This is a genomic window from Acetobacterium sp. (genome assembly GCF_041752335.1).
GTDB lineage: Bacteria > Bacillota > Clostridia > Eubacteriales > Eubacteriaceae > Acetobacterium.
In genome coordinates, this window is record NZ_JBGSHG010000092.1 from 1 (window position 1) to 51,193 (window position 51,193).

Sequence of the window (51,193 nt, forward strand, 5' to 3'; positions counted from 1 at the left end):
CCTGATTAAGAGTCAGGTGCTCTAGCCAACTGAGCTAAGGGAGCAATAGTGGTGCCGAAGGCGGGACTCGAACCCGCACGTGATCACTCACAACGGATTTTGAGTCCGTCACGTCTGCCAATTCCATCACTTCGGCGTAAACTTCATGTCCACAGGACACTGTCATAAATAATAACACAGCTAAAAATAAAAATCAATGATTTTTTTAATTTTTAAATTAATTTTCTTAAAACAAAAATACGACAAAATTTTATCTTGTTTTTTCAATTTTATAGGTTACTATAAGTTAATAATGGAGTGGTTATTAACAAAGAATTTATTCGCCACTCCAATAATCCTATTTCCAGAAAGCAAGGTGACGTGATGAGTATGTTTGAAAACCACAAAACAATCGCATATAAGGAGTTCCGAGAGTTTGTAAATGAATCTGTTCTTGAACTGATCAAAAAAACAAAAGTTAAAAAATGCAACGGCTGTATTGATTTTGTATTCGATGAAGAAACCTCCACGGGGCATTGCGAGGCACTGGAAACCACCTGGCCGGTAAAAAACCCCGCAGCGGTCCAACGATTGACTGATTGCTATATTTGCGATCTGAAAGCCATGAAATAATAAATTGCAACACCGATCATCTGATCGGTGTATTATTTTGTCCAGATTTCCTATTTTTCTCACCTATTATTTTAAATAGAAGGCTTTTTTGATTTTCTGACAAATTTCTTCAGCGGTCCAGGTTTCTGTCGAAATTTTAAGATCGCAGACATCGTAATACTTCTGCCGTTCGGCCAGCATTTGCCTGATCCGCAACAGCGGATCTTCACACCTGAGCAAGGGCCTGGTATGATCGTCTTTGACTCGCCCATAGATTGTTTCCGGCTGGGCTGACAAGCTGACCACAAAAGCCTTTTCCATTAATAATTGACGATTTCTTTTAAACAGAATAATCCCGCCGCCGGTGGAAAGCACCGTATTTTCCATGCTTAACGCCTTTTTCAAGGCCTCATGTTCGGCATCCCGGAAGGTATCTTCCCCCATCTGGGCAAAAATGTCCGTTACCGACCTGCCCATGTCCGCTTCCACCATGGCATCAGTATCTAAATAATCATATTCCAGTTCCCGGGCCAGCAGGGGCCCGATGGTGGATTTTCCGGTTGCCATAAAACCAATCAAGGCAAGGCATTTTATTTTATTTTTATTTTTTTCACTTTTCATCTGCATTTATTCCCTCCTCAAGCAATTTTTTTCCCACCACCGGATCCGGAAAAATCCCGGTCCATAATTCAAAGGCCAAAAGTCCCTGGTACAAGAGCATTTCCAACCCGTTTTCGGTCTGCGCACCGATCGCCTGGGCATCCTTCAGCAATTGTGTTACGGCTGGGCTGTAGATCATATCATAAACCAACAACTCTTTTTTTAGCAGTTCTTTGGGAAGCGGTGATTGTAAGGCGGTATCGGCCATCCCCAGACTGGTTCCGTTAACCACAACCATCGCCTCATCCACGGCTTTTTTCAGCGCCTCAGGTGCCATTTCGATGGCCTGCGCTTTCCCCGGCCAGCTCTTATTAATCTGGCTGACCAGCTCTTCAGCTTTTGCAACCGTACGATTGGCAATGATAACTTTTTTGATTCCCCAGTCGGCCAAAGCCATGGCCACGGATTTAACGGCGCCTCCACACCCTAAAATCAGAATGGTTAATGCATCCTTGGGAATTTCACCAATTTTTGATTCAATCGATTTAATAAAACCAAATCCATCGGTATTGTAACCGACCATCTTCTCGTCACGGTAAACTACCGTATTAACGGCCCCGATTTTTTCGGCTAAGGGATCCAATTGATCTAAAACTTTCATGATCTCCAGTTTATGGGGTTTGGTGATATTGAATCCGCCAAAATTCATCAGTCTGAAGCCATCGATCAGTTTTTCCAGATCCTCAGACTTGACCGCAATCGGCAGGTAAAGGGCATCCACAGCGGTTTCTTGAAATAATCCGTTGTGTAGTTGGGGGGATAAGCTTTGGGCTATGGGGTCGCCGATAACGGCATATATTTTGGTAGTAGCTGAAATTTTCATGCGCGCCCTCCTAAAAATTTATCGATTTATCTGCATTGTAACACAGGTTGAAGGGCTGGTAAATAATCACAAATGACCTTCTTCTGATTTTTTTATTATTATGCATTTAATTGTATAAAGTCTTTGCGCCTCACCGTTCCTGTGTTATAATTTCAAAGGAAAAAGAAAAGAACGGAGGAAATGTTTTGGACAGTCGAAGAATTATACAAGTGGAGGAAAAGGTGCCTTTGAAGATGCTGGTGCCGCTAAGCTTACAACATATGTTTGCGATGTTTGGCGCATCTGTTTTAGTGCCCTTCCTCTTTGGAATCAACCCGGCCATCGTACTCTTTATGAATGGTGTGGGAACGCTATTATTTATGTTTATCACCAAGGGCAAGGCCCCGGCTTATTTGGGTTCCAGTTTTGCCTTCTTAGCGCCGGCCGGTATTGTGATTGCCACCTGGGGGTATTCCTATGCCCTCGGCGGTTTTGTGGTCGTTGGTTTATGTGGCTGTATCCTGGCCGGCATTATTTATAAGTTCGGGATTGAGTGGATCAACGTGGTACTCCCCCCGGCAGCGATGGGCCCGGTAGTCGCCCTGATTGGTCTGGAGTTGGCCGGTACAGCCGCCAGCACGGCTGGCATTATCAGCAGCACCAGTTATGTCCTCGATGAAGCTTCCGGCCTTTATGAACAGGTGGTCACCACCATTGTTCCGGAAAATGTTATTGTTTTTCTGGTTACCCTGGCCTTTGCCGTTTTTGGATCGGTGATGTTCCGGAAATTTCTGGCGGTTATTCCCATCCTGATCGCCATTGTGGCCGGTTATATCACCGCCCTGATTACCGGTGTGGTTGGCCCGGCGACCTTTTCCGCGGTGGCCGAAGCACCCTGGTTTTCGTTACCAAACTTCCAGTTTCCGCAATTTAATCTGGAAGCAATTATTATCATTTTGCCAGTGCTGCTGGTTATTGCTTCTGAGCACATTGGTCACCAGATTGTCACCAGCAAGGTTGTGGGACGGGATCTCTTAAAAGATCCGGGTTTACACCGCTCTTTGTTTGCGGATAATTTTTCCACGATGTTATCGGGTTTAATTGGATCTGTACCAACTACCACCTATGGTGAAAATATTGGCGTTATGGCTGTTACCAAGGTCTATAGTGTCCAGGTCATTGCCGGCGCTGCGATTATTTCAATCATCTGTTCTTTTGTGGGTAAATTATCGATGCTGATCTCCACCATTCCCGGCCCGGTCATCGGCGGAATTTCCTTCCTTTTATATGGGATGATCGGTGCCGCTGGTATCCGTATTCTGGTTGATGCCCAGGTTGATTACGGCAAATCCCGTAATCTGGCCCTGACTTCAGTGGTCTTTGTGGTAGGTTTGTCCGGCATCGCCGTGACCTTTGGCAGTATTCAACTCAAAGGCATGGTTCTGGCCGCAGTGGTTGGAATGATTTTAAGCCTGATCTTCTTTATCCTGGATAAACTGAATCTGACCAATGACCGCGAAGATGAACATCTTTACGACCAACCTTAAATCACGAGTAAAATTTGTAAAAAAGAATACTGCCGTACCGACAATTGTTACATTATGTTGTTTGCATCGGGGCAGACACGGCGATAGCCTGTCCGATCCTGCGCGCAGGCAATGAGCCAATCACAAGCTTGCTTGTAGTTGGCGACTGCCCGTGACCAATGCGAAAGGAGCGTAGCGGATTTCGCATTGCGCAGCAAACAACAGATTAACAATTGGTCGGTACAGCAGTTTACCGCCAACCTGAAATAACTGATCAATTATGATCAGTTATTTTTTTGTAGCGGCTGTCGGTTGTAAAAAAACGCGATTTCTATTATACTGAGAGTAGCAAATTGATCGAAAACAACTAATCGCTATAGAAATTGAAGGGTGACCGATGAAAAATGATATGAAAATTGCCGTCTTAATTGATGCCGATAATGTATCGGATAAATATATCAAGTATATTTTTGATGAAATTTCCAACCTTGGCATGCCAACGTTTAAGCGCATCTACGGTGACTGGACCAAACCTCAGCTGGGTTCCTGGAAAACAGTATTACTAAACTATTCCATTACACCACATCAGCAATACAGTTACACCAACGGAAAAAACGCCACCGATGCAGCACTAATAATTGACGCCATGGATATTCTTTACTCCAATAACGTCGACGGCTTCTGCATTGTCTCCAGTGACAGCGACTTCACCCGTCTGGCTACCCGACTCCGGGAAGCCGGGATGTATGTGGTCGGAATGGGCGAAAAGAAAACCCCCACCCCCTTTATCTCGGCCTGCGAAAAGTTCAAATATCTGGAAGTCCTGGCCAGTGATCCGGAAGCTGCTGCGGAACAATCTGAAAGCGTCCAAAATGGAAAACAGGGCACTCAAAAAGAGGGCATGGCCAGCAAGAAAGAACTGATTCAGTCACTCAAAACCATTATCACTGAAAGCTCCGATGAAGATGGTTGGGCAAACCTGGGCGAGGTTGGCTCCCGGCTCAACAACCGCTATCCGGATTTTGATACCCGAAACTACGGCCATTCAAAACTGCGGCCGCTGATTTTATCCCTCAATCAATTTGAAATTGAAGCTCGCCGAACCAGCAAAAATCAGAATTCGCACTATGTTGTCCGCAACAAAGCAAAGCAAAGATAATGATAAGCAGTTATCGTCTTGAAAATGAGGTCTTCATAACGGATTTCTTTGAACATATTGATCCAAACAATGATCAAATCCATCTCTGCATCCTTGACTTCACGGAGTTGGCGGGCATCAGCGGCAAGCTGGGAATCAGCGACCGACTGGTTGATGAATGTCTGAACAGCCGCTCATCAAAATTCGACAGCTATGATGGCTTTGATTTTATTACCATTATTCTTCCCGAAGCCATCTGCCAGAATCTCAAACCGCAGCGGATCTGTATCTATTTCCGGGCCGATTTACTTCTTTTTGTCTCGGATCACAGCGACTTTATCAATGGTATTGTCGTCAACACCCAGACTGAAGGTATTAAGGTTCACAGCCTGGGAAAATTTTTCCATTTGTTTTTTGACAAACTTACCATTGATGACCGGGAAGTGCTAACCGCTATTGAAGAGGAAATCTCCAGCCTGGAGGAAGAATTTATCATATCCGTCAAAAATGATCTGGTCGATTACCTGATCACCTTTCGCAAGCGTCTGCTAAGTCTTAAACAGTATTATGAACAGCTTTTCGAAATCTCTGAGGCCATCGAAGAAAATGAAAATAACCTGATTGATAAAAAAGAACTGCGCTATTTTAAAATTCTGACCAATCGGATCAACCGGCTGTTTACCAATGTTCTGAACCTCCGGGATTATGGCACCCAGGTTCGGGAAGCCTACCAGGCTCAACTGGACATTAACCTGAATAAGGTCATGAAAATTTTCACCGTGGTTACTTCCATTTTCCTGCCCCTGACCCTGATTGTCGGCTGGTACGGCATGAACATCATGATGCCGGAGTTTCATTGGGAATACGGTTATCCTTTTGTGATTGTTTTATGCATGGTAGTCGTGATGGGTACACTGCTGTATTTCAAAAAAAACAAGTGGTTTTAGGGCCGCTTGTTTTTCATTTTTTAAATGATCGCCTCAAAATAAAGGCTTGCATTTTTATTCGCTATGTTGTAACATATCCACATGGTGGCATCGTTATGAGCTGCACATGATTAACGCATTAAGACAGATAATAAAATTAAAAACCTGCTCTAATCCCTGGTGATAGAGACTGAATAAAACCATGCTGTTTTGCATTTTTTTAAGTGTAATGATAGGTCTTTTTGCAGTTGTTTATTTTCAGTGCAGAGGACCTTTTTTCTTTGCCTGGATTTTAACCGCTTGCTCACGGGTTTCTTAATTCAGCGTACCAACAACCTGAATTTAAATGATACCGACCTTAATGACCTCGATAAAAAATCAGATTTTCAGCAACTTCAGGTTTGCGTGACATGTGTTTCTCTGCTCTTTGACGGAATAACCAAATACTATAAACAGGTGAAACACATGAAAATCGGATTTATTGGCGCCGGCAAAGTCGGCACTGCCATGGGCATTTTTTTCAAACAAAATAGTCTTACCCTATCTGGTTACCTAAGCCGCAGCGAGACCTCATCTCATTGCGCCGCTAAAGCAACTGACTCCCCTGTTTTTTTCGACATTCCCAGCCTTATTAACGCCAGTGAAGTGATTTTTATCACCACCGGGGATGATCAAATTTCTACGGTTATCAACCAACTTGTCCAAACCTCCTGCTTAACCCGGGATCACACTCTTGTCCATACCAGCGGCGCCCTATCCACCGATCTTTTTGATCCGCTTTTATCTTCAGGGTGCGGTTTGTGCTCACTTCACCCGATCATGAGTTTTGCTGATAGTCTCACTGCTTCTCACAACTTAAAACAAACGGTTTTTACCCTGGAAGGCAATGAAAAGGGTTTGGCCGATATACAAAAAATCCTTATGATCACCGGCAATCCCTATTCGGTGATTAACAAGAGCGATAAGGTCCTTTATCATGCTGCCGCCTGCATTCTCTCCAACTATCTGGTGACCCTGATTGATTCCGGTTTTGAACTGCTTAAGACCACTGGAATTGCCGAAGACGAAATCATGAAGGCGTTTATGCCGCTGATCACCGCCACGCTGGGAAACGTCGAAAAATCCGGAACGGTAAACGCCCTCACCGGCCCGCTGGTCCGAGGGGACGAAAACACCATTGGCAAACACATCGAAGCCATAAAAACCCAGACCCCGAAATTCCTGAATCTCTACCAGACCATGGGCTTAGCCACCATCGATATGATCAAAGACAAACGCATTGATGGTAAAACCTATGATCATTTAAAAAATCGACTAAAATAAAAAATAAAGGAAGAAACCAATGAAAAGTAAATTTACTGTCAGCTCTTTTTTTCAGGCCAAAGCAAACAAGGAAAAAATCACCATGTTAACAGCCTATGATTATTCCATGGCCAAAATCGTCAACGATGCCGGCATCGATGCGATCCTGGTGGGCGATTCACTGGGGATGGTTGTCCAGGGCTATGAATCTACCCTGGAAGTGACCATGGATGATATGGTTTACCATTGTAAAGCCGTTGCCCGGGGGGCTGAAAACGCCATGATCGTCGGCGATATGCCCTTTTTGTCCTATCACATTTCAGTGGAAGATGCCGTTCGCAACGCCGGCCGGTTGATACAGGAGGGCAAGGCCCACGCCGTCAAACTTGAGGGTGGGGTGGATCAGGTTGACAACGTCAAAGCCATTGTCAAGGCGCAGATTCCCGTCATGGGACATATCGGTTTGACTCCTCAGTCGGTTAATATGTTTGGTGGATTTAAGGTTCAGGGCAAGGACATTGCCCAGGCCCAGAAAGTTATTGATGATGCCCTGGCGCTGGAAGCGGCGGGTGTCTTTGCCATTGTTCTGGAAGGGATTCCTGAAAAACTGGCAACTCTGATTACACAAAAATTATCCGTACCGACCATCGGCATTGGTGCCGGTCGCTACTGCGACGGTCAGGTACTGGTAATCCATGATCTACTGGGCATGTATTCAGGTCAATCACCCAAGTTTTCCAAGCGCTATGCGGCACTGAATGAAACCATCCAGGATTCCGTTAAGGCCTATGTCGCTGAGGTGAAGACTGCCCAGTTCCCGGAAGAAATACATACCTTCACCATTGATGATGCGGTTATCGCAGCATTGCAGCAATAAAACCATGAAGATTGCCAAAACAGTAGCGGAACTTAAGACCTGTCTTGAAGCAATTGGCAAGGATAAAACCATCGGCTTTGTCCCCACCATGGGCTATCTTCACGATGGTCATCTGGCGCTAATCAAAGCAGCACATGCAGAAAATGATGTAACCGTCTTGAGTATCTTCGTCAATCCCACCCAGTTTGCCCCGGGAGAGGATCTGGATGCCTATCCCCGGGATTTTGACCGGGATTCACAACTTGCCAAAGCAGCCGGAACCGATCTGCTGTTCTTTCCTGATCCGACTGAAATCTATCCGACGGGTGCCTCCACCTTTGTGGAAGTAGACGGCGAGATCACCAAGAAACTCTGCGGCCAGTCCCGGCCCACTCACTTTAAAGGAGTAACCACGGTAGTCAACATTTTGTTCAATTTGATTTATCCAACCAGGGCCTATTTTGGCCAGAAGGATGCCCAGCAGGTGGCAGTGATAAAAAAAATGGTCCGTGATTTACATCTGCCGGTCCAGATTATCGTTTGCCCGATTGTCCGGGAAGCAGATGGTTTGGCCATGAGTTCCCGAAATGTGTTGCTGAATCCCGAGGAACGAAACCAGGCTCTGGTTCTCAGCCAGTCCCTGGCTTCCGCTGGAGCCCTTTATCAAGCTGGCGAAGGCTCAGTTAAGTTCTTAAAAGACAAAATTGTCAGCCAGATCAGTTCCATGCCCCTCACCTGCATAGATTATGTTGACATTCTCGACTTTGAAACCCTGGAAAGCATCGAAAGCATCGCATCGCCGGCCCTGGCGGCCGTAGCCGTTCGCTTTGAGAAAACCCGGCTACTTGATAATATCATTTTAGATTAAGAGGTAAATCATGTATATCACCCTATTTAAGTCAAAGCTCCATCGGGCAACGGTCACCGAAGCAGATCTCAATTATGTGGGGAGCATCACCATCGATGTGGAGCTGCTGGAACAGGCAGATATTCTTCCCGGTGAAAAGGTTCAGGTGGTCAACGTCAATAACGGAGAACGTTTTGAAACCTATACGATTGTGGGAAAACGGGGCAGCGGCGTGATCTGTGTCAATGGCGCCGCCGCCCGACTGGTTCATAAAGGGGATAAGGTAATCATCATCGCCTATGCCATGATCGACCGGAAAGAAGCTCTGGATTTAAAGCCCCGGGTCCTGATTCTGGATGATAACAATCATGTGACCGCACTTAAGGACCTTGAGGTTCATGGTCAGACTCAATAATCCTTAGCCATTCATTCTCAATAATGTTTTAACAACAAAGCCAGGTATGATTTTTCATACCTGGCTTTGAGTTTGTCGCTTAAGAATTAACGCCGTGTGCGGGCGAGGATCTGACCCTTGGTCATCACGGATCGCCCCTTATATATAATGGTAGTGGCCTTATTCTAATTCCTTACACTCCCATCAACACTTCAACCTGATGATTTGCTTTATCATTGACCAGGTTGATAATATTTCTGGTTGAGATGATCCCATCGACGGAAATTGTTTTGACGCCTTTATGGACCCCATCCGGATTCTTAACTTTTATTTGATAGTCAGTTTCCAGGTAGTGATAGCTGATCTGATATTCTTTCATTCTTTCGGGAATGCATGGATCCATGACAATGATTTCGCCATTTTTTTGGAACCCCAGAATATATTCCAGGCCAGCCCGGTAGATCCAGCCAGCGGCACCGGTATACCAGGTCCAGCCACCTCTGCCCGTATGGGGATAGGTGGAATAAACATCGGCAGCAAACACATAGGGCTCGACCTTATAGCGGGTATAGTCTCGCATGTTGGTGGTATGGTTAATCGGGTTAATGAGTTCAAACAGTTCCCAGGCTTTATCGCCATCACCCAGTTTGGCAAAGGCAATGATGGCCCAGGCCGCTGCATGGGTGTATTGTCCCCCATTTTCCCGAACACCCGGAATATAGCCCTTGATGTATCCAGGCTCCAACGCGGACTTGTCAAAAGGTGGGGTCAGCAGCTTGATCAGACCGTCTTCACGGCTGACCAGATAGTCTTCCAGTGAATTCATGGCCGTAAGCGAACGCTCGCTTTCCCCGGCTCCGGAAATGACTGACCAGCTTTGAGCAATGGAGTCGATTTTACACTCGCTGTTCCCAGCCGACCCCAGGACATCACCGTTGTCGAAATAAGCCCGACGATACCAGCTGCCATCCCAGGCATTTTTTTCGATGGCCGCCATAATCTCTACTTTGACGCTCTGATACTTTTCGGCCCGTTCCAGGTCTCCTTTTTCTTTACAAATGGGAATAAACAAATCCAGATTGGCAATCAGGAACCATCCTAACCAGACACTTTCACCCCGGCCCTTATTACCGACGGTATTCATCCCGTCATTCCAGTCCCCGGAACCCATCAGTGGCAGTCCATGTTTCCCAAATTTCAGAGAAATTTCTAGTGCCCGCAGACAATGCTCATACAAGGATGCCGAAGTCTCAATTTTCCAGGGGATGCCGCATTTTTCATCTTCAAATTCGCCTAATTCTGGCTCCTCGATAAAATTAACCACTTCTTTAAGAATTTGCCAGTCACCGGTGATCCGGATATACTCGGCGGTGACATAGGGCAGCCATAGTCGGTCATCGGAAAAATGGGTCCGGGTTCCCAAACCCATTGGTTCATGCCACCAATGCTGAACATCGCCCTGAATGTACTGGTGACTGGCATGGAGCAGGATTTGTGCTCGGGTAATTTCTGGCCATAAATTGGCAATGGATAAGGAATCCTGGAGCTGATCTCTGAATCCGAATGCGCCACCGGCCTGGTAAAATCCTGATCTTCCCCATAGTCGACAGGAGATCACCTGATACTGCAGCCATCCATTGACCATCAGATTGATGGAATCCGTTGATGTTTCCACCTGGATCACTCCCAGCTTGCTTTTCCAGAAACCGATGACTTCGTTTAACGCATCCTGAACAGTTCGCAGCTCACGATACTTCTGGCTCAGCATTATCACCTCATCCTGATTATTGGCTGCCCCCAACAGGAAGGCGATATCTTTCCGCTCATTTGGTCCCAGGGTGACCTTTACCTGGATCGCCCCACAAGGATCAAAGCCAGCGCCTAAAGCCCCGTTAAGACTTATGTCAGCCAGACTTTCCGGAGATGACATATCGCCGGTACCAAAAAAGGCTTTGCGATCACTGGTAACCGACCGCTTAGTAATTGATGCATCAATAAATAGTATTTCTCCCGGAAATCCTTCATTATAGGGGTTTCTCATTAACAGCGCTCCGGTTTCATCCTGATCGGCATTGATGTGCAGGGCCGTGGCCTGATCACTGACCCCCATTACTGGCCGGATATAGTAAGTCAGGGTGAGATGCCGTTCCTGATTTGATTCATTTTTTAAATTAATCAGGCTTATTTTTACGGCATCTGTTGTCGGAACAAACTGGATCATGCGTTGTTTGATGCCGTGACTGGCATGTTCAAAGTTGGTATAGCCAAATCCATGCTTGATGGTATAATCTTCCACTTCCCGAATCGGCAGCGGGGTGATGGTCCAGATTTCTCCGGTATCCCCATCGCCCAGATAAATCACTTCTCCCGGTGGATCGGATACCACATCATTTGACCAGGGTGTGAGTTTGTTTTCCCGGCTGTTTTGATACCAACTATAGCCGGAACCTGATTCTGAAACCATAAAGCCGAAGCTGGGGTTGGCAATCACATTCACCCAAGGCGCCGGGGTATTCTCACCATTTTCCAGATGGATAATATACTCACTGCCGTCTTTTTTGAATCCGCCAATGCCATTATTGTATAAGCGTTCTGGTTCATCGGTTGGCAATAAGGGGTAATTGATGGGCTTGTTCATCACCACTATTTTTTCGGGAATCAATCTGGCTGTTGGTGTTTCTCGAACACATTCAAGTTGTTCCCGCAGGGTTCCCATACCACCTTTCAAAATCACCCGGGCAACTGCATAGAGTAGCGGTATGTCTGTCGCAGCTATTTTATTTTTTTCCAGAATAAAGAGGTCCTCACTAATTTTTAACATTTCCTGGGTTTGTTTGGATAAGACCATATCAGAAATCAGCGCATACAAGGGCAGTGAATAAGAATATTCCTCTTCACTTAAGATCACCAGATCCACGTTTAAGCCCATCAGACGCCAGTATTCATGGGCTTTTAAAACCTCAACCAATAACTTGACCTGGTCGATGTTACATAAGTCGACCACTACAATGGGGTTGTCTCCGGAAATTCCATATTTCCACAAGGCCGACTGACCCTGGGTATTTTTGCGAATTATTTCCTGACTCATCATCTTAATAGGACTAATAAAAACAAGATGGGAGATCATATCCTGATAAAGCTCGGACTCGTCCGCATCCAGATTGAGGTATCGGGTTTCCACCTGGCTCCTTGTTAAGGCCAATTTGAAAGCACCTTCCACCGCACTGGGGGTTTCATATTTATCGATCAAATGAAGAATCGATTCTTTGCTTTCGCAGAAGGCGGTGACAAAGGAAAACTGGGCGGTTTTACCGACTTCGATGGTCACCTTGATCCGGGTACTCATCACTGGATCAAGCACCGGTCCACTGGTGCCTGACAGGGGCTTATCCTGATTGATGACCAACGGATTTTTAGTGTTGTTGCCCCGGCCGATTAACTGCATCCGATCGGTTTCATACTGGATCTCGCCCAAGATATTGCCTTTGGTCACAAGGGCATTGGCCAGCCACATGCTTTTATCGCTGTCAGATCGGGGCCGCCGATTGGCAATAAGGCATTTTCTGCTATGTTCTATTTCAGTTTCGACAAAAAGATTGCCAAAGGCCGGATGAGCAATATCCCCGGCCTGGGATGCCATGACCAGTTCAAAATAGCTGGTCAATTCCAGGGTACAGGATTTTTTGCCGTTATTTTTCAGGGTAATTCGTCTGATTTCGACGTTGTCGCCAGATGCTACAACTATCTCCATTTTCGTCTCAATGTCACCATCAGTGCGCTTGAAGGTAGCTTTGTCAGCGGTAAAAACCACCTCATATTGATCCGGTTTTTGATTAAACGGCGCATAGGCAGCCGACCAGACGGCTTTGCTCTCGATGTTTTTTAAATAGAAAAACATCCCGTATTGATCCAGGGTGCTGTCTTCTCGCCAGCGGGTAACGGCTGCCATTTTGCTTTTGCTGTAGCCGGTTCCGCGCTCGGTAATCATCACCGAATAATTACCATTAGAAAGAATATGCGCTTTGGGCAAAATGGTATTGGGTTTTGTATAACGTCGCACGGCGCTTTTCTCTTTGGTGATCTTGCCCTTGTAGGGAACCAGCTTTTCTTTGGTACCCTTGGTAAAGATCAGGTCGGAGGAAACTTTTTCCTGAAGCAGCAGCCGGGCCGCATGGATTTCCGGATCTTCATGAAAACGGGTCTGCATGATATTAGCATTGACGCAGTTATTGAGTGCCAGTAAGCTCATGCCCTGATGATGGGCCATAAAACTTTTTACAACGGCCCGCTTTGTTTCAAAGCCCAGTCGTTCCGGGGTATAGTCGGCAGCTTCATAAAAGCCGTAGGGTCCTTCCAGACCGTCGGCCTTAAGCCGTTTAATATTCTTAATAGCCGCTTCCGGGTCAACCATCAGCGCCAGGAAGGTGGCATAGGGAGCAGTTACCGCATCTTCAATTAAACCCCGTTTAAGCCCCAACCAGGGCACGCCAATGGCCTTGTATTTGTAATCGTGGTGTTTATCCATGGCATTATAGCCGGACTCGGATGTGCCCCAGGGCATTTCCCGCTGGTTTCCATATTTCTTCTGACTCTTAATAACAAAAGAATAGGTTTCATCCAATAAGGTATTCTGATAGCTTTTCATAATCAAAAGCGGCATTAAATACTCAAACATGGTACCGGTCCAGGAAATCAGGCCTTTATAACGATCCACGGTAGTCAGTGCCCGACCCAGTTTAAACCAGTGGGAAGCCGGGATCTTACCTTTGGCGATACAAATATAACTGGTTTGACGCGCCTCTGAGGCGAGCAGATCATAGAACGAATTGGTGAGCTTGTTATCTTCCAGATTAAACCCGATACTGAACAGTTCCTTTTTCTTGTCATATAGGGGTAGAAATACCATGGCCGCAATGAGGGACTCAATCCGTTTAAGCAGCCGGGTATACTGGTCGACAAAATTCTGGCTCGCTGCCGCTGCAATGTTCAGAGCTCCGCTGGTTTCTGCCAGCCAGGCTAATTCATCGCGGTAATCGTCCTGATCCCATTTCTTGACAGACTCTGCCAATCGTTCGGTAATTGCTGCGGTTTCCTGATGACATTTTGGTAAATCAATTAAATCATTATTACTTATTAAGCGATTTTCGAGGTTTTTAATATCCTCGAAGACGTCATCCGAAGCGGCTTCTTTTTTTGCCGCAGCCATCATGCCCTCTGGTCTTTTATTAAGCATATCAATGCCCGGCAGAAAGGTTTTCATTTCGGCTCTGAACAGGGTGATCATCGCGACTACTTTTGTTTTCCAGACACCTTCATCCAGTTCCGCCATGGCGTCGGCTTTCATCAGGGTCTCCAGGGTCTGATGCCATTTTTTTAAATCCACCCTTGTCTCCAGGCTGTCACTCATCGGGATTTCCCCGTAGACAGCGTAATCGCTTTTTCCGACGCAATGAAGGGTATCCCGGATTCCACTTAAAAACCGGGGATCAATCAGGGGACTGTAAAGATAGTCTGTTAGTCCTTGTTTCAGGGTAACCAGGTAGCAGAGAAAATTTCCGCTGTCCACCGTTGAAATATAGGCCGGCCGCAGAGGTTTCAGGGTCAGAGTATCATACCAGTTAAGCAGATGACCCTGCCATTTTTCCAGCTCTTCAATGGTGACCATCGTTTTATCGATCAACTCCATCATCCGGCCGGTGCTGATATAGCCAAAGTCTCTGGCCGTGAGCGGCGCCAGCAGACCCAGCCCGATATTGGTGGGCGATGTCCGCTGGGCAAGACCTCGGGGCGGGTCTGCCTGATAATTGTCCGGAATCAGATAATGACTTTTGGCATTAGAAAAATCCTCAAAATAGCGCCATGTTTTGCGGGTAATCCGGCCCAGTTCTAGAGAATCATTTGCCGATAGCACATGAACTTTTTCCGGTTGATCTCTACTGATGAACCAGGCAATAACGGGACTGCTGACCCACATGGCGAAGAAAAGCAGACCGATCACCAATGCGTCCGGCTTAAAAAGAAGGGCCAGAATGACTGGTATCGGTGCCTGCAGCAGCGCTGCCTTCATGGTAAAAACATAACTAAAGAGTGAATTTTTCTGGAATTTCTCGGTATCATCAGCAGTTACCCATTCCAGCAGATTTTTCCTTGTAATAAAAACCCTGGTCAGGGTCACGATGATGGCATGACTCATCAGCCAGGCCTGGTAGGGCAAAAAGAGCAGCACCAGCAAAAACTGCATCAGTACCGCTTTAAGGCCGAACATCACCGGCATATAGCGCTTGATCCGGTCGTTGCCAATCCGGGCCGAAACGAGAAATCCGATGACCCCCATCAGCAGCGGAAATATCTGGGGCAGCAGGAAAAAACCCAGCCAGAAAAAAATACTTCCTGGCAAAATTGAAAAGCTTAAAAAGACTAATACCATTAATGATGGTGGCACCAGACTTCTTCTTAAATTATCAAACATTTTCCACTTGGACAATCGGGACAGGGGATTGAATATTTTATCGTGACGACGATCGAAAATTTTCCGAAATAGAATCGGTACCAATTGCCAGTCCCCGCGAACCCAACGATGAAGCCGGGCCGAAAATGAATTATATTTTGACGGGTAGGAATCCACCAGCTTAAGATCGGTAACCAGTCCGGTGCGCACATAAGAGCCTTCCAGCAGATCATGACTGAGAATGGTATTGTCAGGAATGGCATCCCTCATGATGGTCTGAAAAACAGCTAAATCATAAATGCCCTTGCCGACAAAAATCCCTTCCCCAAAAAGATCCTGATAAACGTCAGAAATAGCAGTGGCATAGGGATCAATCCCTTCCTGACCAGTAAATATCCGGGAAAAAAGCGACTTGTTGGAACTTTCGTTTTCCACTTCGATTCGTGGCTGCATCAGGCCATAGCCTTCCACCACTATCCCACGCTGCCTGTCGATAACCGGTCGATTCAGCGGGTGCGCCATGGTGGCAATCATTTTTTTTGCCATCCCCATTGGCAAAATGGTATCGCTGTCCAGGGTGATCACATATTTGATATGGGCAAAGGGCGGTTTTTTAGCTGAAGCGTAGACAAAACTGGTATCAGTGGCGCCGAGAATCAGGTCGTTGAATTCCATCAAGGCCCCTCTTTTTCGTTCCCATCCAAACCACTTGTCGTTTTTTTCATTATATTGACTGTCCCGATGGAAAAAATAGAACTTATCGCTGCCAGCCGCAGCATATTTTTGATTAAGCCTACTGATGCCGGCCAGAGCGGTTTTTATAATCTCGGGATCATCTTTCATGGCGGATTTGTCGGCATCGCTGAATGCACCGACCAGGGCAAAGTAAAGATTATCTTCGCGGTTGGAAAGATAATGGCTTTCCATCCCAGCCAGTAATTCCGTCACCCGTTTTTTGTCAGACAGCAGGGTTGGCACCGCAACAATGGTGCTCATGCTTTCAGGAATCCCCTCTCTTAATTGAAGTCGCGGGAAAAAAGCAGGCTTCAGGGCATTACAAACAATCCAGTTCACCGCTTCCACAGCAATTTCTGATGCCGGGATCAGCACCGCAATGATAGCCAGCACCGAAAACAGTACCAGATGTGAGGGTGCCGTAAAATTAGAGTAACGGACTGCCACCAATAAAAAAAGCAGGGTGATCAGACCCATGGAACCCAAATAAAGGAAGCCCGGATTTTTTATCCCCATACTGTCTGCTTTTGGTCTAAAGCTGTTGATTTTTTTTTCTTTGCTTTCCATACTTCTCAGGCCCTTGCCAATCAGGTAATATCCGACATGCCAGGTTTTCTGGACAGCGGGATCTTCCAACTGGGTTTGATCACGGTTCATATAGGCTGCTTCGGCAAACAAAACCACCTCTTTGGCCAGGTAAATTTCTGATACCCCAAACCCCAGAGCCAGTTTTTCCACTTTGGTTCGGTAGTGACTCCGGGTGGCAATGTCCATTAGTGGATAGGTTCCGTCGGGATCCTTTTTTAAGATCTGTTCAACCATACTCACCGATTCAAAGAGCTCAGACCAATCCAGGGAAGCGAAAAAATGAATACTGGTAATGGTATTTCCCATCGAAATGGTATTAACAGATTGAGTTCCATGTTCTTTCTGGGTGATTTCCTCGGTAGTGGCCCCCAATTTATTTAAGTTTTCATCCATGGTCCTTAGCACTTCCACATAACTGCGACCGGAACGTCGGAGCCGATAGAATAAATGATCAACAAAGGAGGGGTTGGCTTCGTCCAGGCTTTGGAGACTGTCTTCAAATAGTTTGATCGTTTTCTTAGTATCGTCATCTTCGTTTTCCAGCCATTTGGTAAATATCTTATCGGCCTTATGCCACTGGTTCTGGGTATTTTTTATTTCTTCACAAAGTACCCGGATGTTTTCAATCAGAGCCAGGGTGATCATCATTGGCAGCGCAACAATTTCCCGGTCAAAAAGAACCGCATGGGACTGGTAAGCCTTTAAATAGTCGGTCAGTATCTTTTCGTCGATCTGACCGTCGGTATGGGCGACAAGCTCCACGGCCACCGCAAAAATCCGGATTTGTCCCTTGAGTGGGCCGGACTTAAGAATTGGCAGGCGGTTATAATCGGATTTTTTTATGTCCCGACGCATTCCTTTGACCTGTTTTTCGATGATATAGAAGTTATCCAGCAGCCACTCAGAAGCCGGTGGTACGGCCACCTTTTTTTGAAGATCTTCATTCAGATCCTGATACACATTCAAAATGAATTTATAGTTTTCATTCATCCTGACAATTGGCGATTTGTTGGCTCTTTTTTTGATGGATACGGCATGCTCGATGGCAATTCTTTTGGCATGACCTTCTAATTCTTCACTTGAGAGCGAAGCATCGCGCATGTTGAGTCGGGGTGATTTCCCCGATTTCATCAAAAAAATCCACAACAAAAGCAAGGTACAGCCAATCAGCACCGTGCCCTCGATTAATAATCTTAAATAAGCGTCCATTGATTCACAAATCCTTTCGTGATTTAAGGCCTACTACAATAATAGGAAAAATCTTTACACTTAAGTATATACCTCTTATATCGGTTATTAACCTTAAAATTATAAAGAAACGATAAAAAATGTTGAAATAAAAGTAAAATAATGTGAAATCTTGCCATATTAGCCTTTGTTTGAAAAAAGAAGCGGATCATACTCATTTCAGAGCTTGATCCGCTTCTTTTTACCGTTTACAATTATCTCATCATATGGATGGCTTCACCCTTCACTGCATGGGCGGCTTCCATCAGGGCTTCGCCGACGGTGGGGTGGGCGTGGATGGTAGACATCAGTTCTGCCACCGTTGCTTCCAGGCGAATGGCCAGGGCTCCTTCGACAATCAGATCGGTGGCCCGCGGACCGGCCATGTGCAGTCCTAGTATTTCACCGGTTGCGGCATCAGTCACGTATTTGACTAAACCGGAGGTTTCGCCCATGATCATCGCTTTGCCATTGACGGCCATGGGGAAATTTCCGACCTTCACGTCATAGCCAAGATCCCTGGCCTGATCCTCAGTCAGCCCGACGCTGGCCAGTTCCGGTTTGGTATAAACACAATAGGGGATGGTTTTAAAATCAATTTGTGATTTTATTCCCATAATCGTCTCAACCGCAACGATGCCTTCAGCCGATGCCACATGCGCCAGCATCACACCGCCATTGCAATCTCCCACAGCATAGATATTACGCTTATTGGTTTGCATTTTCTGATTGACTTTAATGGCCCCTCTTACGGTTTCAACACCAACCGTATTCAGTTCCAGGCTATCAATCACTGGTTTTCGACCCACCGAAAGCAACACTTTTTTAGCCGTAACGACTTTTTCTCCAGCTTCGGAGCTTGTCATAACCGCTAAGCCGTCCGGTCCTGCCTGGATTGATTCGACCTTTGTTCTGGTGAAAATTTCAACCCCTTCTTTAAGTAGTTTCGCTTTCAGGGGTTTAACAATATCGTGGTCCATATTGGCCACTATTTCCGGTAACATTTCAATGATCGTAACCTTGCATCCAAAGGCATTGTAGACACTGGCAAATTCACAACCAATGACGCCGCCGCCGATAATGCACATGCTTTCCGGCACAGCTTCCAGGGACAGAGCTTCGTCACTGGTGATCACATCCGGATGATCAGACCCTGGTATCGGCGGAATCACCGGTTTTGAACCGCTGGCAATGATGGCAAAATCAAAATCAATAATCGTTACTGCTTTGCTCGCTGCGTCTTGATTGTCAGTGACGACTTTAATTTGATGATCGTTTAAAAAAACACCGGTCCCCATTATTTTAGTAACATTGTTATTCTTCAATAAGCCATTAACACCGCCAACCAATTTTTTGACAATTTTCGTTTTTCTGGCCTGGAGTTTTGTCCAGTCAGCTTCATAGCCGGAAATTGTGATGCCCAGTTCTTTGGCGTCATTTTCAAGAGCGTCAATCAGTTCGGTGGTATGTAGCAGCACCTTGGTGGGAATGCAGCCCACATTGAGACAGGTCCCGCCTAAGTATTTGTTTTCAACCAGGGTCACCTCAGCGCCTAACTGAGCCGCTCGGATGGCCGCTACATATCCCCCCGGACCTCCTCCTAATATTACAATCTTCATCATTTCGCCTCCATTACAATAACAACAATCCGGGTTTTTCGATCAGTTCTTTGAGTCTGGCCACAAACTGCGCTGCTACCGAACCATCCACCACCCGATGATCAGCCGTCAAGCTGAGGTTCATCATGGGTTTAATAACTACCTGTCCATCAACTACCATGGGGGTATCCATGATGGTATTAACTCCCAAAATGGCAACCTCGGGCTGATTGATAATCGGCGTAAAAGATTCCATCCCAAACATACCGATATTGGTTATGGTAAAGGTTCCCCCGGTGATTTCATCGGTTCCCAGTTCATTGTTTCTGGCTTTTTCTGCCAGGGCCTTAATTTCTGTCGAAATTGCGCCCAAATCTTTTTTGTTGACAAATTTCAGTACCGGCACAATCAGTCCATCCGGGAGCGCCACGGCCACCCCAATATTTACAAAATTCCGGGTCACGATGTCAGTGCCGACAATGGAACTGTTCAGCAACGGGAATTCCATCAAGGCTTTAGCTAGTACCTTCACCAGTATATCGGTATAGGTTATTTTAGCCGTGCTTTTTAATTCTTCTCTGAGCTGTTTCATGGCGGTAGTATCGACCCGCTGGTTATAGTTAACCGTTGCCGATGTTGCCTGACTGGCTGACATTCGGCTGGCAATAATTTTACGCATCGCTGACATCGGCCGGGTGGCTTCCTGAGGATCGGCAAATTTCATGAAGTCAGCGTTTTGTTTAAAGGCCAGCACATCAGCCTTCATAATCCGACCATCCTTGTCAATCTGACCTGGATCAACCCCCAAACCGGCAGCAATCACCCCAGCCGTTGGAGACATTTTCGGCGGGGCTGTTTTTGCTTTTTCTGCAAATTCAGTCACATCTTTTTCAGTAATGGCGCCCTGAGGGCCGGTGCCCGATACCTCGGAAATGTCAATGTTTAAATCGGCCGCTATTTTTTTGATTCGGGCCGAAGCTTTGACCCGCCCCCCAGCAGCCGGCTGGGGGGCAGCTTGCTCGGCCTTTGGCGGCTCGGCAACTGCCGGTTTTTCATCGGCGACTGCCGGGCTAGCCACCGCTTTTTGCGCCTCTGCCAGCAATCCCGAAATATCTTCGTCGGCCTTTCCGATAATGGCAATCGGTTTTAGGACCTCCACTGTGCCCTCTGCCACCAATATCTTTCTAATAATCCCTTCTCCTGGGGACTCAAATTCCTTGGTTATTTTATCTGTTTCCACATCAAAGATAATTTCGCCCATGGCGACGCTGTCACCTTCTGATTTCCGCCAGTTGGCAATGTTCCCTTCGGTCATCGTCAACCCGAGCTTGGGCATTACTAAAAACTTAGCCATAGTGCTTCCTCCTATTATTCTGAAACCTTGAAAAATCCGTTTTTCTGTCCCGCTTCGATGGCTTTTTTAATATCCACATGCCATGGCCCATTCCGGCTGATTTTAAAGGTAAAGGTCTGATTTTGATGAAATTCTATTTCACGTTCACCGTCCAGGGCAATGGTTCCTCTCCCAAAGGTGGTCATCTCATATTTTTCATTAAATTTCAAAATCACCGGTTCACTGGTGCCAATGGGTAGAACGATCCCGGCCGCCATGGGGATCCGAATTTTGGGCGCATTTTTATCAATACTGACATAGGCACCAAAATTGTCAGCTTCGGTGATGATTGTTTTCCCCCCTACTACGGACGAAAAACCAATCGAGGCCGGATGACTGCGGGCGACAAATATTTTTTCGATATCCTCAACTTTCCAGATGGCTCGGGATCCCACAAAGATATCCCGGGAAATCACCGCATCGATGAGGGCAATGTCTTTGAGCTGCCCCTCTGAGTATATCTCGATAATCTTATCTCTATTTGAATAGACTTCTTTGTCAAATTTATGGGAAGCCACCACTGCTGCGGCAATGCCAGCAATGGTTCCTTCAATCATGTCCGGATAGACATTATTAGTGCCGGTGGAGATGGAAATCATCGGGATTTCCTTGATATCTTTAGCCACCGCCCGGTTGGTGCCATCGCCCCCCAGGGTGACAATGCACCCCACTTTTTTTTCATTCATTAATTGCACCGCTCGATAAGTGTCTTCGACGGTGTCCTCCTTATAAAAATCGAACACTTCAATTTGACATCTCAGCTCGCCTGAGGTTTCAAGCTTATCCTCCACCCGATATCCCATATTATAGGGATCTGGCATCATATATACTTTTTCCACCCCATTTTGTTGGGCGCCCAAGATGATTCGCTCGACAATATTTATCTTTTCGTTATTATCAATAACTGTTGCATGGGAAACCAGTCGTCTGATGTCCTTTCCTGAAGCAGGATTGGCAATGATTCCAATTGAATTCATATGTTCACCACCTTTTTTCTGTCTTTTTGTCTAAAAAAAGGTTCTGGAAATAATATCATCGCTTGACACTCCATTATTTCCAAAACCATGACCCTTTTTACCGGGTTAATTAATAAAGGTTATTAAAATAAAGATTTAACCGCCTGAACCACATCGTCGGCATTTGGCAGCACATATGCTTCCAGATTGCCAGAAAACGGAATCGGGGTATTCAGGGCACAAACCCGTTTAATCGGAGCGTCACATTCGTAGAAACATTCATCGGCAATGATCGCTGCCAATTCTCCGGCATAACTGCCGCGTTTTGCTTCTTCAGAGACAATCACAACCTTATGGGTTTTTTTAACTGATTCAAAGATAGCTTCTGTATCCAGAGGATAGAGGGATCTTAAATCGATGACTTCCACATCAATCCCATCTTTTTCCAGCATTTCAGCTGCTTTGAGGGAATCATAAACCTGTTTACCATAAGTGATAATGGTGACATCACTCCCTTCCCGTTTGATATTGGCTTTTCCTAAAGGAATCGGTTTGACCTCATCTTCGACTTGGCTGGCTACTGCATACAAGGTTTTATTTTCAAGATAAATAACCGGATTATCATCATCGATGGCCGTAAGCATCAAACCGATGGCATCCTGGGCGTTTGATGGGTACACAACTTTAAGGCCAGGAACATGGGTAAACCATGCTTCCAGCGATTGGGAATGCTGGGCTGCTGCGGCTACGCCGCCACCGGATGGCAAACGCACCACCATCGGTAATTTTAGTTTCCCGCCGAACATGTATCGCATTTTAGCGGCCTGATTAACCAGCTGATCCATCCCAACCGTCGCAAAGTCAACAAACATCAGTTCCGGGATCGGTCGCAGACCAACAGCTGCAGCTCCTACCGCGGCACCGATGATGGCTCCTTCTGATATTGGTGTATCGCGAACTCTTTTTTCTCCGAATTCTTCAAATAATCCTGCTGTTACACCAAAGCATCCACCAAAGAGACCAACATCTTCTCCGAAAATGAATACGTCAGGATTTTCCAACATTTTTATGCGCATACCTTCTTTGATTCCTTGACCATAAGTGAGCTCTCTCATCTTGATCGTCCCTCCTCTACTATATCGGTGTAAACATCTTCAACAGCGGATGATACATCTGGGAATTTACTGGCCAGCGCAAAATCAACGGCTTCTTCAACGAGAGCGTCAATTTTCGCGTTTAGTTTATCCATCTCTTCTTGAGTCATGACCTGGTTTTCAAGAATATATTTTTCTAATCTGGGTATTGGATCTTTTTTCTTCCATTGTTCCAATTCGCCTTCTGGTCGGTAAACCGTTGGATCACCTTCGAAATGACCGCGCCAGCGATATGTTTTGCATTCAATAAGGGTTGGTCCCTGACCTTTACGGGCTCTGGCAACGGCTTCCTGAACGGCTTCAAACACAGCAAAGACATCATTTCCGTCGACCGTAATACCGGGGATATTATAAGAAACAGCTCGCTGAGAGATGTCAGTGATGTTCTGATGCCGGGCCTGGCTCACGGATATTCCGTAACCATTATTTTCGCAAATAAAGACGACCGGCAATTTCCAGGTACTGGCTAAGTTTAAACCTTCATGGAAGGTACTCTGGTTGGTGGAGGCATCACCAAAGAAGCAGGCACACACCTGATCGGTGCCCTTGTACTGAATGCCCAGTCCGGCACCGGTAGCAATATTATGACCAGCCCCGACAATCCCATTGGCACCGAGGATGCCCTTGGTTGCATCGGCAATATGCATGGAACCACCTTTACCTTTGCAATAACCGGTATCTTTGCCAAAGAGTTCAGCCATCATGAATTTCATGTCGCCGCCTTTTGCTAAAATATGTCCATGACCACGATGGGTACTGGTAATGAAGTCATCATCCCGTAAACTTTCGCACACTCCAGTTGCTACTGCTTCTTCACCAATATAAAGGTGAACGAATCCGCCAACCTGACCTTCAGCAAAAAGATTCATAGCCCTATTTTCGAACTTCCTGATTTTTACCATTTTTTCATACATTTCGATGATCGTTTCGTTTGAAATTTTCAAAATATTTCCTCCTTCGTATTTGCTTTGTTTACATGGAATCATACAAACACAGCGTGATTTATACACTAACGGTTACGCATACAATGGCTGCTTCAATGGTATTATCGGTATCACCAAAACCGGGAAAGAAAAGACCGGCGGTTGTCAATCCTCCTTTCTTGGCTATAATGGTCACCTTTCCCACCGGGAAGAGTTTTTTTAGCTCCTCAGTGTTTAGATCTTCAGGCCTGGATACGCCGATAATTGCCTCAATCATCATTTTTTCATCGAGATTTTCTTCGGTTAAACCATGAATTTCATTCAGTCCGATCAGACAGCTTTTGGAAATCGCGTCTTTGATCGCTTTTCCCGCCGCTTTATTGACATCCTGACCATGAAAATCCATCCCCATTCCAAATTCAATGATAAACTTTTTGATAAAAGTCACCTCCTACCTTTTTGATACCTTTTGATCATAAGTGCCCGTAGTTGGGTCAAAAAATTTCGTCTCCGCTTTTATTGTCAAGACCGGGGTGAATATCGAATCGAACCACGCCGACCGCTGCCTTTCCTTTGACGGCTTTACTAATCATTGCCGTCCCCTCATTTCCAAACCCGCCACAGAGTTCAAAGGCTGCTACACCTTCTTCCACCAGCTTCAGAGCTGCATCCACCGCCGTTTCATAGGACGAAACTCCAACTGAGATCAGGGTAACCTGTTCGGTTTCAACCACAGACCGGTGAATGGCCGGATCTGCGTTGGGCGCAATAAAAATAAATGCTGCCTTTAATGCCATATGCAAACCTCCTTGTTTTGATTGAGTTGTATGATACAGCAATATTTATAGCAATATTCGTGCCAAAATCTCTAGATCTTCTTTTTATTTAAACGTTTACTTAAATGGTGTTAATTTCGGTTTTTTTTTGATTCGTTAAAGATTTCCACGACAAAAGCAAGCGTATTTTTTTCTCATTATGAGAATTTTTGTCTCATTATAAGAAAAGCAGTCTCAAAAATGAGACTGCTGAGGTTACGCGGGCGGTTGATAACCGCTCCTTCAAGATAGAACATGCTTTTTTTATTGTTTGCTCTGACTAGTCCGGTTTGTCGGGCGAGCCGTATCGCCCGTTGGTTTCACAATCGTTTTAGAATGTCACTGCGCAGCTGGCGCAATTCCCCGGAAGTCATCATTTCCTTTGGGCTGGGGTGCTTGACAGGAACGATGATTTCCTCGACAATATGGGCCGGTGATCCATTAATAATATAGATGCGGTCAGACAGAAAAATGGCCTCATCGATATCATGGGTAATAAACAAAACCGAACCCTTGATTTTTTTTAATATCTCCAGCAGATACTCCTGCATTTTCAGCCGGGTAATGGCATCCAATCCCCCGAAAGGTTCATCCAGCAGCATGATCTCCTTTGAAAACATAGTCGTTCGCAGCAGCGAAACCCGCTGTTTCATCCCACCGGATAATTGAACAGGATACTTTTCCCCATCTTCTTCCAGCTGGAAAACCGGCAGCATCTCTTTTACCTTTTCGCGGGCCTCTTTTTTGGATATTCCCCGGATTTCCAGGGGTAAGATGCCATTGTCAATGACATTTCGCCAGGGCAGCAGCAGATCCTTCTGATACATATAGCTGACAATACCGGTTTCCCCGGTGACCGCTTTGTTATTGACAAAAACCTTGCCCGCTTCCGGTTTCAGTAGTCCGGCAATGACGTTGAACAGCGTACTTTTTCCGCATCCGCTGGGGCCAAGAATGGATACAAACTCGCCCTGATTCAAATGGATATCGATATCTTCAATAATATTTTTATGATTATACTCCTTGGTTACCCCGGAAACCTTAAGGACGCATTTATTGTGGCAGGTATTCATTGGTAAAAGCCTCGTCTGCATTGAGCTGGTTCTCCAGCAACCCATGATCATACATCCATTTTCCATAGTTTTCCCAGATGTTCAAACTCATGACACCCCATTTTTCAGCATCATTCTGGTATTCCTCAGCCAGATACTTTTGGGAAGCCACCGCCAGATCCCGATCAATTTCCGGGTTGTCCTTCAATAATAGATCGGCTGCCGCTTCGGGATTTTCGATGGCATATTGATACCCCCTGGTAACAGCCCGCAAGAACTTCTTAGCTGTTTCCGGATTTTCTTCCAGATAATCTTCATTGGCAATAATCACCGGGGTGTAGAAATCCAGGTTTTTATCAACCTCCTGAAGCCGGATAAAATTAATGGGAATGTTCTGCAATTCAGCTGAGACCCCATCCCAGCCATAATAGATCCAGGTGAAATCGACATGATCTTTGACCGCTGTAAAAAAGTCCATGGCTCCGACATCCACAATCTCTAATTTACTGAAATCGGCGTTATCCGCTTCCATCAACCCTTTCAGGGTAGCCACCTCCATGGGGGAACCCCAGCCGCCATATTTTTTACCTTCAAAATTTTTGGGGCTGACAATATTACGATCCACCGGTGAAGCAAAACCCGAGGTATTATGCTGGATAATCGCTGCAATCGCTATAACTGGCAATGGATTGGCCGCCGTTCTGGCATAGGTTACCTGTTCCTGATAACTGACGCCAAATTCACCCTGTCCAGCAGCGATCAGATCCGCACTGCCGCCCTCGCTGGGCTGGATGATCTCCACTTCCAGACCTTCTTCTTCAAAATAGCCCAGTTCCTGGGCAACATATAGCCCGGTATGATTGGTATTGGGAACCCAATCCAGTACCACGGTTAATTTTTCATTCTCTTTCGTTGTACACCCGGTTAATCCAATCATCAGTAAACCGACTAAAATGATCACAAGTTTCTTTTTCATTCCTCTTCCTCCTTTAATTTATCCCAGGGCATCAGTGCCCTTTGAATCCCGGCAATGCTGTAAAAAAGCGCAATTGACAAGATTACAATCACCAAAATGGATGCGAAAACCAGATCCAGAGCAAAAGCATGCCTGGCTCTTAACATATAAACCCCAAGTCCCGCTTTCCCGCCCAGCCATTCTCCAATTACCGCCCCCATGATACTGTAGGTTGCGGCAATTTTAAGGCCGGAAAAAAAATAAGGCAAGGCGCTGGGAAATTTAATTTTAGCAAAAATCTGACTCTTGGTGGCCCCCATCGACCGGACCAGATTAATCAGTTCCCCATCCACACTTTGAAGACCTTCAATCAGGTTTACAGTAATGGGAAAAAAGCAGACCAGCACGACCACAAATATTTTTGGTGCGATCCCAAATCCAAACCACATCGCCAGCAGCGGTGCAATAACGATAATCGGGACTGTTTGAGACATAACCAGAACCGGATAGATCGCTTTTTTAACTACCGGAAACTGATCCATCACAATCGCCATGATCAGTGATAAAAAAACGGCAACCAGAAGACCTGTCATACCTTCAAAAAAAGTTACCCAGGTATGCATCATAATATCCGACCAGTTTGCGATCAGGGCATAGCCGATATCTGTGGGTGATGGCAAAATGTATCGTTCCACCACACCCAGGTTAACCACCAGCTCCCACAGGATCAGAATCGTCAGAATAAAAAAAATGGGGATCAGCTTGTCACCGATATTTTGATACTTTCTCATTGATTGTGACGCCTTCTTCCTTGTAATCAATTTTTACAATTGAAACCACCCGCTCCGCACCATGCTGGATACAGATAGACTGGGCTCGTTTAACAATATCCAGGAGTTCGTCCAGTTCACCTTCAATGGATGTCTCAAAAGGACCTACCACATACTCCAGACCGGTTTGACTGATCATCTCAATCACCTGATCGACCACATAATAAATTTCGCTATCCGGCACCACCGGCAAAACCTGCAAGCTTAGATTTACTTTTGCCATAATAATGACCTCCATAAGTTATTTAAAATACAACGAATTAAATTTTTAATTCGTTGTATTTTAAATAAGCAATTGTTATGCTTATCACTTTTATTGCCTGCTATTTTTAACTTTTTTTTTGTTTTATTTTATCATCAGATGTTTCTTTTTTTCTCAAAAATTCTCAAAATGAGATTTTGATCTCATTTTGAGAAAAAGAGAAAATAAATGTGTGAACAATCATTCGTTTAAGATTAACCTTTACTGAGCAATGTTGTCAATATATTGGTTTAATGCAACAACTTATTTTGGATAAATTGCAACCGGTTCCGGCCATTCAAAACTTTCTTCTGGACCATATAACTCGACAATACATTTTAAATCATCCCGGGTTTCCCTGTAGTCATAATGAAAGTTACTTCCCCAGTAGCCATATTGAAGCGGTTTTAAATCGTTTTTATCACAAAATCCCAGTGCACTTTCATAGGATTCTGTATCCATCGCCACATGGTGAATTCCTTCCCCATGTTCTCTCAAAAATCGTGCATAATCACTGATTTCATCGAGTGGCTCAATCAATTCCCATTGTACCGTTCCTACATCTGCAAGTGCCAGACGCATCGCATAATCAATTCGTTTACCGCCAACGCTCATATCCGCAACCGTATCTTTGTTAAACTCATATATTTTCCAAGGTCCAATTCCATATTTGTCGGCATATGTCCTAACTGTCGCATCAAGATCTTTCACAACAACACCAACTTGCAACAAATTTGTAAATACTGGTTTCATTGGTTTTTTCTCCTTTATACTATAATTGGTTAGAGTGTCAATCCGTAAAGTTTACTATTCGGCATCCAACATATTGATTTAAAAAAATTACCACCAACATCTTGTCCGCAAATACAGCCAAAATTACATTCGACACCCCAACCATAAGCACTATTGATTAATATGGTTTTACAATGATTTTAACATTTTCATCTTTTCTGTTGACCAGTTCTTCAAATCCTTTTTCAATAATATCATCAATATCGATTCTTCCAGTAACCAGCGGCGAAATATCAATCCGGCCGTCGGATACTAAATCAATTGCCGTTTTAAAATCCCCGGCATAAGCTAATGAACCAATAACGGTCTTATCTGTAAATACGATCGAATTAATCTGAATACTCGTTTCTTTTTCATAAATCCCGGAGAGAATAATTTTTCCACCTGTTCTCGCAACTTCAATAGCGATCGGGGTGACCTTGTCACTACCAATACACTCAAAGACAACATCTGGCCCAATCCCATCTGTCAGTTCCAAAATCCGCGCTTTTATATCGATTTCGGTCGGATCCAGAACTTCGTGAGCTCCCATTTTAGCGGCAAATTCTTTTCTCGCTTTGGCAACTTCAACCACATAAATTTTTCCGGCGCCAGCCGCTCTGGCGGCCAAAAGTGTGCATAATCCAATGGTTCCAGCCCCAAAGATGACCACACTTTCTCCTTCGATAAGCGGACCTGAGCGGACGGCATGAATCCCTACTGAAAGTGGTTCAATTAACGCACCAGCTTCAAATGACATATTATCCGGCATCTTATATAAGGTATAGTCGGGAACAACAACGTATTCGGCAAAAGCGCCGTCCGTCATGAGACCAGTAAATGCCAGTTTTTCGCAGACATTGTACATTCCCAATTTGCAGGGATTACACTCATGACAGACCCAGCAAGCATCTGGAGCAACTCGATCCCCGACATTGAATCCTTTTACTTCAGAGCCTACTTCAACAATCGTACCTGAAAATTCATGACCAAGCGTAATTGGCGCCGTCCCGCCAGTTAATGGATGAGGTGTCGTAGTTGGTATAAAGATTGGTCCGGCCAGATATTCATGTAAATCAGAACCACAAATTCCACACCACTCAACTTTAATTTTAACAAAATTTTCTCCCGGTAACTTGGGTTCAGGAACATCCATAACTCTGACATCTTTTTTTCCATACCATACTGCTGCTTTCATTATTTTCTCCTTTCAATCTGATCTTTCACATAAATCCAATACCTAAATCTAAATAATCTTAACCTCCAATCTCATTCATTTAAAATTTAGCTTATGTTTAAGTGCAGCAATTATCATGCCAGATTTTATGGTCGTGAATTTTATACACTACGGACATGAATGTCGTAGGCTTTTATTTTTCGATAGATGGTCGCCTTGCTGATGCTGAGCTCTTCGGCCGCCTTTACGGCATTCCCTTTATTAAGCAATAACGCATGCTCAATACTGTTTTTTTCGAGATCTTTGAGGGTCTCACCTTCACTCTCACTATAAATACTCTTATCCTCTTTTTCTTTTACCAGCACTTCGATATCATCGATCTGATCACCCATTGACATATAGTACCCTCGCTGGACAATGTTTTTTAGCTCTCTGACATTTCCTTCCCACTTATATTCATGGAGTTTTTCGGCGAATTTTTCAGTAAAATATTTATTCACCCCACTGTTTTCCTGATTTAATTGTTGCAGAAAGTATTGACCCAATACCAAAATATCTTCTCGTCTTCTTTTAAGTGGCAACAATCGCAGGTTGATAACATTGAGTCTGAAATACAGATCCTGCCTGAAGGCATCCTTGGACATTTCATTCAGGAGATTTCGGTTGGTTGCCGCAATAATCCGAACATCAAGCTTCCTTTCATAATTTCCGCCGATTCGCATCACTTTTTTTTCATCCAAAACTCTTAATAATTTCGGCTGCATCTCCATCGGGATTTCTCCTATTTCATCGAGAAACAGCGTGCCACCATTGGCCAGTTCGAATTTTCCTGGCATTCCCCCTTTAGCGGCGCCGGTAAATGATCCGGTTTCATAACCAAAAAACTCACTCTCAACCAGCTCCTTGGGGATGGCCGCACAATTGATGGCAATAAAGGGCCCATTTCGCCGGTGACTTTCATTATGAATGGATTGAGCAAACAGCTCTTTGCCAGTACCGCTTTCCCCTTCGATCAGCACCGAGCAATTTGTTCGGGAGATCCGCTTGGCTGTATTGATAAGCTCCAGCATGGTCTTGTTTCTGGTAATAATCTTGTCGAAAGTATAGTTTGCCCGAAAACCAGCCAGTTTGTTGATCTCTTTACGAACCTGTTTAGATTCCCGAATCACCAGCACAGCTCCCATGACCTTATCGTTGAAGGCCACCGGGGTAATATCCAGAAAGCAGTCGATTTTTCTCGAACCAATAAAAAGGGTTATATCTGAATACGAGAATTTACGTTTATTGATAAAAATATTATCCACCACATCAATGTCTTTTAGTACATCGCTCATGTCGAGCTTTAGTATCTCTTCTTCACTCATTTGAAACAATTCTAAAATTCTATAATTGAATTTTTTTACGCTCAGATCGGTATCAATAATCATCAGGCCGTTAAGAATTGAATCCAGGGCCAAGTCCATTAATTTATAAGAATCTGCAATCTCATGTCGCATTTCCCGGGTTAGCACATCGCCGTTTTTCAATTTTTCCATCAGCGTCTTTACTTCCATGAATTTTACCTCCCAATGAATCACCAGTTCTACTAAAATTACATGTTATGACCTTAATAAAGGCTTTCCTGACAGACCTTAATCAATTTGCATGGCCTTCCTTTATTTACTTTAGGGAATGTTCATCGCTGCCAGCTTCCCAATTTTTTCTTGCATCGGTTTAGTTAAGCTTAGCAGCAATTCGCCATTGTACGACCCGGTGGGTAAGTGTTCGGTGCGGCCATTGAAAATTTGCTGGGCCGCCACCGCATAGGACCGGGCAATGCTGGCAAAAGATCCTTCTTTTATGGTTGGATTGATATTTTTAGCGATAATTGAAATCGTCCTATCTGCATTTTTGAGGATTTCAAAGACTCGAAAATTCTGTGGAAAATCTCGGAGTGATGCCGTTTCCACTACCCAAAAGCCACGTTCCGGCTGATCCGGATCCGGTGATATTACAGGTGTTATGGTATTGCGGTGACGATGCCCGGCAACCCATAGGATCAAATTGGGATAGGATTGCAGTTTTTCAATCAGTTCTTGTTCCGGCACCGGGGAAATCGAACTCCAGGACATAAACGGTCTGGTTAATGGTTCCTGGTATTCCACCCCGATGGGGATGTGAGCGGCAATCATCATCAGCTTGCCCTCTTGCTGACCATTCTCCAGTTCCTCCACCAGCCAGTCAAAACGCGACCGATCCAGGGAGCCATGAGCATAACCCTGGACGTTGGGTTCATCATCCCGTTGGGTATTATCCAGCACAATCACCTTGATGGGAACCCCCTCTTTGGGCTCAAAGCTGTAACAGGCAAAACCGGTTTCAAGATTATCTTGTTTAAATCCATGGCCAATCGGCAGGGTTTCGGTATTGAAAAACTCCTTCATCCATTCCATCCGGGACAGAAACCGCCGGTTAGGATCATCGGAAACTGCTTTTTGCGGTTTGTCCGGCCAGATATGATCATGGTTACCAATAATCTGATACCAGGGAATCTGCTGATTCAGTCCCACCGCCATAAATTCGTCATAGAAATTTTTCCGGGGACCAATTCGGGGATTAGGGTTGACGCCAAAGTCCAGATTTATTTCTTGGCCGTCAAAAACGTCGATGGACCACCGGAGTTCGCTATACATGGCATTGTTGGTATTATCACCCATAGACAAACCAAAATCCAGGGGATTCTGATGATGAATAGCATTAACCGAATGAATGGCACCATCCAATACGTGGGTAGTATAGTGCATCATCTCCGAATACACTGACACGATCCCGCCGCCGTATTTTGAATAGATCCCATGCGCCGGAAATTCTCCATCGGTGATGTGGATATCGGTAACGGCGAAGAAATGGAGCAACTGTTCGGGCTGCCTCTGGTCAGAAATCTGATAGTCAGCCGGCATCAGATCCAGCCGCTTTTCCGGTTCCTGATGGGAGGCTGCAATCCATCCCCCATAGCCTTCTTTTGCAGATCTGAGGATTTCGGTGGCATCCACCTGGGGCGAGGTGGCAATCACCGGATCCAAAAAAAAGGTATAGGTTTCTTTTTCAAAATTGAAGCTTATTTCGCCCTCATTTATTGGCACCGCAACAGGACAAATCAGATGCTCCATTTCTTTAAGCTGTTTTAATAAGCGATTTGATTTTTTCGAACGTTTATTTCCCATCGGTCTGCCTCAACAATTTCCAACATAAACAAATTCCAGAGATTCTCTGGCTATATCAGCCAGATGATAAACCTGGGCAACGTCGGTGGCATCCCGATCCATCATTTCAAATCTGGGAAAAAAGCGGGACAGATGAAGGGGAATTGTTCGCCCTACTGATCCCAGCCACTGAGATAATGCCCTGATTTCCACTTCGCTGTCATTTTCATCGGGAACAATCAGGGTAGTCACTTCCACATGAGTAATTTCGCTGGCAATCCGGATCGTCTGTTTGACCGTTTCAAGATCGCCGCTGATTTTTTTATAAAATTTCTGATTAAAGGCTTTCAGATCAATGTTTAAGGCATCGATATCCGGAAGGATTTCCCTTACCGCTTCTTCGCAAAAGCAGCCATTGGTCACCACCACGTTTTTCAAGCCGTTCTTTTTTGCCTCTTTGGCGCAATCTCGCACAAATTCATAACCTACCAAGGGTTCGTTATAGGTATAGGCCAGCCCGATATTCCCTTCACCCACCAGTCTTAGCGCATTGGCCACCAGACTTTGAGGAGTCATTCTGCGGCCATGGGCTTCTTCCATTCCAGCCATAGAAATTTCGTAGTTTTGACAAAATGAACACCTTAAATTACATCCGAAACTTCCCACTGACAAAATTCGGGAGCCCGGATAAAAATGACGCAATGGTTTTTTTTCAATAGGATCCAAGGCAATGGCTGTAACCATTCCATAATTCAAGTCTTCAATGACATCGGACCGATTAATTCGGGCCCGGCAAAATCCAATCTCACCCTCATCCAATTGACAATGATGGGGACAGAGCCGACATGCTATTTTACTCACAGTTTTTCCACCCTTCGTTGATTTACACTAACCAAACTGCCCATCCATTTCAAGGCAATGAACGTTTCTGGTGCAACCTCAATTCCGCTCCGCTTCATTTCGGTCGCGGGCAGTCGCCAACTGCAAGCAAGCTTGCGATTGGCTCGTTGCCTTCGCGCAACCTCAATTCCGCTCCGCTTCATTTCGGTCGCGGGCAGTCGCCAACTGCAAGCGAGCTTGCGATTGGCTCGTTGCCTTCGCGCAAAAAAAGGAAAACTTCATGATGTCTTCCTTCTTTTTTTGTGCTATTCTATTCATACCCAAATCGTTGGTTTAAGAATCACTCGCTCACGATTAAATATCCTTTTTCTTTCAAACTTTTTTCGACTAACCAGAGAATGCTGTCTGAGGGTGCTTCGACAGTATGATAATGAACCTTGTCAGTGAGCTTCATCAGTGGACTGGTTTTTTTTTCTTCGAGCCCGGTCACAAATCTGTCCACATCTTCCCGGGTAGCCAGAAATAAATCAACCTGGATTTTTCCGTAAATATCATGGATGATAAAAACATCTTTTACAAAACCCCCGGCATCAATAATGGTATAAAGCTCATCTCCAATTTCTTCGTGACTGTGATACACTTTAAACACCTTTTCCTTTGCCGGCGGATCCACAATGATATAACCTTTATTGGTGGAAATGATATTGTAATGTGCTGCTTTCAGGAGTGCAATATCCTGAACAATGCTTTGTCGACTGACCTGAAAAATTTCGGACAAGGCGGTTCCTGAAACCGGTTCCCGGGAAGCGCGGAGAGTCTTGATGATATCTTCCTGCCGTTGTTGTTTTTTCATGGTTTACACTCCTTTCCTGATATTTGTAATTGGTTGAGACCTTATAAAATGCGCAGGTTTTTCATCGTTAAATCAAGAATCGGCGAGGAATGGGTCAGGGCGCCACAGGAGATAAAGTCCACCCCAATGTCGCCAAGCTCTTTTAACCGCGCTTCGGTTACATTCCCGGAACATTCGGTTACTGCTCTGCCATTGACAATTTTAATGGCTGCCTTCATCGTCGCGTTATCCATGTTGTCCAGCATGATGATGTCGGCCCCGGCTTCTATGGCCTGGCTTAGCATTTCCAGATTTTCAACTTCCACTTCAATCTTGCGGACAAAGGGAGCATATTTTTTTGTCGCTGCGATGGCTTCTTTTACCCCACCGGCGGCATTGATATGATTGTCTTTGATCAGAATGCCATCGGACAGGTTAAAGCGGTGGTTATAACCGCCACCAACCGTCACGGCATATTTTTCGAAAACCCGCATATTCGGTGTGGTTTTCCGCGTGTCCAGCAATCTGGTTTTGGTGCCGGTCAAATAACCCACCAGCTTCCGGGTGTGGGTGGCGATTCCGCTCATCCGCTGCAGATAGTTCAGGGCGGTCCGCTCGCAGGAGAGCAGGGTTCGGGCATCGGCTTCCACGACCGCCAAAAGATCTCCGGGGTTAACGGTATCGCCGTCGCTGACAAACTGTTCCACCGTGGCCGCAGTATCCATTAGTTCAAAGGTTCGCTGGTAAACCGCCAGACCGGCAATGATGCCGGCCTCCTTGGCAAGCAGTTCCACCTGGGCTCTGATCCCCGCTTTGATGACCGCGTTGGTGGTAATATCCTCACTGGTAATATCCTCCTGCAGCGCCTGTAAAATAAGAGGATCCATGTTAAGCTTTATCGATTCGTTCAATGACTTTGCTCCTTTCAATTTCGTCCAGGATTATTTTTTTATAATCGGCTCTCAACTGCTCCAGATCTTTGAAGTTGTCCAGATCAAGCGTTGGTTGAAAAGCTTCGGTAATTTCATAATGATCGTGGGTGTCTAGAGCCGCTCTTTTAGCAAAGACCAGGCTTTCCAGCAGCGAATTACTGGCCAGCCGGTTGGCACCATGGACCCGATTGCAGCTGATTTCACCAATGGCATAGAGATGGGACATAGAAGTTCGGCTGTCCAGATCGACTTTGATGCCGCCCATAAAATAATGCTGGGCAGGGGTCACCGGGATGCATTCCCGGGTAATATCATAGCCTTCTTCCAGACAGTGTTTAAAGATATTGGGAAAACGATGCGTGATCACATCACTGCCCATGTCCTGCATCGACAGCCAGACGAAATCACTTTCGTCCTGTTCCATTTGCTCATGAATGGCCTTGGTCAGCAGATCTCGGGGTAATAGTTCATCGACAAACCGCTGCATTTTACGGTTATAGAGCACCGCCCCTTCCCCCCGAACCGATTCAGAAATCAGAAAACGGCGCCCGGGCTTTTGGGAATACAGGGTCGTGGGGTGAATTTGAATATAACTGATGTTTTCCAGTTCGATCTGACGTTTTAAGGCGATGGCGATAGCGTCTCCAGTGAGGTGGGCTAAATTGGTCGAGCTGTGAAACAACCCACCCAGGCCGCCGGTGGCCAGAACCACGTAGTCGGAGCGGTATAAATGAATGGCGCCGGTCCCGTCACTGGCCACGACTCCGCTGCAGCAGTTATCCTGACAGATCAGATCGACCATCGCCATATTTTCGATGATCGTAATATTGGGCCGCTTTTTAACCTGGGCCAGCAATTTACTGGTGATTTCTTTGCCGGTAAGGTCTTCGTGATAAAGAATCCGGGCCCGGGAATGAGCCCCTTCTCTGGTATAGGCCAGTTCGCCATTTTTCTTTTCAAACTCCACGCCATAACCAATCAGATCGGTGATGATTTCCGGTGAGCTGCGAATCATTACATCCACCGAAGCACGATCATTTTCATAGTGTCCGGCTTTCAGGGTATCCTCGAAAAAACTGTCATAATCATCCTCGTCTCTTAAGACGCAGATCCCGCCCTGGGCCAGGTAGGAATCACTTTCATCCACAGCTGTTTTGGTGATCATCAGAATCTCTTTATTCTGGGGAATATTCAGGGCATAAAACAAACCAGCGGCGCCGGTGCCAACCACAATAATATCTGTTTTGCCGTTCATTTCAAGTGCTCCCTCATTTGGCCAGTTCCAGCATTTTTTCCAGCGCCAAAACAGCCTTTGTCCGGGTTTCATCGTCAACTTCCATCTGATTGATGCCGTTTTCCAGGGCATCGGCCAGCTTAGCCAGGGTGATCTTTTTCATGTTGGGACAAATCTGGTTTTTATTGATGGTATAGAACTTTTTATCAGGATTGTTTTTCCCCAGCTGATAGAGAATGCCGATTTCGGTCCCGATAATAAATTCATCGGCGTCACTGGCAGTGGCGTAATCAATGATTCCCGCGGTACTCCCCACATAATCGGCGGCGCCAATCACGGTCATCGTACATTCGGGATGCACCAGCACCTTGGCATTGGGATGGGCAGCTTTGGCATCTTCCAGCTCATCGATCATGATTTCGTCATGGACGTGACAATAGCCGTCATTAAAAATAAAATGCTTTTCCGGAACCTGACTGGCAATGTATTGGCCGAGGTTTTGATCCGGCACAAAATAAATATTCTGCTGCGGCAAAGCCCTGACGATTTTTAGCGCATTGGATGAGGTCACACATACATCCACGTATTTTTTGATTTCAGCGGTTGAATTAATATAGCAAACTACCGCCAGATCATCATAATTTTCCCGCACCTCGGCAATTTTATCGATGGCAGCCATATGGGCCATCGGACAATCGGCATTGGCTTCTGGCATGATCACTGTTTTTTCGGGACTGAGAATTTTGGCACTTTCGCCCATAAAGGTGACCCCACAAAAGACAATCACTTTTTGGGGCAGCTCAACGGCAATTTTGCTGAGATAATAAGAGTCACCGACATAATCGGCAATTTCCTGGATTTCATCATTAACATAGTAATGGGCTAAAATAACCGCATCTTTTTCTGCTTTCAGTTTTTCTATTTTTAACAAGTTTTCTTTCATTTTTTTGCCTCCTACTTTTAACCGGGTTTTCATGATTAAAAGTATAGCATGTATCTTTACACCTGACAAGCCGACTGTAAAGTTTATTTTATAAACTTCCTGATCTTGCGGTTCCCCGCCATCATCTGCCAGCCGATGATAATGCCGGATTGGTAGTGGAGTTGGCAGTCATCGCTTTCTGAAACGAGTTGTTCCAGCAATTGCTGGTTGGCGAAGACATCATGGAAATAACCCAGATCGTCCTGCATTTTTTCAAACGCATCCATGGATTTGCAAATCTCTTTATTAAGAATAGACGACAGCTGTTCGATGACATAGCGAAGTTTTTTACTTTTGATCCGGACCCGATGAATCGCTTGCTGATCTTTTAGATCCATATTTTTCATGCCTTTTTTAATTTTTTTCAGCCAATTGTCAATGTGCGTTGCGGTATAGTCTTTAACCGATAATTGTAAATCGGGTGATCCTGCTTCCCATGGATCATTGAGCCGCCATACCCAAATGTCCAGCAGATCCAGGGCAAAGGCATCGGTTTTAAGACTCGCCAACAAAAGGGTCAAGGCCGTTTTCCGTTTTCCCAGAAGATAGTCTTTGATCTGCCCAAACGCACTGATCGCCATAGCGCTATCCTTTTCGATTTCTGAAATCCCTTCCAGTAGAACATCCAGCTGCCGGACTTCGGCAAATTGCTGTCCCATTTTCCTTAGGGTATCCTGTTGCACCAGATAGTTTTCGGCTTTGAATAAGGGCATAAAAAAAGCCAGCATCGCCCGAAATTTTCGGATTCGAACCCGAACCTGATGAGCCCCTTCCGGATCGCTGTAATTTTCAAAAAATTGATCGTAGGCATTTAGAATTTCATTAAATCCTCTATTCATTATGATCTCTACCGACACGGCCACCTTCTTTTTTGCTTTGATATTCAGGCTTGATTGACTAACAACCCGCACTGATTTTATCGGTGGTATCTGGGGAAGCAGTAAACCTTTTTCATATCGCCCCTGATTTTCTATTAATACCGTTGACAGCTTTTCCATCATCATCGCTATTTTCCAACCTTTCAGATTTATTATTTGTAGCGTTTTTAATCTATATACCCACCGGGGCCTTTAAACCCATGATTAAATCGATTGTTTTTATCAAAAACAAAAACAGGAAATCAGCTTTGCTGATTTCCTGTTTTTAATCATAATAAAATGGTGATAAATTTATTGATCAACAAAGAAAACAAATTCCGGATTGATGTAAATGACAAATGGTTCACTGCGCTCAACTAACTGATTGCGTTCTTCCCTGCTGATTTCACATTGAATATGAAAGTCATGTATCGATTCCGGTCGGGAACCTATTTTTAAATACAGCGATGTTCGAAAGGGTCCATCGCTTTCATCCGCAATCCAAACCTTGAAACAATTATCTTGCGGGCAATCCTGCTCATCCACCAGCTTTACCTGATTGGCTCGGACCCCCATATAACCAAACTCCGGTTCTATTTTCATCGCCGTGGAAAGAGAAATATCCCACTGGGGTATGTGCAGGCGATTTTCAGAAAGCCGGGTTGCTTCCACAATATTTTTACAGCCGGTTATTTTTGCGGTTTCCAATGATGCCGGCCATTTAAAGATGGCATCTTTCTGTCCATAGATTTCAACTTTCCCGGTATTGAAAACGGCGATATAATCAGAAAGGCGGTAAGCTTCCTCACGATTATGGGTGACAAAGAGGGTCATTCCGTGAAACTCTTTTAATAACTCTGACATTTCCCGCATCATGTGATTTCTGAGATGCACATCCAATGCTGAAAATGGTTCATCCAATAAAAGAATATCCGGCTCAACCGCCACCGCTCTGGCCAGGGCTACCCGTTGCTGCTGTCCCCCTGAGATTTGGCCAGGATATCGTTTGCCGATATCACCCAAATGATATTTTTCCATCAGGGCACTGACCCGATTCTTTTTTTCGATCTTAGATAGCTTGTCGAGTCCGAAGGCAATATTTTCCGCAATGGTCATATTGGGAAAAAGGGCGTAGTTCTGAAAGAGGAATCCCACCTTTCTTTCCCCCATGGAAAGGTTGATTTTTTTTTCTGAATCAAAAAAAGTTTTTCCGTTGATCACAATTTGGCCTTCATCCGGTTTGACCAGTCCAGCGATGCATCGCAACAGCATACTCTTTCCCGAACCAGAAGCCCCTAAAATTCCAATAACTTCTTCCTGTGACTGAAGTTTGACATCAAGCTGAAATCCATAGAGCTTCTTTTTTATCGCAACTAGAAATTCCATCTGATCACCCTCCCAAGCCCCGCTGTTGATTCTTTTTGTGACTTTCCCAATAGTTATTGATAACCAGAACCGTCAGTGAAATGGCAAAAATAATCAGCACCCAGATCAGAGCTACTTGCATCTCTCCGCCCTGGGTTGCAAAATAGATGGCAATGGGAATGGTTTCGGTTTTTCCGGGAATACTGCCGGCTACCATCAGGGTTGCCCCAAATTCTCCAAGGCAACGTGCAAAGGTCAGGGCAGTGGCGGCAGCAATCCCCGGCCTGGCAACCGGAACCGCCACCCGCCAGAATACTTTGGCTTCTGAGGCTCCCAATGTTCTGGCCGCGCTGAGAATATTAGGGTCAATTTGCTCAAAAGCTCCCATGGTGGTTTTATACATCAGTGGAAAGGCCACCACGATGGCCGCAATCACCGCGGCGTACCAGGAAAAAATAATATTCACGCCAAAGATTTCCAGAAAATTACCAATCGGACCGTTTTTCCCGATCAGCAAAAGAATGGCAAATCCTGCCACGGTCGGTGGCAAGACCAGGGGAAGTGTCAGAATACCATCGATCAGGCCCTTCCATCGGCCATTATAATTTGTCATCAGCCAGGCAATAATAAGACCCAGAAAAAAGACAATGGCAGTGGCTGTCAACGTCACCTTTATTGATATCCATGCTGGTGATAAATCAAAATCCATCCAAGCCACCCCCTCACTTTCTTAATAAACATTTATTCCAAACCTTAAAATTTCGATACAAAATAATTATTCTGCTAACTTCTATTTTATCACATCAGTCATTTATAAAATAGTGAAACCATATTTTTCAAATACTTCTGTGGCTGCATCACTACTTAAATAATCAACAAAAGCGGTTGCTGCCTCAGCATTTTTGCTGGCTTTAACAACTCCGGCAGGATATACTATAGTTTTATGAGAATCAGCTGGAGCTATTGCCGCAACTTTTACACTGGTAGATACCTTAGCATCAGTTGAATATACCACCCCAGCATCCACATTACCAGTTTCAACCCAGGTTAACACCTCTTTAACATCTTTACCATTAATAATTTTACTCTCAATCTGATCCGTTATCTTATAAAAGTTAAAGACATCTACTGCATATTGACCAACCGGAACACTGGTTGGTTCACCAATACCAATTTTAGTAATTGGTGGATCGACAAGTTGGTCAAAACTGGTGATGGTGGTTGTTGAGTCCTTCGGTACAACCAGAACGACTTCATTCCCCAAAATATTCTTGACGGTATCGTCACTCATCAATTGAGCGTCTTTTAAAGTTGTCATATCCTTAGATGATGCCGACATAAACACATCAACCTCTGCGCCTTGTTGAATCTGCTGGGCCAGGGATCCGGATGATCCAAAATTAAGGGTTAGCGTGGTATCAGGGGCTTCTTCTAAGTATAATATCTGAATTTCAGTCATAGCATCCTTCAAGCTGGCCGCTGCTGATATCGTCAGTGCCACCGGTTCAGACTTTGCTTCCTCCTTGGCCGTTGACTGACACCCTGCCAGAGCGAAAACCATTGATAATAATACAACCACTACAACTCCTCTTTTAAGCAACTTCATCTCGTTTCTCCTTTTCTTTTTTTTAGTTATGTTTTACCTTGTTTGACTATTTTTCATTATACAAAACAGAATTGTTTAAGTCAAATCATTCTGCTGTTTTTTTTTAGAACATTTTCATCCGTTTTTCATTAATTAGCTTCTTCTGACAGTTTTATTTCTTTCACATTGATTCAAGATTGGGTATAATAGAGATAAGTATACAATTGCAAAATCACTGTGCTTCGTTGTCTGTTTAAATATCGCAATTGACTGAAGTTCTATTGTTTCGCAATTAGTCAATATCAATAAAAATCAAAAGGAGGATCATAGTGAATGACGAACTTTTATTTACCCCTGAAGAAATCAGCAAAAAACTTAAAATAACTAAAAACACGGTTTACGAGATGATCAAACGGGGAGATCTTGATGCCCATCGCCTCGGCAAGCATCTACGCATTTCCCAATCCCAGTTCGAAAACTATTTATTAAAATCCAAGGGTTCCGCCAACCAGTATCAGGGAACAGTGTTTACAGAACAGGATGAACAATTCGTCAAACTTGATGATGTCAATATCCACGTTCATACCGATTTAACCGGAGACGTGAAGCTTTCCATCCGGCCGGAGGATATTATTCTCAGCCTTGAACCATTTACCAGCAGTGCCCGAAATATTTTTAAAGGCACCGTGGTGGATCTCATTGAAAATGATGATGGTGTGAAGGTTATCTTAGATATTGGTATCCCCATCATGTCCCTTATTACCAAGAAATCGATGGAAAACATGAAGATCAGCAAGGGTTGTGTTCTTTATGCGGTTTTTAAAACCATGTCCATCAATGTTTGCAAATAACCATTCCACTGGTTGCATGAATTTTTTGTAATGAGCAAATCATCCTATCAAAATAAAAAACGGCTTGCGCCGTTTTTATTTATTTCCCAATATTCCCACAATCTCATCGGCAATCTGCTGTGGTAAAAAGCCGCAACATTCATACAAAGCAGAGAGATCGCCGTGTTCCATCAAGGGATTTTCAATGGCGCGAATCCGAACCTTACCTGGCTTGAAGTCCTCAGTCTGAGCAAATGCAGCCGCCAGCTTTTCGCCAATGCCGCCGCTTCTGATCCCTTCTTCCAGTACATAAACAAGCTTTGGCTGTCCCATCAATGAGATGATTTTCGGGATATTCAGCGGGTAAACCTTAACCAGTTTGATTAACCGGATCCGGTTATTTGCTGCTAATAATTGGATCGCTTCATAAACGTTTCTGGTAATTCTGCCATAGGTTATGATCACCATTTCGGGCTGATCGGGGTCATTATCCACTTCTATAAAATCCTGATAACTGAGATCGCCATCATCAATAAAACCGCTGCGGTCGTATGGCTGTTCGGCTCCTTTGGGATAACGGATGACGGCCAGCTTTTTGTTCTCAAAGCACTGCTTAAAACTCTGTTTCATTTCGGCATCGGTTTCGGGACTAAAAATTTCTATTCCCGGAATGGTCGACAAATAAGAACAGTCGTAAATACCCTGATGGGTAATACCGTCTCCAGGCACCAATCCACAACGATCCAAGGCCATAATCAACGGCAGCTTTTGAATCGCGGCATCATGAATCAGTTGATCATAGACTCGTTGAACAAAGGTTGAATAAATAGCGCAAACCGGAGTTTTTCCATTGGCTGAAAGGCCGGCAGCAAAGGTAACAGCATGTTCTTCGGCAATTCCCACATCATAAAAACGCTCCGGATGAGTTTGGCTGAACTGGTCCAGACCAGTGCCACCGGTCATGGCTGCGGTGATTGCACAAATAGAATCATTTGTGTTGGCCGTTTCAACCATGATTTTTCCAAATATTGCTGAAAAGCTGTTTTCTGATGCTTTTTTTGGGATCCCCTTTTGCAGATCGAAAGGACCTGACGAGTGATACATTTCCGGATGTTCCTCAGCATGAAGGTAGCCCTTGCCTTTGACGGTGTGGATATGAACCAGACAGCAGTTCGTTTTACTTTTTGCTTCACTGAGCACCGATTCCAATTTTTTTAGGTCACATCCATCAACAGGCCCCAGGTAATCCAGGCCCAGATGTTCAAAAAAGTTCTCAGCCACCACCCGCTTTTTTATATGTTTTTTTAATTTTCGGGTGCCTTCAACCAGACCATCGCCAACTAAGGGTATTTTGTGTAAAAACGACTGAGTCTGATGCTTCAAATTAAAATAGTTCTGACTGTTTCTGATTTTTGATAAGTAATTTGACAATCCGCCAACATTTTCAGAAATGGACATTTCATTATCATTGAGGATAATAATCAATCGCAGATTTTTTTTATTGCAATTATTTAAGGCTTCATAAATCATCCCATTGGTGAATGATCCATCCCCCACAATGGCAATGACATAATTATTCTTGCCGTCCAACTGATTGGCCATGGCCAGACCCAGCGCCGCCGATATCGAGGTGCCACTGTGCCCGGCCCCAAAAGCGTCTTTCTGACTCTCTTTGCGATTGGTGAACCCTGAGATTCCATTCCACTGACGCAGGGTATCAAATTCCTGCTGCCGGCCGGTTAACAATTTATGAGCATAACATTGGTGACCCACATCAAAAACGATTTGATCCTCGGGATTGTTAAAAACCCGGTGGATGGCCAGAGTTGTTTCTACGACACCCAGGTTTGAAGCCAGATGGCCGCCATTTTTTGACACCGTTTCTAAAATACGATCACGCAGTTCCCCAGCCAGATTTTGAAGCTCTGCATCCGACAGATTATTTAAATCCTGGGGGGATAAAATATTTTTTAATTGTTTCACTTTGAATCCTTTCATCGTTTCTTCCCCGCAACGACATCGCAAAAGGGATCATCGAAACAATCGCCATCAATCAAGCATTTTTTATTTTGGTCGATTCCTGTTTGCGAATCCGACTTGATGTATAATCATATCATATGAATTATTATTTTTCTTTAATCCCCATTGAGCGGAATCTTCTCTGCGATCAGCTTTTCAAAGTCATTTGGCAACAGGGGTTTATAAAAATAATAACCCTGAATTGCCTGACAGTTATTTTCTTTCAAAAACAAGAATTGCTCATAGGTTTCAACTCCCTCGGCAATCACTTTCAAGTCCAATTGTGATGCCAGATTCAGAATCGTTTTAGCAATATTTCCAGTGTCATTTTCCGGATAATCTTTAATAAATTCCCGGTCAATCTTCAGTTTATCAAAATTAAGATTCTGCAGGTATTTTAATGATGAATAACCGGTTCCGAAATCATCGATGGCTACTTTCACACCCAGAGCTTTGATCTTCTCCAACTGGCCCCTGATCCCATCCATGTTTTCCACCAGAATGCCCTCGGTAATCTCGACTTCCAATAATTCTGCCGGCATTTCATATTTTTCCAGCAGGTCTTTGATGATTTGGGGCAGATCTGATTTTTTAAATTGAATCGGGGATAGGTTAACGGCTACACCAATTTGCCGATTAGTCAGACTTTGCCATTTCATATTTTGTTTAATCGCTTCTTCCAGAACCCAATTCCCGATGGGGATGATTAAATCTGTTCTTTCAGCTACCGGGATAAACTGCCCCGGGCTAACCGATCCCAGATTCTCATTGTTCCATCTCAGCAGGGCTTCACTGGCGATGATTGCTTCGGTACCAACCTGGACTTGCGGCTGATAGGCTAAACTGAGCTCGTTCTTTTCAAGCGCGCTGCGCAATTCGGTTTCTAACTTCAGGTTATTGAGATAATTTTCTTTGATTTCTTTCTCGTAAAAAACATAGGTGTTATCACCGGTTTGAAGGGCATAGTTTTTAGCAATATTTCCATATTCAATGAGTTTTTCCAGATCCGCGCTGTCCTCCTGGAAAAGGGCGATGCCAATGGACACATTGAGATATATCTTCTCGTTTTCAATTTCCACCGGCTCTTTAAGATAGGTCAGCATTTTATTCAGCAGTTGTCCCATCTCCAGTCTGTCATTGCTGTTGATCCGGGCAATAACGAATTGGTCTTTGTGAAGAATTCCCAGCAGATCATCATCTCTTAAAAAGGTCTGAATCCGGAGGGATGCTTCCCGGATCAAAATGTTTCCGGATTTTTTTCCTAAATTATCATAGAGGGCGTTAAAATTTGTAACCTGAAGGACAATGATGGCCATACTATCGTATTGCTTGATGAATTCCCGGGTTTTTATTTCAAAAAGTATCTGGGTTGGCAATCCGGTCACCTCATCATAATGTTTAATTTTATTGATGGCCTCTTCAGTAATTTTCGTATTGGTTAAATCTTCAAAAACCTCCAGATAATTGCTTAAGGTATCGCTTTTGCTGTCAAATATTTTCGAGATGGAAACATATTTGGGATAGGTGGTGCCATCTTTTCTTTCATCCACAATTTCGCCCTGCCAATTACCTTCTTCTTTGACCGTTTTCCAGATGTTGCGGTAAATCACTTTCAGTTTTTCACTTGACTTGAAATCGACGGGTTTTCTGCCTAGAATCTCATCTTCCTGATACCCGGTGATGGTCAAAAACGCCTTATTGATATAAACAATCTTCATTTCAGCGTCCATAATCATAATGCCATCTCTGGAATTCTTAAAAATACTATTTGCAATTTTTTCTCGGGAGCTGGCTTCATTTTTGATCAGCAATAGTCCGGACACAACCAGGCTGATGATCCCTAAAACAAGAATCAACAAGGCGGAGATCAGCACAATGGTCCGGTTATCCTCATTGATAAAAATACCCAGAACATCTAAAGGCGCTGCCCCAACCAAAACCCAATGAAGATTCCGATAACCTTCAAGAGGATAAATAGGGGTATAAAAATAGAGATCCTTTCCATCATCAAAATAACCACTTTCGTTATTCAAAATGGCCTGCCAAATTTCCGGATTTTCCTGACCAAATGAAACCTCCTGCTGATCTGGATACACAAAAGAAAAGTCCTTATGGCTGTTTTCGCTTAATAAGTAATAGCCTTCATTATTTAGTAAAAGAATTTTCATATCCATGTTACTTTTCGAGTCATTCTCGATTTGATCCAACATATTTTTGGCCAGATAATTTAACACTAGAATTCCCTGACGTTCGTTTTTATCAGTAAATACTGGTAACACCAATCTCATCACCGGTTTGACGGGCATTTCGACTTCCTCTCCGTTCATACTCAAATCCATGGGTGAAATAAAAATCTCTCCACGGTTAAGCTTCATCCCTTCCTCAAAGTAGGTTTGATTACCTTTGAATTTTAATTCATTGTCCGCTACGGCGATCATCGTTCCATTATCGGCCGCATTCACCCGAACCTTCTCATAACCATCAACTCCGACAAACCGGATCGAATCATAGATGTTTTTATTGATCATCATATTGGAAAAAATCCGTTTTAATTCGTCCTGGTTGAGGATTGCCGATGAATTGCCGACATAGTTTTTTATTTCACTGGAGTTCAGAATAATATTTCCATCTGACTTGATATCTTCAAAAATCGAATTGACATTGACGCTGACAATCTCGCTATTATTCAGCTGTCTGATTTTAATAATATTTTTACCGTTTTCGATATTAATATTAATAAAGATCCCGGCGAAAACCACGACAATAAGCAATCCAGGCACAAAGATCATGACAAAATTCTTGAGCATTTGTTGGGTTCGTCTATTTTTAGAATCCATCATAACCGTCCTTTCAATTTCACTTATCAATCATTATACTAAACTAACCGAAGTGATGCAATCAAATACACAGCCCTTAAAAATCAATTAATAAAACACCCATGACCTTTTTTGATCATGGGTGTTCTCAATGTTAGCATGAAATTTTATCGCGTATTTCGCCCGGGGCGAGGAAGACCCGGTTTTCTGATGTCAGACGGCGGAACCGTCGAAAAGTGAGCTTCCGCATCCACCGATTCGGTGGCATCAAAGACCCAGCTGGCAGCGGTGCTGACACTGGCGCCAGCCACAAACCAGCCATCAAATTGATACCCGGTATTGGGAACGGCCGTTAAGGTGACCGCCTCTTCCTGTCCAAATGACCCGCCTCCGGATACTGTTCCCCCTTGTTCAGGAACCGCTTTGGCGGTGATGCTGTATTTTCCCTGGACAAAATGGGCGGTATAGGTTTTACTGCCATTAACCGTCATCTTAAAGACTGGTGATATCGCCCCTTTAATCCGGCCATTTTCATCAGACCAGTAGCCAAAGATATAACCGGACTGAGTCGGCACAGCTGTTAGGGTGGCCGTATCACCATAAGCATAGGTTTTCTGGCCAGTGATATAACCAGCACCTTTTGGATCAACATTGGCACTAATGTCATGGGTGGTTTTTTCAAACACCGCTGTTAAGGTCGTATCTTCAGATATTCTAAAAAGATAACTCCTTGCATTAGAAACTTTCAATCCGTTCTGATTGACCCAGTGGAGGAATTGGTAACCAGGGTAGGCAATTGCATAAGCCATTACATATTGGCCGGATTCGACTGTCTTTTCACCAGAAATAAGATCCCCCACCAGGAGCGCCTTGCCTTGTAAAACAGACTGTTCCGTCACGGTCAGCTTTACCGTCGCATTAGATTTAAAATGAGCTATCACCACGGTATCACCCGTGACCGTAAAGGTATAGACTGCATCCTGACTAAGAACATTCCCTTTCATATCAGTCCAGTTGGTAAATTCATAGCCATAACCGGGGATGGCTTCTACTGTTGTCTGATTCCCAACGATAGCATCCAGATGGTAGCCTCTGGCGATATTGCCACGAAGGTACTCTTCGGCCAGCGGAATAATTAAGGCCCCTTTAGTATTTTTAAAGGTTGCGGAAATAGTGATCGGTGCCAGATTAATCCAGTCTTCATTTAAGGTAAAGGTATAATCCCCGTCTGATGAAATACAGGACTGCGTTCCCTGGGCATCGGTTATCATCCAACCGGCAAAGCTATAGCCGTCTTTGGCAGTAGCCGATAAATTCACGGTGTCTCCGAAATTGTAATAGCCGTCCCCGGTGGCGGTACCACCATCGCTAACGGTCAGCTCTACCTGATAAACATCGGGTGTAAAGACCGCAGTTAGGTTGGTGTCTTTTGTCAGGGTAATGGCATCACTGCTTAAGCTTGAGACCTGTTCCCCGGTGTCTGCATCCATCCAGGCGGTAAACGAATAGCCAGGCAAGGCAACCGCTGAAATACTGGCCTGATCGGCATCTGAGGATGGATTGTAGCCGCCCTCACCAGATAGTGTTCCACCGGTAACCGGGTCAGCCATTAAAGTCAGGACAAATTCTTCGTTGCTGAAATCGGCTTCCAGATTGCGGTCGGCGGTGGCTGTGAAAGTATAGTTGGGTGTCTGACTCACGCATTGGCCGTTTTCAAACCAGCCCACAAATTGCGAGCCGCTGGCGGGTAAAGCCTTAAGTGAAACCGCGGCGCCAGCCGGATAGATCCCATCCGGATCGCTATTAGAAACCGTCCCTAGGGCCGGATCATTAACCGTGGTGGTCATGGTATAGGTTTGGGGGGAGAAACTGGCAGTCAGGTCTGCCTCCGTCCGCAGGGTAAAGGTATAAACGGCATCGGAACTCAACCGGTTTCCAGTGGCATCCATAAAGCCGTTGAAAATATACCCTTCTTCCGGGGTGGCCGTTAAGGTGACTGCCGTTCCATAATCATAGGTTCCCGTTCCCGATACAGTGCCGCCGCCATCTGGAGTGATACCAACATTCACGGCAACTTGTTCAAGCTTGAATTTGGCAAAAAGCACCCGTGAATAATAGGCTACGAAATCATATTCCGGGGTATCACAGACCTTTATACCGGCAATGTCATACCAGCCCACAAATTCATAGCCGGTAAATGGCACGGCGTTCAGATAAAATTCATCCTTTGTTTCAGAAGTCTGGTAAACCTTATAAACCCGTCCACCTTCAAGGGGGTCAGGAAAAGCCAGTGCCATGATTCCTTTGTGAGAAAAAGCGGCGACCAGGGTCCGGTCTTTTGCGGCGGTAAAGATATAGGCATCCTTCTTCTCGACTTCCTTGCCGTTTTCATACCATCCTTCAAATTCGTAGCCCTTCTTTTCTTCGGCTTTTAAGGTGACAGACTCGCCATTTGTAATGACCAGTCCAGTTTCTGGTATGTCTTTATCATCCGAAGTCACCGTGCCGCCCTCCACATAATCACATTGGACTTGAATGGTGACCGCCGCTTCGGCTTCAAAATTAGCGGTTAATGTTGTATTTTCAGTGACATCAAAAGTATAATCGGCTGTTTGCGAGACCACGGCACTGTTTTCATCGGTCCAGTTGGTAAAGGAATATCCTTTTAAAGCGGTAGCACTGACAGTTACTGAATCCGAAAGTTTATAGGGGCTGGTTCCGGTTTGGGTGACGGTTCCCTGGGTAGCATCTTCCGATTCTGCTGCCACGGTAAAAGCGTTTTCTTCATAACTGGCGATATAACTGGTATCCGCCGTCAAATCAAAGGTATATGTTTCTGAAGTAGAAGCCGGCACATCATCCGTCAAGGCGCTAAACCAGCCTTTAAAGATATAATTATCGGTTTCCGCATCATCCAGGGTTGCGGTAATGGTATGTTCTCCGGTTTGGGATAATCCGTTTCCGGTGAAGGTCACCAGGGTGTCCATTGTGGTCGGATCAGCCGTCAGGGTGACATTGGCACCCAATTCAAATTGGGCGGTGAGATTATGATCGGCGGTCACCGCTGTCAGAGTATAACTTTCGTCCTCGAAAACCTGGGCTTCGCCTTCGTACCAGCCATCAAAAACATAGCCTTCATTTGGCGTTGCTGTGACGGTAGCGTCATTTCCAACCGTGACCTGTTGAGTTGGGGTAACCGTTCCGCCTGCTTCCGGGGTGGCATTGGTGGTAATAGTGAATTGCTCAGTATAACTGGCGATGTAACTGGTGTCTGCGGTTAGGGCGAAGGTATAGGTTGCTTCGGTTGATACCGGTGCCGGATCGGTCAGATTGACATACCAGCCGTTAAAGACGTAATTTTCGGCTTCAGTATCTAATAGGGTGGCGGTGATGGTATGCTCTCCGGTCTTCGATAATCCGTCTCCGGTAAAGGTCACCAGGGTGTCCATCGCCACCGGGTCAGCGGTGAGATTTACCTCGAATCCCGCCTCAAATTGGGCAGTGAGATTATGATCAGCTTCAACCGTCTCAATGGTATAGGTTTCTTCCTCAGAGACTTGAACCTCATTTTCATACCAGCCGTCAAAGAGATAACCCTCATTGGCGGTGGCTGTCACGGTGACTGCTTCACCACTGACTACTTTCGTGGTGGGGGTAACCGTTCCGCCGCTCGCCGGGGTGGCACTGGTGGTAATCGTGAATTCCTGGTTGAAGTTGGCAGTTAAAACCGAACCTTCATCCGCTTCATCAACCAGAAATGAAATACTTTTTGCTGCCGGATCATCAATGACTACGGCACCCTCACAGGTCCAGT

At 44.9% G+C, this 51,193-nt stretch carries 39 protein-coding genes and 1 tRNA gene; 9 read left to right on the forward strand and 31 right to left on the reverse strand.

Features of this window, described 5'->3' with window-relative positions; all coding sequences use genetic code 11:
• Nucleotides 1-49: 49 nt before the first annotated feature.
• Nucleotides 50-136 (reverse strand) — tRNA-Leu (locus tag ACEW8F_RS11940).
• Nucleotides 137-363: 227 nt separating this feature from the next.
• On the opposite strand from ACEW8F_RS11940, the gene ACEW8F_RS11945 reads away from it, so the two are divergent.
• Complete coding sequence (locus ACEW8F_RS11945; RefSeq protein WP_373483697.1) at nucleotides 364-612, forward strand: hypothetical protein; 249 nt, start codon at nucleotides 364-366, stop codon at nucleotides 610-612.
• Nucleotides 613-678: 66 nt separating this feature from the next.
• Here ACEW8F_RS11945 and ACEW8F_RS11950 read toward each other — a convergent pair whose 3' ends face one another.
• The gene (locus tag ACEW8F_RS11950) at nucleotides 679-1,218 is read right to left on the reverse strand and encodes a shikimate kinase (protein ID WP_373483698.1); all 540 of its coding nucleotides are present in this window, start codon (nucleotides 1,216-1,218) and stop codon (nucleotides 679-681) included.
• Nucleotides 1,202-2,074, reverse strand: a complete 873-nt coding sequence (gene aroE / locus ACEW8F_RS11955) for a shikimate dehydrogenase (protein WP_373483699.1) — start codon at nucleotides 2,072-2,074, stop codon at nucleotides 1,202-1,204. Before aroE ends, ACEW8F_RS11950 begins: the two co-directional genes overlap by 17 nt.
• Nucleotides 2,075-2,259: 185 nt before the next feature.
• Between aroE and uraA the strand changes: the two genes are divergently transcribed.
• The 7 genes from uraA to panD all read left to right on the forward strand — a co-directional run bounded on the left by uraA (nucleotide 2,260) and on the right by panD (nucleotide 9,063).
• On the forward strand, nucleotides 2,260-3,600 hold the full coding sequence (gene uraA / locus ACEW8F_RS11960; protein WP_373483700.1) for a uracil permease: 1,341 nt from the start codon (nucleotides 2,260-2,262) through the stop codon (nucleotides 3,598-3,600).
• 376 nt (nucleotides 3,601-3,976) lie between these two features.
• The gene (locus ACEW8F_RS11965; protein WP_373483701.1) at nucleotides 3,977-4,738 is read left to right on the forward strand and encodes an NYN domain-containing protein; all 762 of its coding nucleotides are present in this window, start codon (nucleotides 3,977-3,979) and stop codon (nucleotides 4,736-4,738) included.
• Complete coding sequence (locus ACEW8F_RS11970) at nucleotides 4,738-5,664, forward strand: CorA family divalent cation transporter (protein ID WP_373483702.1); 927 nt, start codon at nucleotides 4,738-4,740, stop codon at nucleotides 5,662-5,664. Before ACEW8F_RS11965 ends, ACEW8F_RS11970 begins: the two co-directional genes overlap by 1 nt.
• Before the next feature lie 444 nt (nucleotides 5,665-6,108).
• Entirely contained in the window at nucleotides 6,109-6,966 is an 858-nt protein-coding gene (locus tag ACEW8F_RS11975; protein ID WP_373483703.1) for a Rossmann-like and DUF2520 domain-containing protein, read from the forward strand.
• Nucleotides 6,967-6,985: 19 nt separating this feature from the next.
• Nucleotides 6,986-7,822: a 3-methyl-2-oxobutanoate hydroxymethyltransferase gene (panB, locus tag ACEW8F_RS11980; RefSeq protein WP_373483704.1), complete on the forward strand. Its 837-nt coding sequence runs from the start codon at nucleotides 6,986-6,988 to the stop codon at nucleotides 7,820-7,822.
• Between the two features lie 4 nt (nucleotides 7,823-7,826).
• Entirely contained in the window at nucleotides 7,827-8,669 is an 843-nt protein-coding gene (panC, locus tag ACEW8F_RS11985; RefSeq protein ID WP_373483705.1) for a pantoate--beta-alanine ligase, read from the forward strand.
• A 10-nt stretch (nucleotides 8,670-8,679) separates the two neighbouring features.
• Nucleotides 8,680-9,063: an aspartate 1-decarboxylase gene (panD, locus tag ACEW8F_RS11990; RefSeq protein ID WP_373483706.1), complete on the forward strand. Its 384-nt coding sequence runs from the start codon at nucleotides 8,680-8,682 to the stop codon at nucleotides 9,061-9,063.
• 172 nt (nucleotides 9,064-9,235) lie between these two features.
• Here panD and ACEW8F_RS11995 read toward each other — a convergent pair whose 3' ends face one another.
• The 25 genes from ACEW8F_RS11995 to modA all read right to left on the reverse strand — a co-directional run bounded on the left by ACEW8F_RS11995 (nucleotide 9,236) and on the right by modA (nucleotide 41,735).
• Nucleotides 9,236-18,022 carry a GH36-type glycosyl hydrolase domain-containing protein gene (locus ACEW8F_RS11995; protein ID WP_373483707.1) on the reverse strand — a complete coding sequence of 2,929 codons (8,787 nt, stop codon included), beginning with the start codon at nucleotides 18,020-18,022 and terminating at the stop codon, nucleotides 9,236-9,238.
• A gap of 233 nt (nucleotides 18,023-18,255) precedes the next feature.
• The gene (gene lpdA / locus ACEW8F_RS12000; RefSeq protein ID WP_373483708.1) at nucleotides 18,256-19,662 is read right to left on the reverse strand and encodes a dihydrolipoyl dehydrogenase; all 1,407 of its coding nucleotides are present in this window, start codon (nucleotides 19,660-19,662) and stop codon (nucleotides 18,256-18,258) included.
• Nucleotides 19,663-19,672: 10 nt separating this feature from the next.
• The gene (locus ACEW8F_RS12005) at nucleotides 19,673-20,992 is read right to left on the reverse strand and encodes a dihydrolipoamide acetyltransferase family protein (protein WP_373483709.1); all 1,320 of its coding nucleotides are present in this window, start codon (nucleotides 20,990-20,992) and stop codon (nucleotides 19,673-19,675) included.
• Between the two features lie 14 nt (nucleotides 20,993-21,006).
• Nucleotides 21,007-22,008 (reverse strand): ATP-NAD kinase family protein, encoded by a 1,002-nt coding sequence (locus ACEW8F_RS12010; protein ID WP_373483710.1) that lies wholly within the window; start codon nucleotides 22,006-22,008, stop codon nucleotides 21,007-21,009.
• A gap of 122 nt (nucleotides 22,009-22,130) precedes the next feature.
• Nucleotides 22,131-23,102, reverse strand: coding sequence for an alpha-ketoacid dehydrogenase subunit beta (locus ACEW8F_RS12015; protein WP_373483711.1), 972 nt, complete (start codon nucleotides 23,100-23,102; stop codon nucleotides 22,131-22,133).
• Nucleotides 23,099-24,088, reverse strand: coding sequence for a thiamine pyrophosphate-dependent dehydrogenase E1 component subunit alpha (locus ACEW8F_RS12020; RefSeq protein ID WP_373483734.1), 990 nt, complete (start codon nucleotides 24,086-24,088; stop codon nucleotides 23,099-23,101). Before ACEW8F_RS12020 ends, ACEW8F_RS12015 begins: the two co-directional genes overlap by 4 nt.
• Nucleotides 24,089-24,143: 55 nt before the next feature.
• Nucleotides 24,144-24,512 (reverse strand): Lin0512 family protein, encoded by a 369-nt coding sequence (locus tag ACEW8F_RS12025; RefSeq protein WP_373483712.1) that lies wholly within the window; start codon nucleotides 24,510-24,512, stop codon nucleotides 24,144-24,146.
• A 46-nt stretch (nucleotides 24,513-24,558) separates the two neighbouring features.
• Nucleotides 24,559-24,861: a DUF6506 family protein gene (locus ACEW8F_RS12030; RefSeq protein ID WP_373483713.1), complete on the reverse strand. Its 303-nt coding sequence runs from the start codon at nucleotides 24,859-24,861 to the stop codon at nucleotides 24,559-24,561.
• 338 nt (nucleotides 24,862-25,199) lie between these two features.
• On the reverse strand, nucleotides 25,200-25,952 hold the full coding sequence (locus tag ACEW8F_RS12035; RefSeq protein WP_373483714.1) for an ABC transporter ATP-binding protein: 753 nt from the start codon (nucleotides 25,950-25,952) through the stop codon (nucleotides 25,200-25,202).
• Nucleotides 25,933-26,907, reverse strand: coding sequence for an ABC transporter substrate-binding protein (locus tag ACEW8F_RS12040; protein ID WP_373483715.1), 975 nt, complete (start codon nucleotides 26,905-26,907; stop codon nucleotides 25,933-25,935). The genes ACEW8F_RS12035 and ACEW8F_RS12040 overlap by 20 nt, the downstream gene beginning before the upstream one ends.
• Nucleotides 26,904-27,677 (reverse strand): ABC transporter permease, encoded by a 774-nt coding sequence (locus ACEW8F_RS12045; protein WP_373483716.1) that lies wholly within the window; start codon nucleotides 27,675-27,677, stop codon nucleotides 26,904-26,906. The genes ACEW8F_RS12040 and ACEW8F_RS12045 overlap by 4 nt, the downstream gene beginning before the upstream one ends.
• The gene (locus ACEW8F_RS12050) at nucleotides 27,652-27,939 is read right to left on the reverse strand and encodes an MTH1187 family thiamine-binding protein (protein WP_373483717.1); all 288 of its coding nucleotides are present in this window, start codon (nucleotides 27,937-27,939) and stop codon (nucleotides 27,652-27,654) included. Before ACEW8F_RS12050 ends, ACEW8F_RS12045 begins: the two co-directional genes overlap by 26 nt.
• Before the next feature lie 282 nt (nucleotides 27,940-28,221).
• Entirely contained in the window at nucleotides 28,222-28,710 is a 489-nt protein-coding gene (locus ACEW8F_RS12055) for a VOC family protein (protein WP_373483718.1), read from the reverse strand.
• 157 nt (nucleotides 28,711-28,867) lie between these two features.
• Nucleotides 28,868-29,926, reverse strand: a complete 1,059-nt coding sequence (locus ACEW8F_RS12060) for a 2,3-butanediol dehydrogenase (protein WP_373483719.1) — start codon at nucleotides 29,924-29,926, stop codon at nucleotides 28,868-28,870.
• A gap of 140 nt (nucleotides 29,927-30,066) precedes the next feature.
• Nucleotides 30,067-31,458 (reverse strand): sigma-54 interaction domain-containing protein, encoded by a 1,392-nt coding sequence (locus tag ACEW8F_RS12065; RefSeq protein WP_373483720.1) that lies wholly within the window; start codon nucleotides 31,456-31,458, stop codon nucleotides 30,067-30,069.
• Nucleotides 31,459-31,569: 111 nt separating this feature from the next.
• Nucleotides 31,570-33,108: a metallophosphoesterase gene (locus ACEW8F_RS12070; protein ID WP_373483721.1), complete on the reverse strand. Its 1,539-nt coding sequence runs from the start codon at nucleotides 33,106-33,108 to the stop codon at nucleotides 31,570-31,572.
• Nucleotides 33,109-33,117: 9 nt separating this feature from the next.
• A complete protein-coding gene (gene amrS / locus ACEW8F_RS12075; protein WP_373483722.1) occupies nucleotides 33,118-33,948 on the reverse strand; it encodes an AmmeMemoRadiSam system radical SAM enzyme in 831 nt (276 codons plus the stop codon).
• Nucleotides 33,949-34,267: 319 nt separating this feature from the next.
• On the reverse strand, nucleotides 34,268-34,780 hold the full coding sequence (locus ACEW8F_RS12080; protein ID WP_373483723.1) for a transcription repressor NadR: 513 nt from the start codon (nucleotides 34,778-34,780) through the stop codon (nucleotides 34,268-34,270).
• A 41-nt stretch (nucleotides 34,781-34,821) separates the two neighbouring features.
• Nucleotides 34,822-35,646, reverse strand: a complete 825-nt coding sequence (nadC, locus tag ACEW8F_RS12085; RefSeq protein ID WP_373483735.1) for a carboxylating nicotinate-nucleotide diphosphorylase — start codon at nucleotides 35,644-35,646, stop codon at nucleotides 34,822-34,824.
• Between the two features lies 1 nt (nucleotide 35,647).
• Nucleotides 35,648-36,946 carry an L-aspartate oxidase gene (locus ACEW8F_RS12090; protein WP_373483724.1) on the reverse strand — a complete coding sequence of 433 codons (1,299 nt, stop codon included), beginning with the start codon at nucleotides 36,944-36,946 and terminating at the stop codon, nucleotides 35,648-35,650.
• A 13-nt stretch (nucleotides 36,947-36,959) separates the two neighbouring features.
• Nucleotides 36,960-37,868, reverse strand: a complete 909-nt coding sequence (nadA, locus tag ACEW8F_RS12095) for a quinolinate synthase NadA (RefSeq protein ID WP_373483725.1) — start codon at nucleotides 37,866-37,868, stop codon at nucleotides 36,960-36,962.
• A gap of 83 nt (nucleotides 37,869-37,951) precedes the next feature.
• Entirely contained in the window at nucleotides 37,952-38,911 is a 960-nt protein-coding gene (locus ACEW8F_RS12100; RefSeq protein WP_373483726.1) for a CHAD domain-containing protein, read from the reverse strand.
• Nucleotides 38,912-39,076: 165 nt separating this feature from the next.
• Nucleotides 39,077-40,150, reverse strand: a complete 1,074-nt coding sequence (locus ACEW8F_RS12105; protein WP_373483727.1) for a sulfate/molybdate ABC transporter ATP-binding protein — start codon at nucleotides 40,148-40,150, stop codon at nucleotides 39,077-39,079.
• 4 nt (nucleotides 40,151-40,154) lie between these two features.
• A complete protein-coding gene (gene modB, locus ACEW8F_RS12110) occupies nucleotides 40,155-40,838 on the reverse strand; it encodes a molybdate ABC transporter permease subunit (RefSeq protein WP_373483728.1) in 684 nt (227 codons plus the stop codon).
• Between the two features lie 102 nt (nucleotides 40,839-40,940).
• The gene (gene modA, locus ACEW8F_RS12115) at nucleotides 40,941-41,735 is read right to left on the reverse strand and encodes a molybdate ABC transporter substrate-binding protein (RefSeq protein WP_373483729.1); all 795 of its coding nucleotides are present in this window, start codon (nucleotides 41,733-41,735) and stop codon (nucleotides 40,941-40,943) included.
• 308 nt (nucleotides 41,736-42,043) lie between these two features.
• On the opposite strand from modA, the gene ACEW8F_RS12120 reads away from it, so the two are divergent.
• Complete coding sequence (locus ACEW8F_RS12120) at nucleotides 42,044-42,565, forward strand: excisionase family DNA-binding protein (RefSeq protein ID WP_373483730.1); 522 nt, start codon at nucleotides 42,044-42,046, stop codon at nucleotides 42,563-42,565.
• Nucleotides 42,566-42,640: 75 nt separating this feature from the next.
• Here the strand turns inward: ACEW8F_RS12120 and dxs are convergent, their stop codons facing one another.
• From dxs to ACEW8F_RS12135, 3 genes are all read right to left on the reverse strand, one after another.
• On the reverse strand, nucleotides 42,641-44,542 hold the full coding sequence (dxs, locus tag ACEW8F_RS12125) for a 1-deoxy-D-xylulose-5-phosphate synthase (RefSeq protein WP_373483731.1): 1,902 nt from the start codon (nucleotides 44,540-44,542) through the stop codon (nucleotides 42,641-42,643).
• A gap of 137 nt (nucleotides 44,543-44,679) precedes the next feature.
• Nucleotides 44,680-47,403, reverse strand: coding sequence for an EAL domain-containing protein (locus tag ACEW8F_RS12130; protein ID WP_373483732.1), 2,724 nt, complete (start codon nucleotides 47,401-47,403; stop codon nucleotides 44,680-44,682).
• A 143-nt stretch (nucleotides 47,404-47,546) separates the two neighbouring features.
• The coding region (locus ACEW8F_RS12135; RefSeq protein WP_373483733.1) for an InlB B-repeat-containing protein at nucleotides 47,547-51,193 on the reverse strand (3,647 nt) is incomplete at its 5' end.

Bases quoted from the DNA above. Each gene is read 5' to 3' on its own strand.
- ACEW8F_RS12130 (WP_373483732.1), bottom strand. From the start codon at position 47,403: ATGATGGATTCTAAAAATAGACGAACCCAACAAATGCTCAAGAATTTT.
- ACEW8F_RS12090 (WP_373483724.1), bottom strand. From the start codon at position 36,946: ATGAACGGCAAAACAGATATTATTGTGGTTGGCACCGGCGCCGCTGGT.
- modA (WP_373483729.1), bottom strand. From the start codon at position 41,735: ATGAAGTTGCTTAAAAGAGGAGTTGTAGTGGTTGTATTATTATCAATG.
- nadA (WP_373483725.1), bottom strand. From the start codon at position 37,868: ATGAAAGAAAACTTGTTAAAAATAGAAAAACTGAAAGCAGAAAAAGAT.
- ACEW8F_RS11965 (WP_373483701.1), top strand. From the start codon at position 3,977: ATGAAAAATGATATGAAAATTGCCGTCTTAATTGATGCCGATAATGTA.
- ACEW8F_RS11970 (WP_373483702.1), top strand. From the start codon at position 4,738: ATGATAAGCAGTTATCGTCTTGAAAATGAGGTCTTCATAACGGATTTC.
- ACEW8F_RS12035 (WP_373483714.1), bottom strand. From the start codon at position 25,952: ATGAATACCTGCCACAATAAATGCGTCCTTAAGGTTTCCGGGGTAACC.
- ACEW8F_RS11950 (WP_373483698.1), bottom strand. From the start codon at position 1,218: ATGCAGATGAAAAGTGAAAAAAATAAAAATAAAATAAAATGCCTTGCC.
- panC (WP_373483705.1), top strand. From the start codon at position 7,827: ATGAAGATTGCCAAAACAGTAGCGGAACTTAAGACCTGTCTTGAAGCA.
- ACEW8F_RS12080 (WP_373483723.1), bottom strand. From the start codon at position 34,780: ATGAAAAAACAACAACGGCAGGAAGATATCATCAAGACTCTCCGCGCT.
- ACEW8F_RS11995 (WP_373483707.1), bottom strand. From the start codon at position 18,022: ATGGACGCTTATTTAAGATTATTAATCGAGGGCACGGTGCTGATTGGC.
- ACEW8F_RS12005 (WP_373483709.1), bottom strand. From the start codon at position 20,992: ATGGCTAAGTTTTTAGTAATGCCCAAGCTCGGGTTGACGATGACCGAA.
- panB (WP_373483704.1), top strand. From the start codon at position 6,986: ATGAAAAGTAAATTTACTGTCAGCTCTTTTTTTCAGGCCAAAGCAAAC.
- ACEW8F_RS12010 (WP_373483710.1), bottom strand. From the start codon at position 22,008: ATGAATTCAATTGGAATCATTGCCAATCCTGCTTCAGGAAAGGACATC.
- lpdA (WP_373483708.1), bottom strand. From the start codon at position 19,662: ATGATGAAGATTGTAATATTAGGAGGAGGTCCGGGGGGATATGTAGCG.
- nadC (WP_373483735.1), bottom strand. From the start codon at position 35,646: ATGGATCCTCTTATTTTACAGGCGCTGCAGGAGGATATTACCAGTGAG.
- ACEW8F_RS12060 (WP_373483719.1), bottom strand. From the start codon at position 29,926: ATGAAAGCAGCAGTATGGTATGGAAAAAAAGATGTCAGAGTTATGGAT.
- panD (WP_373483706.1), top strand. From the start codon at position 8,680: ATGTATATCACCCTATTTAAGTCAAAGCTCCATCGGGCAACGGTCACC.
- ACEW8F_RS12045 (WP_373483716.1), bottom strand. From the start codon at position 27,677: ATGAGAAAGTATCAAAATATCGGTGACAAGCTGATCCCCATTTTTTTT.
- ACEW8F_RS12030 (WP_373483713.1), bottom strand. From the start codon at position 24,861: ATGGCATTAAAGGCAGCATTTATTTTTATTGCGCCCAACGCAGATCCG.
- ACEW8F_RS12065 (WP_373483720.1), bottom strand. From the start codon at position 31,458: ATGGAAGTAAAGACGCTGATGGAAAAATTGAAAAACGGCGATGTGCTA.
- dxs (WP_373483731.1), bottom strand. From the start codon at position 44,542: ATGAAAGGATTCAAAGTGAAACAATTAAAAAATATTTTATCCCCCCAG.
- aroE (WP_373483699.1), bottom strand. From the start codon at position 2,074: ATGAAAATTTCAGCTACTACCAAAATATATGCCGTTATCGGCGACCCC.
- ACEW8F_RS12015 (WP_373483711.1), bottom strand. From the start codon at position 23,102: ATGAGAGAGCTCACTTATGGTCAAGGAATCAAAGAAGGTATGCGCATA.
- ACEW8F_RS12050 (WP_373483717.1), bottom strand. From the start codon at position 27,939: ATGGCAAAAGTAAATCTAAGCTTGCAGGTTTTGCCGGTGGTGCCGGAT.
- ACEW8F_RS12100 (WP_373483726.1), bottom strand. From the start codon at position 38,911: ATGATGATGGAAAAGCTGTCAACGGTATTAATAGAAAATCAGGGGCGA.
- ACEW8F_RS12040 (WP_373483715.1), bottom strand. From the start codon at position 26,907: ATGAAAAAGAAACTTGTGATCATTTTAGTCGGTTTACTGATGATTGGA.
- ACEW8F_RS11975 (WP_373483703.1), top strand. From the start codon at position 6,109: ATGAAAATCGGATTTATTGGCGCCGGCAAAGTCGGCACTGCCATGGGC.
- ACEW8F_RS11945 (WP_373483697.1), top strand. From the start codon at position 364: ATGAGTATGTTTGAAAACCACAAAACAATCGCATATAAGGAGTTCCGA.
- ACEW8F_RS12055 (WP_373483718.1), bottom strand. From the start codon at position 28,710: ATGAAACCAGTATTTACAAATTTGTTGCAAGTTGGTGTTGTTGTGAAA.
- ACEW8F_RS12070 (WP_373483721.1), bottom strand. From the start codon at position 33,108: ATGGGAAATAAACGTTCGAAAAAATCAAATCGCTTATTAAAACAGCTT.
- ACEW8F_RS12105 (WP_373483727.1), bottom strand. From the start codon at position 40,150: ATGGAATTTCTAGTTGCGATAAAAAAGAAGCTCTATGGATTTCAGCTT.
- modB (WP_373483728.1), bottom strand. From the start codon at position 40,838: ATGGATTTTGATTTATCACCAGCATGGATATCAATAAAGGTGACGTTG.